49 protein-coding genes, 2 pseudogenes and 2 riboswitches (1 of these 53 running past the window's edge) are annotated in these 57671 nt (G+C 40.1%); of the genes and pseudogenes, 28 read left to right on the forward strand and 23 right to left on the reverse strand.

Annotation, left to right across the window (positions count from 1 at the left end; genetic code table 11):
* Positions 1–94 (forward strand): annotated as a pseudogene (locus H5058_RS04220) (IS5/IS1182 family transposase); the annotation flags it as partial.
* Between the two features lie 36 nt (positions 95–130).
* Here H5058_RS04220 and H5058_RS04225 read toward each other — a convergent pair.
* The 4 genes from H5058_RS04225 to H5058_RS04240 all read right to left on the reverse strand — a co-directional run bounded on the left by H5058_RS04225 (position 131) and on the right by H5058_RS04240 (position 5693).
* On the reverse strand, positions 131–1645 hold the full coding sequence (locus H5058_RS04225) for a SpoVR family protein (RefSeq protein WP_182677019.1): 1515 nt from the start codon (positions 1643–1645) through the stop codon (positions 131–133).
* Between the two features lie 19 nt (positions 1646–1664).
* Positions 1665–2948, reverse strand: a complete 1284-nt coding sequence (locus tag H5058_RS04230; protein WP_058373133.1) for a YeaH/YhbH family protein — start codon at positions 2946–2948, stop codon at positions 1665–1667.
* 30 nt (positions 2949–2978) lie between these two features.
* Positions 2979–4901 carry a PrkA family serine protein kinase gene (locus tag H5058_RS04235; protein ID WP_011327898.1) on the reverse strand — a complete coding sequence of 641 codons (1923 nt, stop codon included), beginning with the start codon at positions 4899–4901 and terminating at the stop codon, positions 2979–2981.
* 210 nt (positions 4902–5111) lie between these two features.
* On the reverse strand, positions 5112–5693 hold the full coding sequence (locus tag H5058_RS04240) for a superoxide dismutase (RefSeq protein ID WP_182677021.1): 582 nt from the start codon (positions 5691–5693) through the stop codon (positions 5112–5114).
* 267 nt (positions 5694–5960) lie between these two features.
* Between H5058_RS04240 and H5058_RS04245 the strand changes: the two genes are divergently transcribed.
* The gene (locus H5058_RS04245) at positions 5961–6299 is read left to right on the forward strand and encodes a Grx4 family monothiol glutaredoxin (RefSeq protein WP_004335359.1); all 339 of its coding nucleotides are present in this window, start codon (positions 5961–5963) and stop codon (positions 6297–6299) included.
* 680 nt (positions 6300–6979) lie between these two features.
* On the opposite strand, the gene recN is transcribed toward H5058_RS04245, so the two are convergent.
* From recN to nadK, 3 genes are all read right to left on the reverse strand, one after another.
* On the reverse strand, positions 6980–8653 hold the full coding sequence (recN, locus tag H5058_RS04250; RefSeq protein ID WP_182677023.1) for a DNA repair protein RecN: 1674 nt from the start codon (positions 8651–8653) through the stop codon (positions 6980–6982).
* 75 nt (positions 8654–8728) lie between these two features.
* Entirely contained in the window at positions 8729–9286 is a 558-nt protein-coding gene (locus H5058_RS04255) for a hypothetical protein (protein ID WP_182677025.1), read from the reverse strand.
* A gap of 77 nt (positions 9287–9363) precedes the next feature.
* Entirely contained in the window at positions 9364–10248 is an 885-nt protein-coding gene (gene nadK, locus H5058_RS04260; RefSeq protein ID WP_058373139.1) for an NAD(+) kinase, read from the reverse strand.
* A gap of 167 nt (positions 10249–10415) precedes the next feature.
* On the opposite strand from nadK, the gene H5058_RS04265 reads away from it, so the two are divergent.
* Positions 10416–11381: an HrcA family transcriptional regulator gene (locus H5058_RS04265; protein ID WP_182677027.1), complete on the forward strand. Its 966-nt coding sequence runs from the start codon at positions 10416–10418 to the stop codon at positions 11379–11381.
* 57 nt (positions 11382–11438) lie between these two features.
* Positions 11439–12050: a nucleotide exchange factor GrpE gene (gene grpE, locus H5058_RS04270; protein WP_011327905.1), complete on the forward strand. Its 612-nt coding sequence runs from the start codon at positions 11439–11441 to the stop codon at positions 12048–12050.
* A gap of 27 nt (positions 12051–12077) precedes the next feature.
* Here grpE and H5058_RS04275 read toward each other — a convergent pair whose 3' ends face one another.
* Positions 12078–13280 (reverse strand): Bcr/CflA family efflux MFS transporter, encoded by a 1203-nt coding sequence (locus H5058_RS04275; RefSeq protein WP_182677029.1) that lies wholly within the window; start codon positions 13278–13280, stop codon positions 12078–12080.
* A 401-nt stretch (positions 13281–13681) separates the two neighbouring features.
* On the opposite strand from H5058_RS04275, the gene H5058_RS04280 reads away from it, so the two are divergent.
* Entirely contained in the window at positions 13682–14479 is a 798-nt protein-coding gene (locus H5058_RS04280) for a M48 family metallopeptidase (RefSeq protein WP_182677031.1), read from the forward strand.
* A 124-nt stretch (positions 14480–14603) separates the two neighbouring features.
* On the opposite strand, the gene H5058_RS04285 is transcribed toward H5058_RS04280, so the two are convergent.
* Together H5058_RS04285 and H5058_RS04290 are read right to left on the reverse strand one after the other, a co-directional pair.
* A complete protein-coding gene (locus tag H5058_RS04285; protein ID WP_086993405.1) occupies positions 14604–15392 on the reverse strand; it encodes a nucleoside-binding protein in 789 nt (262 codons plus the stop codon).
* A gap of 115 nt (positions 15393–15507) precedes the next feature.
* A complete protein-coding gene (locus H5058_RS04290) occupies positions 15508–16821 on the reverse strand; it encodes a Na+/H+ antiporter NhaC family protein (protein ID WP_182677123.1) in 1314 nt (437 codons plus the stop codon).
* Positions 16822–17129: 308 nt separating this feature from the next.
* On the opposite strand from H5058_RS04290, the gene dapB reads away from it, so the two are divergent.
* The 7 genes from dapB (at position 17130) to ribB (ending at position 26885) form a co-directional block, all read left to right on the forward strand.
* Positions 17130–17933 (forward strand): 4-hydroxy-tetrahydrodipicolinate reductase, encoded by an 804-nt coding sequence (gene dapB, locus H5058_RS04295; RefSeq protein WP_011327910.1) that lies wholly within the window; start codon positions 17130–17132, stop codon positions 17931–17933.
* A gap of 360 nt (positions 17934–18293) precedes the next feature.
* A complete protein-coding gene (gene carA, locus H5058_RS04300) occupies positions 18294–19430 on the forward strand; it encodes a glutamine-hydrolyzing carbamoyl-phosphate synthase small subunit (RefSeq protein ID WP_041454397.1) in 1137 nt (378 codons plus the stop codon).
* A 16-nt stretch (positions 19431–19446) separates the two neighbouring features.
* Positions 19447–22665, forward strand: a complete 3219-nt coding sequence (gene carB, locus H5058_RS04305; RefSeq protein ID WP_011327912.1) for a carbamoyl-phosphate synthase large subunit — start codon at positions 19447–19449, stop codon at positions 22663–22665.
* A gap of 53 nt (positions 22666–22718) precedes the next feature.
* Entirely contained in the window at positions 22719–23195 is a 477-nt protein-coding gene (greA, locus tag H5058_RS04310) for a transcription elongation factor GreA (protein ID WP_011327913.1), read from the forward strand.
* Between the two features lie 522 nt (positions 23196–23717).
* Complete coding sequence (locus H5058_RS04315; protein ID WP_011327914.1) at positions 23718–24563, forward strand: magnesium transporter; 846 nt, start codon at positions 23718–23720, stop codon at positions 24561–24563.
* 206 nt (positions 24564–24769) lie between these two features.
* Positions 24770–25828, forward strand: a complete 1059-nt coding sequence (locus H5058_RS04320) for a S66 peptidase family protein (RefSeq protein WP_011327915.1) — start codon at positions 24770–24772, stop codon at positions 25826–25828.
* Positions 25829–25892: 64 nt separating this feature from the next.
* A riboswitch (FMN riboswitch) is annotated at positions 25893–26073 on the forward strand.
* A 158-nt stretch (positions 26074–26231) separates the two neighbouring features.
* Positions 26232–26885 (forward strand): 3,4-dihydroxy-2-butanone-4-phosphate synthase, encoded by a 654-nt coding sequence (gene ribB, locus H5058_RS04325; protein ID WP_011327916.1) that lies wholly within the window; start codon positions 26232–26234, stop codon positions 26883–26885.
* A 72-nt stretch (positions 26886–26957) separates the two neighbouring features.
* Here the strand turns inward: ribB and H5058_RS04330 are convergent, their stop codons facing one another.
* On the reverse strand, positions 26958–27614 hold the full coding sequence (locus tag H5058_RS04330) for a nitroreductase family protein (protein ID WP_086993412.1): 657 nt from the start codon (positions 27612–27614) through the stop codon (positions 26958–26960).
* A gap of 168 nt (positions 27615–27782) precedes the next feature.
* Between H5058_RS04330 and H5058_RS04335 the strand changes: the two genes are divergently transcribed.
* Both H5058_RS04335 and H5058_RS04340 read left to right on the forward strand, forming a co-directional pair.
* Positions 27783–28718, forward strand: a complete 936-nt coding sequence (locus H5058_RS04335) for a LysR family transcriptional regulator (protein ID WP_089368947.1) — start codon at positions 27783–27785, stop codon at positions 28716–28718.
* A gap of 120 nt (positions 28719–28838) precedes the next feature.
* Complete coding sequence (locus tag H5058_RS04340; protein WP_182677033.1) at positions 28839–29462, forward strand: LysE family translocator; 624 nt, start codon at positions 28839–28841, stop codon at positions 29460–29462.
* Between the two features lie 62 nt (positions 29463–29524).
* Here the strand turns inward: H5058_RS04340 and H5058_RS04345 are convergent, their stop codons facing one another.
* Positions 29525–31195, reverse strand: a complete 1671-nt coding sequence (locus H5058_RS04345) for an RluA family pseudouridine synthase (protein WP_182677125.1) — start codon at positions 31193–31195, stop codon at positions 29525–29527.
* A 312-nt stretch (positions 31196–31507) separates the two neighbouring features.
* Here H5058_RS04345 and H5058_RS04350 point away from each other — a divergent pair, with 312 nt between their 5' ends.
* The gene (locus tag H5058_RS04350; protein WP_011327924.1) at positions 31508–31771 is read left to right on the forward strand and encodes a YkgJ family cysteine cluster protein; all 264 of its coding nucleotides are present in this window, start codon (positions 31508–31510) and stop codon (positions 31769–31771) included.
* Positions 31772–31826: 55 nt separating this feature from the next.
* Here the strand turns inward: H5058_RS04350 and H5058_RS04355 are convergent, their stop codons facing one another.
* Positions 31827–33695, reverse strand: coding sequence for a TonB-dependent siderophore receptor (locus tag H5058_RS04355; protein WP_182677036.1), 1869 nt, complete (start codon positions 33693–33695; stop codon positions 31827–31829).
* Positions 33696–33859: 164 nt separating this feature from the next.
* Here H5058_RS04355 and H5058_RS04360 point away from each other — a divergent pair, with 164 nt between their 5' ends.
* The gene (locus H5058_RS04360) at positions 33860–34369 is read left to right on the forward strand and encodes a peptide-methionine (S)-S-oxide reductase (protein ID WP_011327926.1); all 510 of its coding nucleotides are present in this window, start codon (positions 33860–33862) and stop codon (positions 34367–34369) included.
* Between the two features lie 147 nt (positions 34370–34516).
* Here the strand turns inward: H5058_RS04360 and H5058_RS04365 are convergent, their stop codons facing one another.
* From H5058_RS04365 to H5058_RS04380, 4 genes are all read right to left on the reverse strand, one after another.
* On the reverse strand, positions 34517–35062 hold the full coding sequence (locus H5058_RS04365) for a DUF4136 domain-containing protein (protein ID WP_011327927.1): 546 nt from the start codon (positions 35060–35062) through the stop codon (positions 34517–34519).
* 109 nt (positions 35063–35171) lie between these two features.
* Positions 35172–37946, reverse strand: a complete 2775-nt coding sequence (locus H5058_RS04370; protein ID WP_182677038.1) for an ATPase — start codon at positions 37944–37946, stop codon at positions 35172–35174.
* Entirely contained in the window at positions 37943–38491 is a 549-nt protein-coding gene (locus H5058_RS04375; RefSeq protein WP_011327929.1) for a condensin complex protein MksE, read from the reverse strand. The genes H5058_RS04370 and H5058_RS04375 overlap by 4 nt, the downstream gene beginning before the upstream one ends.
* A gap of 5 nt (positions 38492–38496) precedes the next feature.
* Positions 38497–39768, reverse strand: a complete 1272-nt coding sequence (locus tag H5058_RS04380) for a hypothetical protein (protein WP_182677127.1) — start codon at positions 39766–39768, stop codon at positions 38497–38499.
* A gap of 231 nt (positions 39769–39999) precedes the next feature.
* On the opposite strand from H5058_RS04380, the gene nhaD reads away from it, so the two are divergent.
* Positions 40000–41247 carry a sodium:proton antiporter NhaD gene (gene nhaD / locus H5058_RS04385; protein WP_182677040.1) on the forward strand — a complete coding sequence of 416 codons (1248 nt, stop codon included), beginning with the start codon at positions 40000–40002 and terminating at the stop codon, positions 41245–41247.
* A gap of 132 nt (positions 41248–41379) precedes the next feature.
* A riboswitch (Lysine riboswitch) is annotated at positions 41380–41552 on the forward strand.
* A gap of 75 nt (positions 41553–41627) precedes the next feature.
* Positions 41628–43019: a lysine-sensitive aspartokinase 3 gene (gene lysC, locus H5058_RS04390; protein WP_172459232.1), complete on the forward strand. Its 1392-nt coding sequence runs from the start codon at positions 41628–41630 to the stop codon at positions 43017–43019.
* On the opposite strand, the gene H5058_RS04395 is transcribed toward lysC, so the two are convergent.
* Positions 42996–43739, reverse strand: a complete 744-nt coding sequence (locus tag H5058_RS04395; RefSeq protein ID WP_182677042.1) for a 4'-phosphopantetheinyl transferase superfamily protein — start codon at positions 43737–43739, stop codon at positions 42996–42998. The two genes, lysC and H5058_RS04395, sit on opposite strands and share 24 nt — an antisense overlap.
* 174 nt (positions 43740–43913) lie before the next feature.
* Between H5058_RS04395 and H5058_RS04400 the strand changes: the two genes are divergently transcribed.
* Positions 43914–45239: a sodium-dependent transporter gene (locus H5058_RS04400; protein WP_011327935.1), complete on the forward strand. Its 1326-nt coding sequence runs from the start codon at positions 43914–43916 to the stop codon at positions 45237–45239.
* Positions 45240–45292: 53 nt separating this feature from the next.
* Here H5058_RS04400 and H5058_RS04405 read toward each other — a convergent pair whose 3' ends face one another.
* Positions 45293–45787, reverse strand: a complete 495-nt coding sequence (locus H5058_RS04405) for a glutathione peroxidase (protein WP_182677044.1) — start codon at positions 45785–45787, stop codon at positions 45293–45295.
* Positions 45788–45905: 118 nt separating this feature from the next.
* On the opposite strand from H5058_RS04405, the gene H5058_RS04410 reads away from it, so the two are divergent.
* Positions 45906–46787, forward strand: a complete 882-nt coding sequence (locus H5058_RS04410; protein ID WP_182677046.1) for an NAD(P)-dependent oxidoreductase — start codon at positions 45906–45908, stop codon at positions 46785–46787.
* 232 nt (positions 46788–47019) lie between these two features.
* Here the strand turns inward: H5058_RS04410 and sbcB are convergent, their stop codons facing one another.
* Complete coding sequence (sbcB, locus tag H5058_RS04415; RefSeq protein ID WP_182677048.1) at positions 47020–48465, reverse strand: exodeoxyribonuclease I; 1446 nt, start codon at positions 48463–48465, stop codon at positions 47020–47022.
* Between the two features lie 343 nt (positions 48466–48808).
* Here sbcB and H5058_RS04420 point away from each other — a divergent pair, with 343 nt between their 5' ends.
* The gene (locus H5058_RS04420) at positions 48809–49216 is read left to right on the forward strand and encodes a hypothetical protein (RefSeq protein WP_182677050.1); all 408 of its coding nucleotides are present in this window, start codon (positions 48809–48811) and stop codon (positions 49214–49216) included.
* A gap of 131 nt (positions 49217–49347) precedes the next feature.
* On the opposite strand, the gene H5058_RS04425 is transcribed toward H5058_RS04420, so the two are convergent.
* Together H5058_RS04425 and H5058_RS04430 are read right to left on the reverse strand one after the other, a co-directional pair.
* Positions 49348–50517, reverse strand: a complete 1170-nt coding sequence (locus H5058_RS04425) for an MFS transporter (RefSeq protein ID WP_089368155.1) — start codon at positions 50515–50517, stop codon at positions 49348–49350.
* A gap of 424 nt (positions 50518–50941) precedes the next feature.
* The gene (locus H5058_RS04430; RefSeq protein ID WP_179806674.1) at positions 50942–51889 is read right to left on the reverse strand and encodes a sodium-dependent bicarbonate transport family permease; all 948 of its coding nucleotides are present in this window, start codon (positions 51887–51889) and stop codon (positions 50942–50944) included.
* A gap of 108 nt (positions 51890–51997) precedes the next feature.
* Here H5058_RS04430 and H5058_RS04435 point away from each other — a divergent pair, with 108 nt between their 5' ends.
* From H5058_RS04435 to H5058_RS04455, 5 genes and pseudogenes are all read left to right on the forward strand, one after another.
* Complete coding sequence (locus tag H5058_RS04435; RefSeq protein ID WP_011327944.1) at positions 51998–52951, forward strand: LysR substrate-binding domain-containing protein; 954 nt, start codon at positions 51998–52000, stop codon at positions 52949–52951.
* 229 nt (positions 52952–53180) lie between these two features.
* Positions 53181–53588: pseudogene (locus H5058_RS04440) on the forward strand (hypothetical protein).
* A gap of 87 nt (positions 53589–53675) precedes the next feature.
* Positions 53676–54179 (forward strand): DUF962 domain-containing protein, encoded by a 504-nt coding sequence (locus H5058_RS04445; RefSeq protein ID WP_011327946.1) that lies wholly within the window; start codon positions 53676–53678, stop codon positions 54177–54179.
* A 51-nt stretch (positions 54180–54230) separates the two neighbouring features.
* Positions 54231–55022: an SDR family oxidoreductase gene (locus H5058_RS04450; RefSeq protein WP_089368159.1), complete on the forward strand. Its 792-nt coding sequence runs from the start codon at positions 54231–54233 to the stop codon at positions 55020–55022.
* Between the two features lie 42 nt (positions 55023–55064).
* Entirely contained in the window at positions 55065–55658 is a 594-nt protein-coding gene (locus H5058_RS04455) for a DUF2238 domain-containing protein (protein ID WP_182677129.1), read from the forward strand.
* Between the two features lie 28 nt (positions 55659–55686).
* Here H5058_RS04455 and H5058_RS04460 read toward each other — a convergent pair whose 3' ends face one another.
* Positions 55687–55860 (reverse strand): DUF6435 family protein, encoded by a 174-nt coding sequence (locus H5058_RS04460; RefSeq protein ID WP_182677052.1) that lies wholly within the window; start codon positions 55858–55860, stop codon positions 55687–55689.
* Positions 55861–56087: 227 nt separating this feature from the next.
* Here H5058_RS04460 and H5058_RS04465 point away from each other — a divergent pair, with 227 nt between their 5' ends.
* Positions 56088–57131, forward strand: coding sequence for a flavin reductase family protein (locus H5058_RS04465; RefSeq protein ID WP_182677054.1), 1044 nt, complete (start codon positions 56088–56090; stop codon positions 57129–57131).
* Positions 57128–57671 carry the 5' portion of an acyl-CoA desaturase gene (locus H5058_RS04470; RefSeq protein ID WP_182677056.1) on the forward strand. The gene runs 509 nt beyond the window's last position, so only the first 544 of its 1053 coding nucleotides appear in the window; it begins with the start codon at positions 57128–57130; its stop codon lies off the right edge, out of view. Before H5058_RS04465 ends, H5058_RS04470 begins: the two co-directional genes overlap by 4 nt.

Consider the following 57671-nt stretch of genomic DNA (forward strand, 5'->3'; position numbering starts at 1 on the left):
GATAGCCACGCGGTATGAAAAGCTTGAACGAAATTATCATTCAATGCTCGCTTTAGCATTTACTATGATGTGGCTACCAATGTGGGCTGATTGATATATGTACTACAAAGATCAACAGCCCCTAGATTATTTACTGTGTAGTGTGGCGATAATCATCTATTGGACATTGACTAAGAATAGAAACTTCACCGCTACTCGACTCTTGCTCTAGCTTTACTTTAAATCCCCATAAACGGTAAAGATGTTTAAGTACTTCATCGTGTGAGTTAGCGAGCGGAATATTATTGTGCGGCACATAACGTAATGTAAGAGATCTGTCGCCTCTAATATCAACATTATAGATTTGAATATTAGGCTCGTGATTACTTAAATTATATTGCGCCGATAACGCCTCTCTCACTGCTTTATAGCCATTATCATCATGAATAGCACCTATTTCTAAATGAGGGTTATTTGTATGATCAACAATAGTAAATAATTTAAAGTCACGGATCAGTTTAGGTGATAAAAACTGGCTTATAAAACTTTCATCTTTAAAGTTTTGCATAGCAAAGTGCAGCGTGTCGAGCCAATTACTGCCAGCATACTGCGGGAACCAGCGTTTATCTTCCTCTGTTGGCTGCTCACAAATACGGCGAATGTCTACCATCATATTGAAGCCCAGAGCATAAGGGTTTATACCCGAGTAATATTGGCTATTATAAGGTGGTTGATAAATCACATTAGTGTGGCTTTGTAAAAACTCCATCATAAATGAATCAGTCAATTTTCCTTCGTCATATAAGTGATTCAAAATAGTATAATGCCAAAATGTAGCCCAACCTTCATTCATCACCTGGGTTTGTTTTTGCGGATAAAAATATTGCGATATTTTACGTACAATCCGAATGATTTCACGCTGCCATGACTCTAGCAATGGCGCATTTTTTTCAATAAAGTATAAAATATTTTCTTGTGGCTCTTGTGGAAAATGACGCTCATGCTTTTTAGCTTCTTGTTGTTGAGCAGGAATAGTGCGCCACAACTCGTTTACTTGTGATTGTAGATAGTCTTTTCGTTCTTGCTGGCGCTTTTGTTCTTCAAATAATGAAATACGTTGCGGGCGCTTGTATCTGTCTACGCCGTAATTCATTAGCGCATGACAAGAGTCGAGCAGGGTTTCTACCTCAGTAATACCGTATTTTTCTTCGCAGCGGCTAATGTACTTTTTAGCAAACAGTAGGTAATCGATAATTGAGCCGGCGTCGGTCCAGGTTTTAAATAAGTAATTCCCTTTAAAAAAAGAATTATGCCCATAACAAGCATGCGCCATAACCAGTGCTTGCATGGGCAGGGTGTTTTCTTCCATTAAATAGGCAATACATGGATCGGAGTTAATGACGATTTCGTAGGCTAATCCCATTTGACCGCGTTTATAATTTTGCTCAGTTTGAATAAACTTTTTACCGTATGACCAATGGCTATAGCCTATAGGCATACCAACGCTAGAATAGGCATCCATCATCTGCTCAGCGGTGATCACTTCAATTTGATTAGGGTACGTGTCTAAGCGATAGTGCTGTGCAACACGGGCTATTTCATCACGGTACTGGGCCAATAACTCAAAAGTCCAATCTGGGCCATCACTTATATGTTTATCCTTCATATTTACTACCTCGCTTAGGCTATGCAGCCCCTTGCTGCTGACGACCTTTTTTAAATAGCTCTCTAAAAATAGGGTAAATATCCTCAACGCTTTGAATATGTTGTATGGCAAAATTAGCATGGCTTTGGGTTATGTCTTGATACTCGCGCCATAAACTTTGATGCGCCCGTGTGGTTATTTCTATATAGGCAAAATAGCGCACTGCGTTTAATAATTTATTACGCAAAATTTGTCCACATTGCGGTGTGTCGTCTGCCCAGTTATCACCATCAGACGCTTGCGCGGCATACACATTCCATTGTTCAGAGTTGTAGCGCTCTTTAATTATTTCGTCCATGAGTTTAAGGGCACTCGAAACAATCGTGCCGCCGGTCTCTTGGGAGTAAAAAAACTCTTGTTCGTCAACTTCTTTAGCTTGCGTGTGATGGCGAATATATACCACTTCAATGTCTTTATAGCTGCGTGTTAAAAACTGATATAGCAAAATATAAAAGCGCTTAGCCATGTCTTTTGTGGCCTGATCCATAGAGCCAGACACATCCATAATACAAAACATCACGGCTTTGCTGGTAGGGTGAGGGCGTTTTTCGTAATTACGAAAACGTAAGTCGTAATTATCAATAAAAGGCACTGCCTTAATTTGCTTTTTAATCAGTTCAATTTCACTACTTAACAGCACAATAGCAGCTTTATCAGGATGTGCTTGTGCAAGTAAAATAACTAACTGAGCTTCAAGCTCTGCTAATAAACGCTTTTTACCTGCGCTCATGGCCACGCGCCGTGCTAACGAGCCTTTGAGTGAGCGTACAATATCAATATTACTTGGCATACCATCGCTGCAAAAACCAGCGCGATGAGTTTTCATTTGTACTAGTTTGTCGAGCTGATTTTCTTGCAAGTTTGGCAGCTCTAAATCCTCAAACAATAAATCTAAATATTCATCCTTTGAAATCGAAAATACAAATTCGTCTTGGCCTTCTCCCGAGTCGCTCGCTTCACCGCCTCCTGCGCCACCACCTTGCCCACCTTTAGGGCGCTCTACTTTATCGCCAGTAGAGAACTGATCGTTCCCTGGATGTATTTGTTCTCTATTGCCGCCTTTTCCTTGATGAAATGTAGGTTCGCTAATATCGCGTTGCGGAATAGAAATACTCTCTCCCGAACTTGCGTCGGTGACACTGCGTTTATTAATCGCATCAGAAACCGCTTCTTTAATTTGTTTTTTATAGCGCCTAATAAAGCGCTGGCGATTAAGCGTGCTTTTATTCTTTGCGTTTAATCGCCTATCTATAAAATGCGCCATTAATTACCTCCTAAACTACCAATATGAAGGTTATTGCGATTTTCTAACCCGTAAATACCATTCAGATAACAACCGCACTTGTTTTTGTGTGTAGCCTTTTTCGACCATACGATTAACAAAGTCTTCGTGTTTTTGCTGATCCTCGGCAGAGGTTTTGGTATTAAACGAAATAACGGGTAGCAAATCTTCGGTATTAGAGAACATTTTTTTCTCGATCACGGTGCGCAATTTTTCGTAGCTGGTCCACAGTGGGTTTTTACCATTATGGTGCGCTCGAGCCCTAAGCACAAAGTTTACTATTTCGTTACGAAAATCTTTTGGATTAGAAATACCCGCTGGCTTTTCTATTTTTTCAAGTTCTGCATTAAGGGCATCACGGTCAAATAGTTGGCCAGTATCGGGGTCGCGATATTCTTGATCTTGAATCCAAAAGTCGGCGTAAATAACATAACGGTCAAAAATATTTTGTCCGTATTCAGAGTACGACTCTAAGTATGCGGTTTGCAGCTCCTTACCAATAAACTCCACATATTGCGGAATTAAATAGCCTTTTAAAAAGCTCAAATAACGCTCTTCGGTATCAGATGCAAACTGCTCACGCTCAATTTGTTGTTCTAACACATAAAATAAATGTACTGGATTTGCAGCAACCTCTAGGGTGTCAAAATTAAATACTCGCGATAAAATTTTAAAAGCAAAACGGGTAGAAAGTCCTGTCATACCTTCATCAACCCCAGCATAGTCTCGATACTCTTGATACGATTTAGCTTTAGGATCAGTGTCTTTTAGGGTTTCGCCGTCATACACTCGCATTTTTGAAAAAAGGCTCGAGTTTTCAGGCTCTTTTAATCGTGATAGCGTTGAAAACTGCGCTAAAATTTTAAGTGTTCCCGGGGCGCATGGCGCGTTGTACAACTCACTGTGTTGAAGTAGCTTATCGTAAATTTTAATTTCTTCGGTAACACGTAAGCAATAAGGAACCTTAACAATATATACCCGGTCTAGGAATGCCTCATTGTTTTTATTGTTTTTAAAAGTTTGCCACTCAGATTCGTTAGAGTGGGCTAGTATCATGCCGTTAAAGGGCAGAGCACTAATACCTTCAGTACCGTTGTAGTTACCCTCTTGGGTGGCTGTTAGCAGAGGATGCAGTACCTTAATAGGCGCTTTAAACATCTCAACAAACTCCATTAAGCCCTGGTTTGCTAAACATAAAGATCCAGAGTAGGCGTAAGCATCGGGATCATTTTGTGCAAAATGTTCTAGTTGGCGAATATCTACTTTACCTACTAATGCCGAAATATCTTGGTTGTTTTCATCCCCAGGCTCAGTTTTGGCAATCCCTATTTGATTTAAAATAGAAGGGTAGCGCTTAACCACTTTAAATTGACTAATGTCGCCGTTAAATTCTTTTAAGCGTTTTCCGGCCCAAGGCGACATAATAGTTTTCAAATAGCGTGGTTTAATGCCGTATTCTTGTTCAAGTAATTTAGCATCTTCAATCGGATCGAATAATGACAGCGGGTGGTCGTTTACAGGGGAGCCTTTAATAGAATAAATGGGTACTTGCTGCATCAAGTATTTCAGTTTTTCGGCAATAGATGATTTACCACCACCAACCGGACCCAATAAATAAAGAATTTGTTTACATTCTTCTAGGCCTTGAGAGGCGTGTTTTAAATAAGAAACAATTTGTTCGATGGCATCTTCCATACCATAAAAATCAGCAAAGGCAGGGTAGCGTGCTACTACACGATTAGAAAATAATCGACTTAAGCGTGCGTCTGTTGCTGTGTCTATCATTTGTGGCTCGCCAATTGCCATTAGTAGGCGCTCAGGGGCACTTGCGTAGGCAGATTTGTCGGTTTTACAAATATCTAAAAACTCAGCAATACTGTACTCTTCTTCTTGTCCAGCTTCATATCGTGCTTGGTAATGATCAAAAATCGTCATAAAGACCTCCAAAACCCACTTTAAAAATAGCTTAACTTCTTAAAGTCTAGTCACGATTTTGAATTTTTGTGCAATAAAATTAAAAATTTATATTAAAAATTATGATCTTGACTTTTTAATATAAGAGGTACTTGTACAAGGAGATGGTAATTTACCAAGCATAAAAAAAGACGCCGCAGCGTCTTTTTAAATTTAGCTTTTAAGGGCTAATTAAGCGAAGTTAGCGTTCGCGAATTCCCAGTTAACTAGCGACCAAAAACCTTTAAGGTAATCTGGACGAACGTTACGGTAATCGATGTAGTAAGCGTGTTCCCATAAATCCACAGTTAGGATTGGAGTAACACCATCATCAGTTAATGGTGTAGCAGCGTTAGAAGTGTTAACTATGTCTAGTGAACCATTAGCTAGTTTAACTAACCAAGTCCAGCTAGAACCAAAGTTATTAACTGCTTTGTCGTTTAATGCTTCTTTAAATGCATCAAAAGAGCCCCATTTAGCATTGATTGCATCAGCAACCGCGCCAGTCGGTGCACCACCGCCATTTGGCGATAAACTGTTCCAGTAGAACGTATGGTTCCAGATTTGTGCAGCGTTGTTAAACACGCCACCGTCTGATGAACATACGATTTCTTCAAGAGATTTGTTTTCAAACTCAGTGCCAGGGATCAAGCCATTAAGTTTAACAACATAAGTGTTGTGGTGTTTACCATGATGAAACTCAAGAGTTTCTTTTGAAATATGTGGCTCAAGTGCATCAATTGCATATGGTAGTGACGGTAGTTCAAATGCCATTTTTTATCTCCATCTTCTTTTAGTTAATAGTCCATTTAGTAATACGTAATGCCTGTTGGAACAGGCCAGTTATCTATACCAAACGGGAATATAGTGTTACTATAATTGTTGAGTATTCTACTCAAGTTTTAGCAAACAGCAATGCTATTGCTAAAGACTATTTCAATTGCGGCTTTATTTGCCCATTTTAAGTTATAGATCTATGGTCTCACTGAGTTATTTTCAAGGCCTTAGGTATATTAAATTATCGTCATTTTGAGGTTGTAGATGGAAACCATTGATAAAATTAAACAGCAAATTTCAGAAAACCCAATAATCCTTTTCATGAAAGGATCGCCTAAGTTGCCTAACTGTGGTTTTTCTTCACAAGCATCGCAAGCGTTAATGTCATGTGGTGAACCATTTGCATATGTTGATATTTTACTTAATCCAGACATTCGTGCTGAGCTTCCTGCTTATGCAAATTGGCCTACATTCCCACAGTTATGGGTAGATGGCGAATTAGTTGGTGGTTGTGATATTATCATCGAAATGTTTCAGCGGGGTGAATTACAACCATTAATTACTGAAACAGCAGCTAAATATAAAGAAGCTGACGCAGAATAATATCTCGATAAGCACGCTTTTTAAGGTGTATTGATACAAAATTTTGCTAAAACAATAAAACCACTTTTATAGTGGTTTTATTGTTTTTTATTAATCGTTTATTATCGATAAATTAATCATTAAAAACTTACCAGCCAAACCAAATTAGACGTGCGTAAATGCTGCAACATTAGCTTTTAGACTTAAAAAGTTGAATAGCTCAGCAATAAAACACCTACTAAAAGCCAACATCAAAGCACCACATTAAAACGCTTTACCCCACTGTAAGTACTTTATTTATTGCTTGAATAAAATGCAGGAACACTTAGTCCATAGAAAAATAATCCAAAGAGGGCCGGCCTTTTGCTTTTGCGCGTTTTAAACCTAAATAACAGGCTAAATTACATAGTAATTGCAATGTAATTATTACCCCACAACTAATAATAAAATTGTTTAAAGTGGCTGTTGTATTATTCATTATAAAAGCCAGCGTGACCAATAACTGCCAAACCAATGCTGTATTTAAATAGCGCAATAAAATCTGCTTAAAGTGAGTATGTTTAAAGGTACTCAAAATCAGAAAAACGAGGCTAACGATTAACACTAACCAGCCCGCAGTTAAACAAAAGTAGGCAACTGTATTTTGCATTTTAATCCTTAATCCTACTAATCACTTATCAAAATAAATGCACAAACTAATATTAAGCGTGTGCCATTATTAGCTCTTTAGCGTTTGCTTTTGCTGTTTTACTTATATTGTCACCCCCTAATAGGCGGGCTATTTCGTTAACTCTGCCATCTTTGTTTAAAGGCAGCATTTGGGTAAAGGTTTCTCCATTTGCTATTTCTTTAGCAACAAAAAATTGTTGATGCGCGCTACTGGCTACTTGCGGTAAATGGGTAACACAGATCACTTGGGTAGACTTACCTAATTGACGCAATAACTTACCAACAGCAGAGGCCGTTGGCCCAGAAATACCCACATCAACTTCATCAAAAATGAGGGTAGGTGTTGTGACTTTTTGCGCAATAATGACCTGAATAGCTAAACTTATACGCGACAACTCACCACCCGAAGCAACCTTTGCTAATGGTTGTAATGGTTGCCCTGGATTGGTTGACACTAAAAACGATACATTGTCGTAACCTAAGCTATTGGGTGCGCGTTCGGTTTCTTGAGTTAGGGCAATTTCAAATATGCCGTTTTCCATTGACAGGTTTGCCATGCTGTCACTAATTAAGCGGTTTAGTGTATTAGCATACTCACGGCGGCTTTGGCTTAGTTGTTCACTAGCATGTTGATAATGGCTAAGTGTGTTTTCAATTTCAGATTCTAACTGCTCTAAGCGAGAGCTGTTATTGCTAATAGACTCAAGCTCTTGGCTAATAGCTTGGTGAAACTCAACCAATGCTTGCGGTTTAATATGGTGTTTACGCGCTAAATCCATAGCGCCGCTTAATCTGTTTTCTACCTCTACTAAGCGAGCTGGGTCTAAATCGGCCTGTTCAGTGTAACTGCGTACTTCTCGGCTAGCTTCTTCTACTTGTACTGCGGCCTCTGCAAGCAATGTAGCTACACTTGCTAACGTTTCGTCATATTGTGCCAGCTCAGAAAATTGTTGCGCGCTGTGTTGCAATAACGAACAAGCATTTTGCTCATCACTTTCGTATAAATGTTGTAACTCACGTTGACACGTTTCTAAAATCGTTTGGCTATTACTTAATTTGTAATGCTCAGCTTCTATTTGTTCAAATTCACCTTCTTGTAGGGCAAACTCGTTAAGCTCTGCTACTTGGTACTCTAATAGTTGTTTTTGCGCAGCTTGTTGCTGCTGTTGTTGTTGTAAGTGCTTAAATTCTTTTTGTAAATTAGCAAATTGCTTATAGCTTTGGCTAACGTCACTGACCAAGTTATGATGTCCAGCATAGGCATCTAGTAGCTGCAGTTGATGCTCGGCTTTTAACAAGTGTTGGTGGGCATGTTGCCCATGAATCGAAATTAAATACTGGCCAAGCTCTTTTAGTTGCGCTGCTGTTACAGCACTGCCATTAATATAGCTTTTGCTGCGGCCATTTTTACATACCACGCGGCGCAATAAACATTCGTTATCGGCGTTGCTCAACATATGTTGTTCTAAAAAAGCATGAGCGAGGGGCAAATTACTTAAATCAAATTGCGCGCATACTTCTGCTTTATCTGTGTTTGGGCGCACAGCAGAGGCTTCGGCGCGCTCGCCTAAGCATAGCGAAAGGGCATCAATAGCAATCGACTTACCCGCACCCGTTTCACCGGTAATTGCGGTCATGCCGTTTTGCCACTCTGTACTTAAATTACTTACAATTGCGAAGTTTTTAATTTCTAAACCAATTAACATACTGTTTATCCATCCAGTCAATTAACTGTTAATTTATACAGTGTTTTGATTTTTTGCAAATTAAATTTTTATGACTTACGCAATTTCTTTATCTTGAATAATTTTAGAGTGGCTATTAATGTCGCTTATTTCGTCAGCATTATTAATATTATCAGCGAGTTGTTCTATGTCTTCTGTTTTAATATTAACAATAAGAGCGGGTAAAATAGTTTGATAAAAAGTCTTGTTATATAAAATACCTTGCATGGGAAGTTCTGCTACAAAGTACTGTATGTTATCGACTAAATTTTGTGAGTAGTTGCTTTGATAAGTTTTAATTAACTCGTTCGACAGTACATTAATAAGTAAATCGGCAGTGCTTTCTAACTGGTTTAGGTTTTCATCTGTGTGAGCTTGCACCACAAAAAAATTACTTACAATTGCTTGTATACGTGGCAGGTATTTGGGGCGGATAAGCTTAGCGTCAAGTAACTCATTGAGCTTTAGCTTTAAGCGAGTATTAACTTGTGATACTCGAACATTAAAAAGCTTTTTTTTCGCTTCGATGGCTTTTTTGCGGTTATTTTCAACAATTAAATAACTAGCTAATAATGTAATTAATAATAATAAAGCAAAAAAAACAATATAAGTCATTGCCGCACAATCCTGATTTGGTTAGCTATTTTATAAAAAATATATTTTGATCTAAAGCACGATACTTAGCAATAGAATTAGTATAAACGACTGCCCCAATTGAGCTTTTGGCGTAATACGTTGTAATAAGAGTAATTTTTAGGATGAATAAGGCGCAGCTTTTTATCGGCTTTTTTAATGACTACCTCATCACCGGGTAGAACGGCGAGCACCACATGGCTGTCGCAGCTAACTTGCAAGCTATCGGTGTTTTCAAGGCTTAGTTTTAAGCGTACTTCGTTATCGGCATCAACTACCAGCGGACGGCTCGATAAAGTATGTGGAAACATAGGCACTAGCGCTATTGCGTTAAGCTCAGGAGTAAGGATAGGGCCGCCCCCTGATAGTGAATAAGCAGTTGAGCCGGTAGGGGTAGATACAATAAGTCCATCTGAGCGCTGAGAAAACACAAAATCGTTATTTATAAAGGCTTCAAACTCAATCATGTGTGCTACTTTGTCGGCATGTAAAACGGCTTCGTTTACAGCAGAGTTAGCACTTTTAAGCTCGTTATGACGATACACTTCTACTTCAAGTAAGAAGCGCTTTTCTTCAATATACTCGCCGCTGAGTACCTGCTCTAAACTGGCTTCAAAACCCTCGGGGTTTAAATCGGTTAAAAACCCAAGGTTGCCTCGGTTTACACCTATAACGGCTATATCAAAGCGTGCTAATACACGCGCTGCGCCAAGCATATTGCCATCGCCACCTACTACAATGGCTAAATCAGCTTGTTCACCTAAGTCGACCAGTTTAACTAACTTATTTTTGGGTATATCAATAAGTTGGCTTCCTGTACGTTTTTCTACAATAACTGCAAAACCAAGCGCAAGTAAAAATGTATGCAGGCGTTGTAAGGTTGCCGCCGCATCTGGATGATTTGGTTTACCAATAAGGCCGATAGTGCGAAAAGGAGAATCCATAATAAATACACAGCAAGTTTTAATATTTGTAGAGTAACCTAAAACAGAAGTGTTTGAAAATACAGATCGTTAGCAATACTGCCATGAATTAATCCTGCAGCTCATTAATTTAGGTGTCGTATAGCTAATCACTTGAAATTAAGAAGCTCTGCCCCGATATAAAGCACATGAGACAAGATGCAGTAACCATGAAACTAAACCCACGAGATCAACAAATTTTTGCGGCTGTAATGAGCACGTATTGTAATGGTGAGGGTTTACCTGTGCCATCAACAAAAATTGCCAAGCTAAAAGGTATGGCAGTTTGCTCAGCTACAGTACGTAATGCCATGGCACGTTTAGAAAAAGTGGGTTTGCTCTATTCACCTCACACATCAGCGGGGCGCGTGCCAACAGACTACGGATTTGATTATTGGTTTGAGGAATTCTTTGCACTCGCCGACATAGCTAATTACTGGCAACCTGCGCAAACACAATTAGTTGAATTAGCGCATGGTTTAAGTCAGCGTTATCAGGTGTGTTGTTGTGTTGGTTTGCCACAAGTACGCTCGCAACAAGTATTTAGAGTGGAAGTGCTCGATTTTGATTCCACGGATTGGTTAATCTTATTAATAGACAGAGCAGGGCAAAGTCATAACATTTGTATTAATAAGCCCGATGACGCAAGTGATAATGTGCGTTATCAGTTTGCCACGTGGTTAAATACGGTATTTAGCCAACAAACCTTAATAGAAGGCTTGTACCGTATGCAGGCAATGGCTAATACTGCGCCGCGTAACTGTCATGATTCACTAAACCAATGGACGCGTGAACTAAGCCAAAAGCTTGGATCTGATAATAGTATTGTGGTTGGTGAAAACTATTTGTATAAACAAATAGATTGCGAGCAAAGCCTAAACATTGGGGTGTCTTTTTTAAATTTTGTTGAAGACAAGCTAGTATTTAAAAATGGGGTGTCGGTACTTAATACTGAAAACCTACCTTTTTCAGAGTGTAACGAATTGATTGTGATTAGCTTGCCGTACTTTCAAAATCAAGAATATCAGAGTCGTTTTTGTGTAATTTGTCCAAAATCAGCGCCAATCGAAAAAATAATCCAAGAATTTAAATCAATTGAGACATCTAACTCTTGAATCTTTTAATTCAATCCCCATAATTACCGCAGTTGTAAAGAATTGGAGCACATATTTATGTCTGAGCAGAGACAAAACCCAGAACAAGAAGTAGAACTAAACGAAGACCTAGCAAAAATGGAAGCTGACGTTGAAGCCGCAGTACAAGCAGCAGAAGAACACGCAGAGCAAGAGCAAAGCCCTGAAGCCGAAATTGCAATGTTATATGCAGAGCTTGAAGTAGCAAAGCAAACAATAGCAGATCAAAAAGACGGTGTAGTTCGCGCCGCTGCTGATGTTGAAAACATGCGTCGTCGTGCAGCACAAGATGTAGAAAAAGCACATAAATTTGCACTAGAGAAGTTTGCTAACGAATTACTCCCGGTTATTGATAACTTAGAGCGCGCAATTGAGTTTTCTGATAAAGAAAACGAAACGCTAAAACCTGTGCTTGAAGGTATTAGCATGACGGTAAAAAGCTTTAACGACGCTGTTGCAAAATTTGGCGTTGAAATTGTTAACCCACAAGGTGAGCAGTTTAATCCAGAATTTCATCAAGCTATGTCAATTCAGCCAAGCAACGATGTATCGCCAAATACTGTATTAGCGGTAATGCAAAAAGGCTACACCTTAAACGGACGTTTATTGCGCCCAGCTATGGTTATGGTATCTAAAGCAGCTGACGCTTAAGTTGTTATTAATGATTTAAAAAATGCCTCAATTTGAGGCATTTTTTTTGCTATTTAAATAGTGAACCAATTGCACTAAAACAGTTAGTATTACAGCACCAAACATCAAGCTTGAAAAAGGCACGGCACTTTTAGCATGTAGTATAGCTAATAGGGGGCCGACCAAAGCACCGCTACCAAAGCGTAACGTACCAATAACTGCGGTTGCTGTGCCTGTATTTGCTTCAAACTTCATTAAAATAAGTGAGTCAGCATTACTGGCTATTATGCCTAAGCTCATCATAAGTGGTGCAATAGCACCAACAATAAAGTAAAGCGACAGCTGCATAATACTAAAAGTAAGTAACGCAGCGCCCGAAAGTAAGCCAAATATTAATCCGTAGTAGAGCATTTTACGAGAGCCAATTCGCGGCACAATACGAGTATTTAAAAAATTCCCAAACATGAGTGCTATAACGTTAAATGCAAACAAAATGCCAAATAACTGCTCTGATACTTTAAATAAGTCTAAATATACAAACGGTACTGAGGTTAAAAAACAAAAAAATCCAAACGATACAAACATAGAGCTTAAAATGTCGGCACGTGCATCTTTGTTACTCAGTATTATTTTATAACTATTAAAAAATAATGGCAGCCCTTTAAGGTCATTTTTAAAAATAGGAATGTCGATTAAATACACATGCACAAAAGCTAAAATAATAAAGCTGTAGGCCGCTAAAATTAAAAAGATGGTAGACCAAACAGAAAACCCTAAAATAAGCGAACCAATTGAAGGTGCAAGTAATGGCGCTACCATCATAATCATCGATACATAAGACATACCTTTGGCGGTGTTTTTTTGGTAAATATGCCTAATTATCCCAGGAACTACCACGGTTGCCGCTGCACCGGTAAATGCCTGTACGGTACGCAAGACCCAAAATGCATATATATCGGTAGTAAAGGCAAGTGCTAATGACGTTATACCAAATAAAGTTAAGCCAATTTTAGCCAATTTACGGCGACCAATTTGATCGGCAATAGGGCCAAAAAATAACATCCCTAATGCATAGCCCGCTAAATAAATACTTAACGATATTTGTACGTTAGGCATACTGGTTTGTAAGTCGCCTGCAATAACTAACATTGCCGGTAAATACATATCAATAGCTAAAGGCGTAATTGCCACAATACTAGCTAGTAAAGGCAATAAAATACGGGTGTTAAAAGACGAAGCCGATGCAGGCATGTATAAACTCAATCATTACTAAACAGGATGTATAGTGTAACAGGGCATGCTGATTGGATAAACTTAGTTTGCCTGCTAAGTTAATTGTAATGAGTAAATAACCTGAGATCCGGATAATAAACCTATCTCGAGCAGCTATTTTCAGCGCTAACTGCGTTGAATTTACTTGCAATAGGCCAGCTATTGACGCGTAAATTTGCCTTATTTTCACTGAAAATCTCTGGCTAGAGAAAATAAAATTAAATATAACTATGATTCAATACGTTAGTAAATCTCTTAACCAGAGTTCAGGTTAAATAAACAACAAAATTTTATTGTTACTTGCTAAAAAGCAATTATTTTAAACTGCGGTGGTATTTGCTATTCTAGCGCTAACAAAAAATATGATTTGAGGGAATATAATGAAAAAACTCGTGATAGCTATATTAGCTACTGCAGTGCTGGCTGGCTGTAAAACATCACCAACAGGGCGCACCCAAATTGCGCTTTATTCTGATCAACAAATGAGTGAAATGGGCACAGCCAGTTTTGCTGAGATGAAAAAAAATCAGCCAATCAATAAAAATCCACAAACTAACGCGTATGTAAATTGTATTGCCGAGCAAGTAGTGGCTGTTTTACCTAAGCAGTACGCTTCGCAAAAATGGGAAGTAGTGGTATTTGAAGACGACTCAGCGAATGCGTTTGCATTGCCAGGCGGTTACATTGGTGTGCATACGGGGCTGCTAAAAGTGGCTACTAACCAAGACCAAGTGGCTACAGTGCTTGGCCATGAAGTAGGGCATGTAATTGCAGAGCATTCGAACGAGCGTGTATCGCAAAGCTCAATGCTACAAACCGGCATGCAAATTGGCGGTGCAGCTCTTGAAATGGGTAATGTTGGGTATCGTAACGAAATTATGCAGGGTTTGGGCTTGGGTGCACAATACGGTGTTGTATTGCCGTTTAGTCGTTCGCACGAATCAGAAGCTGACGAAATCGGCTTGGATTTAATGGCGCAAGCTGGTTTTGATCCAAAAGAGTCAGTTACTTTATGGCAAAATATGAGTAAAGCGGGTGGTGGCGCAACACCTGAGTTTTTATCAACTCACCCAGCACCAGCAAGCCGCATTAAAGACTTGCAAGCACAAATGAGCCAAGCTTTAGGTGAGCAAAAAACAGCAAGAGCACAGGGTAAAAAACCACAATGTAAGCTGTAATTTAGTTTAACTACAAATAAAAACCCTGTAAGTAATTTACTTACAGGGTTTTTATATTCAGTGCTAATCTTTATTTATTGAGTAAAGAGCTATTAGGGAGTCAATATAAGACCCTAGTTAAAGCTTAAAAAGTCCACTCAACATGAAGTTGTGGTACCGATTCTGTAACATTAGTGCCAAATTTGTTATGCCAATATTGCCACTCCATCCCTAGCAACAGAGTGTTTTCTTTCATTTCAAGGGCATGGCCTAAATCCCAGGTAATAATAGGCTGCGCTAAAAACCACGCACGCACATCTTGACCAAATTCATTTTCACGCTCAGCAATGTACTCAACATGGCCCTTTACATTAAACTTTTGCGTGCCGATCATAAAAGGGTAATCAAACGCAACATCAAACATCCAGCTATTAGTTTCTATAGGTGCACCACCTTTTGCTACGCCTTCACTGTCATCAATGTAGGCAGTTACCAATGTCTGAAAAAAGTTAAAACCAGGTACATCCCAGCTTAATTTAACACCCGGTAAATATTTCATTACCTTGGCGTCTCCTGCTACGTTAATACCGGCGGTTAAACCAACATCAATTAACGCGCCCGAACCAATCTGTTGGCCGGTAATAGCCGATAGGCTAACGGTTGAATACCATTCGCCATAAAAATCACGGTCTTGAAAGCCATCTTCAAGGTCGTCTTTACTGTAATCAATAAAGAAAAAGTTATCGCCGTAATCATAACCAGATGCATGCTGAATAGAATACACAGCGGTATCTGACTCTTGCTCTGTAAATGGGTTTGTTTGTTCGCCATAATTAATGTGTAGAGCAGTGCTGCTCCAGTTAGCAGCAATAGCAGAGGTAGATAAAGCGCAAGTGCTTAAACATAAAGCGGGAAGTAATTTTTTTAGTTTCATAATAATAATTAGTGTGACACGCGGGAGCGCTAGTATAAGCAAAGGGAGGTGGTTTGTTAATTATTATATTACACGTTGTAGCTTAATCACTAAGCTACAACGCAGTAGCGTTAATTTATGCTTTATTTCTGCGCAGACAAATAACCGCAATCGCACTAAAAGCTAATATAAAGCAGTAGTAAGAAGAAGTTGATACTTCCCATGGGCTAATTTTAAATGTAGCGCCCAGTAATAGGGCTTGCGCGCCATAAGGCAGTGTACCTTGCGTTACACAGGCAAATATATCGAGCAAACTGGCTGAGCGTTTGCCTGTAATGTTACCATCATCGGCAAGCTTTTTAGCAATTGGGCCGGTAACAATAATAGACACTGTGTTATTAGCAATACACATATTACTGGCCATTACTAACGCCGCAATACCAAGTTGGTCTGCCACTTTTCTATGCCACTTAGCAATCACTTTAGTAATTGCTTGGATTTTTTGCGCTATGTAATCCAGGCCACCATTAAGGCGAATAAATTCAGACAGACCGCCTATAAACATCGACAGCAAAAATATTTCTTGCATGTCGGTAAAGCCTTTATAAATATCTTTTACAAAGCTGGCGCCTTCGTAACTGCCAGTAAAGCCCATAAGTGCAGCAAAAATAATACCGCTAAGCAAAACTACAAATACGTTAAAGCCCATTACCGCAAGCACTAAAATAAACGCATAAGGCAACACTAATAAAATGTCGTAATCTTTGGTTTCAACAACTTGAGCAGCGGGTGTTAAATATAACAACAACGCAATTGTGACAATAGCGGCTGGAATAGCTATTTTAAGGTTTTCTTTAAACTTATCTTTCATTTCACAGCCCTGAGTACGGGTGGCCGCAATAGTGGTATCTGAAATTATCGATAAGTTATCACCAAACATCGCGCCCGACACTATAGTACCGGCCATAAGTGCTGGATCTATACCTGTTTTAACCGATACTGCATACGCTATAGGGCCAATAGCACCAATAGTACCCATTGAAGTACCCATGGCGGTAGAAATAACGGCGGCAATTAAAAACAATCCAGGGAGTAATAAAGAAGGTGGAATAATTGACAAACCAGCGTTAACAACCGCATCAACGCCACCTGTGGCACCGGCAACAGCAGAAAACGCACCCGCTAATAAGTAAATTAAACACATGGTAATTATGTTGTTATTACCTACGCCTTTAATAAAGGTTTCGACGCTTTGGTTTATTGAGGTTTTATTTAAAATGAAAGCCAGAATAATGGCGGGTAAAATAGCAACAGGTGCAGGTAATTGATAAAAAGCGTAATCAACCCCTTGTGATTGTAAATATAAGCCTGAGCCTAAAAATATCGCTACAAAGGTAAGTAGGGGAAGCAAAGAAAGTATTGCTTTATTTTTGTTAAATGATGGCTGCATCATATTCCTCGTATTATTGAAAAAAGATCACAGCCAAAAACTCCTCTTTTAGCTGTGTTTAGCGAATCCTCCACTGTACTTAAACTAGGAGACCACTGCGCCCGCAAGCCAAAGACCAAATCGACGCTGAAAAGAAGTTTAAATGTATAGACGGCTAAAGTAAACTGGTATTATTACTTAAATTAAAAGTGTGACCTGACTATTACATGCTATTTAGGTAATATCTAGCCTAGTAAATAGTGTTAATTGACCAATAGTATCTTCGCGCGAGCCACAAGGTGCTGCAAATTAAAATATTAGGTAAGGTAATGACAAAAAATAAAATCGGTGTTTTTGGTGCCAACGGCAGAATGGGCTCAGCCTTATTAGAAGCAGCAAGTACAAAAGAGCATAGTGAACTTGCAGCCGCTTATGTGCGCAGTAGTTCACCGTTATTAGGCATTAATGTTAATCAACTCAACAGTGCTGCAGATAAAACAGTAACCTTTAGCGATGAAGCTAATATTACGAATGTTGATGTATTAATTGATTTTACTTTGCCAGCCGGCATGCGCACACATTTACAAACTGCGGTTAAGCAAGGTGTCCCTATGGTAATTGGTACCACCGGGCTAAACGAAGCCGATATGACATTGCTACACGAGGCTGCAAACCATATTCCTATCGTATTTGCGCGCAATTATAGTGTGGGGGTAAATGTATTACTTAATTTAGTGCAAACAGCCGCTACAAAGTTTGGCGATGATATGGATATTGAAATTTTTGAAGCGCATCATCGCCATAAAATAGATGCGCCGTCGGGTACTGCGCTGGCCATTGGCGAAGCCATTGCAGATGCAAAAGGCTGGGATCACGACAAAGTTGCCGTATACGACCGCAGCAAAGTTGAGCAGGCTAAGTCGCAAAATGAAATTGGTTACTCGGTGCTCAGAGGCGGCGACATAGTAGGTGAACACACCGCATACTTCGCAACAATGGGCGAAAGACTCGAATTAACCCATAAAGCAAGCTCAAGAATGACCTTTGCATTAGGTGCTATAAGAGCTGCAGGCTGGTTAATAAATAAACCCGCAGGACTTTATGATATGCAAGATGTGCTAGATTTGAAGTAGTTAACTTGTTCTTTCAGCTGTTTGGGTCTGAATAAAGGTACAAGCAGTTATTTATTATAATTTACTAAATAGCGTTAGATCTAAAAGAAAACTTAATGTAAAATGCAGCCAATTTGCCAAAAATTAATAATCGCGTGTTTCCAATTATACCCAAGTGGCTTGAAAAAAGCAGGGTTCAGTGGGAATAAAGTCGTTTTAAGGCAAGAAAAAATGATTAAGGTTTAAAGCTCGTTATCGGCGTCATTTAACACTGTTTATAAAATAACTTTATCCACAAAAACTCGCTTTAACAATCGCCTGGGTATTGGCGGGGCGTTAAGCATTTTGCTTAGCCTCGTTTTTTACTGTTAGGAGGTTAATTTGACTAAATCCGCTCTGTTAGTCCTAGAAGACGGCACAGTGTTTCGCGGTACTGCAATCGGCGCTGACGGCATGTCAGTAGGTGAAGTAGTATTCAATACGTCTATGACTGGTTATCAAGAAATTTTGACTGACCCATCATACGCGGAACAAATCGTAACTTTGACGTACCCACATATAGGTAATACGGGTACTAATAGCGAAGACGAAGAAGCGAATCAAATATGGGCCAAAGGCCTAGTGATCCGTGATTTGCCACTGCTAGCAAGTAATTTTCGTAGCGAGCAATCGTTAGATGATTACTTAAAACAACGTAATATTTTAGGTATTGCGGACATCGACACCAGAAAACTAACGCGTATTTTGCGTGATAAAGGCGCTCAAAACGGGTGTATTATAGCCGGTGACGAATTAGACGAAAACAAAGCGCTTCAAGCCGCGCAAGCCTTCCCAGGCTTAAAAGGTATGGATTTAGCAAAAGTAGTCTCAACCAAGGAAATGTTTGAGTGGCGCGAATCAAGCTGGACATTAGGCGAAGGTTTTAAAACCTTAAACGCGGCTGATGAAAAGTTTCATGTTGTTGCCTACGACTTCGGTGTTAAGCGTAATATTTTACGTATGCTTGTAGATCGTGGTTGTAAATTGACTGTAGTACCAGCGCAAACCTCTGCCGCTGACGTACTAGCATTAAACCCTGATGGTATCTTTTTATCTAATGGCCCGGGCGATCCAGCACCGTGTACTTATGCCATTGATGCAATTAAAACCCTTTTAGAAACCGAAATCCCTATTTTTGGTATTTGTTTAGGCCATCAATTATTAGCGCTTGCCTCAGGTGCTAAAACAGTCAAAATGAAGTTTGGCCATCATGGTGCCAACCACCCAGTTAAAGATTTAGAACGTGATGTAGTGATGATCACCGCACAAAACCATGGTTTTGCTGCCGATGAAACTACGCTACCTGATAACCTGCGTGCTACGCACACATCGTTATTTGACGGTACTTTGCAAGGTATTCATCGTACAGATAAGCCAGCGTTTAGCTTCCAAGGTCACCCTGAAGCAAGCCCAGGCCCGCACGATGCCGCCCCATTATTTGATCACTTCATCGATTTGATGCAAGCGCGTAAACACTAATTTAACCGGAGTAATAATGCCAAAACGTACCGACATAAAAAGCATTCTTATCTTAGGCGCAGGCCCAATTGTTATTGGTCAGGCTTGTGAATTTGACTACTCTGGTGCACAAGCGTGTAAAGCACTGAGAGAAGAAGGCTATCGAGTTATATTAGTTAACTCAAACCCAGCAACAATTATGACTGACCCTGATATGGCAGATGCGACGTACATCGAACCAATTCACTGGGAAGTTGTAGAAAAAATTATCGAAAAAGAAAAGCCAGATGCAATCCTACCGACTATGGGTGGGCAAACAGCATTAAACTGTGCGCTTGAATTAGACAAGCACGGCGTATTGGCTAAGCACGGCGTTGAGTTAATTGGCGCAACAGCAGATGCAATCGACAAAGCAGAAAACCGCGAACGTTTCGATACAGCAATGAAAAACATTGGTTTAGAATGCCCACGTGCTGAAATTGCTCATTCAATGGATGAAGCAAGAGACATCATTACTCGCATTGGCTTACCGTGTATTATCAGGCCTTCTTTTACTATGGGCGGCACTGGTGGTGGTGTAGCGTATAACTTAGAAGAGTTTGAAGAAATTTGTGAGCGTGGCTTAGACTTATCGCCAACGAACGAATTGCTAATTGATGAATCACTGATTGGTTGGAAAGAATACGAAACGGAAGTTGTACGTGATAAAAACGACAACTGTATTATTGTTTGTACCATTGAAAACTTTGACCCTATGGGTGTGCACACGGGTGATTCGATCACAGTTGCACCAGCGCAAACATTAACCGACAAAGAATACCAAATTATGCGTAACGCCTCTATGGCGGTATTACGTGAAATTGGTGTTGAAACAGGCGGTTCTAACGTACAGTTCGGTATTAATCCTGAAGATGGCCGTATGGTTATCATTGAGATGAACCCACGCGTATCACGCTCATCAGCATTAGCGTCAAAAGCAACGGGTTTCCCAATTGCTAAAATTGCTGCAAAATTAGCCGTAGGCTACACACTTGACGAACTACAAAATGATATTACTGGCGGTAAAACACCAGCGTCGTTTGAGCCGGCAATTGACTATGTAGTTACAAAAATACCTCGCTTTAACTTTGAAAAATTTGCCGGTGCGAACGACCGTTTAACCACGCAAATGAAATCAGTAGGCGAAGTAATGGCGATTGGTCGTAACCAACAAGAGTCATTACAAAAAGCATTACGTGGCCTTGAAGTGGGTGCAACTGGTTTTAACCCAATTGTGGCGCTTGACGACCCTAAAGCAAAAGAAATTATCATTCGTGAACTACGCGAGCCAGGTGCAGAGCGTATTTGGTATATTGCCGATGCAATGCGCCATGGTATGAGCGTTGAGGATGTTTACGAGCTGACAAAAATTAACCGCTGGTTCTTAGTACAAATAGAAGACATTTTAAAAGACGAAGCAAAAATTAGCGACGTAGGCATGGCAGGCTTAAATGCCGACTTCCTACGCAAGTTAAAGCGTAAAGGTTTTGCTGACCCACGTATTGCAGAAATTGCAGGCGTATCAGAAGCTGAAATTCGTAAAAAGCGTCATTTACTAAACATTCTACCAGTATACAAGCGTGTTGATACCTGTGCTGCAGAGTTTAGTTCAGACACAGCTTACATGTACTCAACTTACGATGAAGAGTGTGAAGCCAACCCAACAACCCGTGACAAAATCATGGTGATTGGTGGCGGTCCTAACCGCATTGGTCAAGGCATTGAGTTTGATTACTGTTGTGTACACGCTTCGCTTGCACTGCGTGAAGACGGTTATGAAACCATTATGGTTAACTGTAACCCTGAAACGGTATCTACCGATTACGACACCTCAGATCGTTTATACTTTGAACCAATTACCCTTGAAGACGTACTAGAAATTGTACGTGTTGAAAAGCCAGTGGGTGTAATTGTGCAGTACGGTGGTCAAACACCGCTTAAATTAGCGCGTGAACTTGAAGCGAATGGCGTGCCAGTTATTGGTACATCGCCAGATGCAATAGACCGTGCAGAAGACCGCGAACGTTTTCAACAATTAGTCGAGCGTTTAAATCTACTGCAACCAGAAAACGCTACGGTAACATCAACTGAAGAAGCAATTTTAAAATCAGTTGAAATTGGCTTTCCATTAGTAGTACGTCCATCGTATGTACTAGGTGGTCGCGCCATGGAAATTGTATACGACGAGCAAGACTTACGTCGCTACATGACCGAAGCAGTACAAGCCTCAAACGAAGCACCAGTATTACTAGACCGCTTTTTAGATAACGCGATTGAAGTTGACGTTGACGCAATTTGCGACGGCGAGCAAGTAATTATTGGCGGTATTATGGAGCACATAGAGCAAGCGGGTGTTCACTCAGGTGACTCAGCATGTTCATTACCGGCTCACACGCTATCGCAAGAAGTACAAGATGTAATGCGCAAGCAAGTTACTGATATGGCACTTGAACTTGGTGTTGTTGGTTTAATGAATACTCAGTTTGCTGTAAAAGATGGCTTAGTGTATTTAATTGAAGTTAACCCACGTGCTGCACGTACCGTACCGTTTGTATCAAAAGCAACCGGTGTTGCACTTGCAAAAGTAGCTGCACGTTGTATGGCGGGTCAGTCTTTGGCAAGCCAAGGTATAACTAAAGAAGTTATTCCTCCATATTACAGCGTAAAAGAAGTTGTTTTACCATTTGCTAAGTTTCAAGGTGTGGATCCAATCCGAGGCCCTGAGATGCGTTCAACCGGTGAAGTGATGGGTGTTGGTGATACTTTCGCCGAAGCGTTCGCAAAAGCACAATTAGGTGCAAGCAATACTTTACCACGCGGTGGTCGCGCGCTATTATCCGTGCGTGATAGCGATAAGCCACGTATTGTTGAACTAGCTAGAATCATGACAGACCTTGGTTTTGAAATAGATGCAACAGGTGGCACAGCTGCTGCACTTGAAAATGCTGACATTGCGGTTCGCCGTGTAAATAAAGTATTTGAAGGGCGCCCGCACATTCTTGATAGAATCAAAAGTGGCGAGTATAGCTATATTGTTAATACCACAGAAGGTCGCCAAGCGATTGAAGATTCGAAGGTGTTACGTCGTGGTGCTTTACAGCACAAAACCAACTATACTACGACCTTAAATGCGGCGTTTGCAAACTGTACAGCAAACCAAGCAGATGACCGTGGGAAGGTGACGTCAGTTCAAGAACTACACCTGCGATTGAACTAAGGAAATGTGCCAAGGCCGTTAAATTGCGGCCTTGGGATTAAGTGAGAAAAAGTATGCAAACAATTCCGATGACAGTTCGTGGTGCAGATTTACTGCGCAAAGAACTTACCGAATTAAAAACAGTTACCCGTCCTAAAATCGTCAGCGATATTGCAGTTGCACGAGAGCATGGTGACTTAAAAGAGAATGCTGAGTATCACGCTGCGCGTGAGCAACAGGGTTTTTGTGAAGGCCGAATTCAAGAAATTGAAGCTAAGCTTTCAAATGTACAAATAATTGATGTAACTAAAATGCCTAATACCGGCAAAGTTATTTTTGGTACAACAGTTACTATTGTCAACGTTGAAACTGATGTTGAAGTTAAATACCAGATTGTTGGTGATGACGAAGCAAGTATTAAAGATAATCGTATTTCGGTTAATTCACCGATCGCACGAGGTTTAATTGGTAAGCAAGCAGATGATGCTGTGAACATTGAAACCCCTAAAGGCACCGTTGAATACGAAATCATCGAGGTTGAGTATATTTAATAACTCACTTTACGCGTAAATAAAAGCCAGTGTATTAATACACTGGCTTTTTTGTTTTAAAGTGTTTAAAAGTGTTAAAACAGCCCTTATAAATTGGCCTTAAAAATTTTACTTTGTTACCATATACAGGCTGCAAATTAAGCAGTTTACTCGGAGATATTTATGAACGATACCGACCATCCCTCTAGATTGAGGGCAGAAAAATAACCCGTATTGGTATTTATCTTCTATAAATCTACCTAAGCGGTAGAGTAATTTTATTCTTTCCTATTTTTCTTCTCTCAGACACCTAGATATAAATAATGAAATTAGCCTTATTAAAGTGCTGATTATAGTTACTAGTACGCTGGTATATTAATCAGTCATATAGTTTCATTATTTGATGGTCGTTACCTTATGCTAATGTGTTTTACTCCTAATAAATGGCTATTAGCTAAGCAGTAGTTTTAACTGTTTGAACGCCATGTTATTAATTTAAATAAAATACAATTAGCCTAGCATTAGCCAATCGGGAGATTCGCCATGACGGTAATGAGCAAAAACTACGTAGAAAATAACCCACACTTTTCTCAAGCAGAAATAGGGGCGGCTAGAAAAGTGTTTTTAGCGCACAGCTATAATAAACAAGTGCACTTATTAACAATAATGGATGTTGAAGAAGCGGTTGCTATTTTACAGCACTGTTCAATTACTTATGTACAAGACTTAATAAGTCGTTTAGAAAAAGACGGTTACGACAAACTCGCTCGACACTATGCGCATCAGTTGGGTTTTATTCACTCAGAAGTTGAAACAGCGCAAAGTTATTTAAATACCTCGGCACTGGGGCATGTGCAGCAGCGTATTGGCTGGATCATAGTATTAGCGTTATTAGGTATAGTGTCTGGGTTAATTATTACTCAATACGAAGACACATTAAGCCAGTTAGTATTGTTGGCAGTGTACATGCCGGTTATTGCGGCTGCGGGCGGTAACACAGGCTCACAAGCGGCTACTTTGGTAATACGGGCGTTAGCAACAGGCGAGCTGAAAAAAAGACAATGGTTTGCTGTGTTTCTTAAAGAAAGCCAAATTGCAGTGTGTCTTGCGTTAGCGGTGGCGGGCGTAATGGTTATTCGCATCTTATTTTTTAGCGATGTTAAATCTGCCGGTGGGTTCGATTTAAATATAATTGCGATGGCCATCGCAGTGGCATTGTTTATTCAGGTAACTATTTCTACTACGCTAGGGGGGTTATTACCTATTTTAGCGCGGGCACTTAAGCTAGACCCCGCGGTATTAGTGAGCCCTGTATTGGCATCAATTGTTGATATATCGGGGATGTGGATTTACTTTACCGTAGTTAACTATTTTTTAGAAATTGGTTAAATCAAAAATTTTAGGTTTATATGTTTTGCGCTAATCACTTAACACTCAGTAATTAGCGCAAAACTTAGTTTGAATTTATTCTTGCACATTTCCCCTCTACCAATTACTTTTAACTAAAATTTCTTTAGGTTATTCATCTGCCATCAATTTGATCTATGCTGATATGGAGCAATACGGTTTAACGTCCTCTCAAATAAGGATAAATAATGGCTAATATACTTTACCCGGCACCTTTAAAAGTAGGTTCTAAAATTGCGGTGTGTTCGCTTTCAGAAGGGATCGCGGCTAAATATCATGCTCGTTTAGAGAGTGTAATAAACGGTTTAAAACAGCGTGGCTATGAAGTAATTGAGGGGGCGTTTTTACGGCGCAGCGAAGCAACAGCAGAATTAGCTACCAAAGCCCATGCAGAGCAGTTAATGGGCTTTTTAGTTGACGATAGTATTGATGCAATTATGCCTCCCTTTGGTGGCGAGCTTGCGATGGAAATACTGCCGCAACTTGATTTTAATGCCATTAAACAGGCTAAACCCAAATGGCTTGTGGGCTTTTCAGATGTGAGTACTGTGGCCTGTGCACTCACTGCTAAATGCCAATGGGCAACGCTGCATAGTGCCAATTTAATGCAATTGCACCCAAACGAAAAAAGCCCGTATTGCTTACAAATATTTGAAACCCTAAGTTATGCAGCAAATAGTGAGTTTACACAGGCACCATCAAGACATTATCAAAAAGTAGCCCCCGATTATGCACAGCATCCAGAAGCTTTATTTAATTATACCGAGACGACTCAGTGGCAATGCTTAAATTACTTTGATCAGCGTACTATCGAAATGTCGGGGCGTTTATTTGGAGGCTGCCTAGATACCGTGGGTTTATTACTCGATTCACCATTTTTAGACCTGCATGAATTTAAAAAGCACAGCGCGCCCGAAGGGCTAATTTTATACTTAGAAAATTCAGAGTTAACCCCCACTACTGTAGCGCGATTTTTACTGTCGTTAAAACTAGCCGGTATATTTGACGACATTAACGGTATAATTATCGGCCGCAGTGAAATTACACAAGGCAAAAACCCCGAATTTGACTATCGCCACGCATTAAATGTAGCGCTTGGGGGCTGTATGTTTCCGGTTATTATAGATGCAGATATAGGCCATATTGCACCTAACTTAAATTTAATTAACGGTGCTACTTGCACATTAATTGCCGATATAAACGAAGGCAGAGTAATAAAAGCATCATTAAATACGTCGCTCTCTTAATTGGCTTTGAATAACGTGCCGATACAGGGGTATAATAAGCTGGCTTTTATAATTCGTTATTTAAGTACATTCTCAGGGCGGGGCGAAACTCCCCACCGGCGGTATGTTTAATTCACTATTTTAATTACATTTGTAGTGTTTAAATAAGCCCGCGAGCGCTTTGTTGTTTTATATAATATCAAAGGTCAGCAGATCTGGTGAGATGCCAGAGCCGACGGTTACAGTCCGGATGAAAGAGAATATGGCTTAATATAGCGTTAATAGTGCGTGGTTTTTGGCTGTGTGCTATTTATGTTTTTTAATTTAAGTTATTGTTGGTACTTATACTTTAATGCTTTTAGAGTTTATTTTATCGATCCTTTCAGTGTCCTGAATCTATTTATTTTTAATCAGGAATATAATGATGATTCAGTCTCTACTTACTCAATTTGGCGAGCCGTTAACGCGCGTCGAAAATGCCATTACCGCACTACAGCAAGGCCAAGGCGTATTGGTTGTTGATGACGAAAACCGTGAAAACGAAGGTGACTTTGTATTTTCAGCCGAGCATTTAACCACCGCCCAAATGGCTGAGATGATCCGCGAAGGCAGCGGCATTGTGTGTTTATGCATGGGGGAGGAGCGCATAAAACAGCTCGACCTACCGCAAATGGTTACTCATAACACCAGTCAAAACAATACCGCTTACACCATAACCATTGAGGCCAAAGAGGGCGTAACTACTGGCGTTTCTGCAGCCGATAGAGTTACAACGATTAAAGCCGCCACAGCCGACAATGCTAAACCTGAGGATTTATCGCGCCCAGGGCATGTATTTGGCTTAAAAGCTAAAACGGGTGGAGTACTGGTACGCCGTGGTCATACCGAAGCATCTGTAGATTTAATGCAACTTGCGGGTTTAAAGCCGTTCGGCGTTATTTGCGAGCTAACTAACCCCGATGGCTCAATGGCGCGTTTACCTGAGGTGAGCGGTTATGCAAATAAGCATAATATGCCAGTGGTATCGATAGAGGATTTAGTGCAGTACATTCAAATTGCACAACAAAAAGTAAGTTAACTGCAATAAAAAACCCCTGTTTAATTTAATTAAACAGGGGTTTAAATTATTAAAAACGGGCGATGAACGCGATTATAAAACCTGAATTACTTGCTCAGCGTCTAAACGCGATTTAGGTAACTTAGCATTATAGTCCTCAGCGCTATCGTGATAGCCCAGCGCTAATGCGACATCACATACGTAACCATCTAATTCTTTCGCAAAAATTTCACCAAGTAACTGCGCATCTACGCCTTCCATTGGGGTAGAGTCAATGCCTAAACGAGCAGCTGCGTGCATGGTATTACCAAGTGCAATGTAAGTTTGCGCTTTAGTCCAAGTTGCATTATTGCCTTGCTCATCGGTATTCATATCTACAAACGCAAACGCGCCAAAAGCTTGTTCACGGTTTTCGCTTTGCGTGCGACCATTTTTAATATCTGTGTCTATAACGTGTGCGTAATCATCACGGGTATAGTTAGTTTTGTGAGCAAAAAGCACAATATGCGATGCTGTTTTTGCGTGCTTTTGATTAAACTGAAACATATTTGCAAAGCTGTCATGAAAACGTTGCTTAGCTTGATCAGACTCAATAACAATAAACTTCCACGGTTGTGAGTTAATTGATGAAGGCGATAAACGCATAGCTTCATAAATTACGTTAAGGTCGTGATCGCTAATACGTTTAGCTGCATCATAATGTTTGGCCGTGTGGCGTTTTTCTAAATCGCTAATAATAGGGTGAGTCATGGTTTTCTCCGGGTAAATTTAACTTTAAAACAATCATACTTAACAGATAAAAATTAACGATTGGTTAGAGTAATAAGTGCTTAGTGCGAATGGCAGCTAATATACGCTTTGCTTTGTGAAAAATAAACAGCATAATAATTGAAACATTATCAAATAAAAATAGATAATATGCAGATAGACGATCTTAAACTTATTTTAAAAGTTGCAGAATTTAGAAGCATTACTTTAGCCGCAGCAAAATGCGATATGCGCACCGCAACCGCGAGTGCTGCCATTAAACGTGTAGAGTTAGCCCTTGGCAGTGAGCTGTTTATAAGAACAACACGCCACTTACGCCTTTCGGCAGCGGGTGAGCGTTACATTCCTCAGTGTGAGCAAGCACTTGCAGTGCTAGAGCAAGCAAAACAAAACCTCAAAGGCGAACATGATGAAATTGAGGGAGAGCTGCGCGTTGCACTATCATCAGATTTTGGGCGTAATTTAGTGATCCCCTGGATTGATGAGCTTATGGATAATTATCCTAAACTCAGTTTAAGAACGCATATAAGCGACAGTAACGTTGATTTTTATCGTGATTCGGTCGATATAGCGCTGCGTTATGGATCTCCGAGCGATACTAATATGTATGGTTTTAAAATTTGTAATGTACCACGGCTCCTTTGCGCCACTAAAGAATACTTAATAGCACATGGTAGCCCCAATCACCCAGACGAATTGAATCGTCATCAGGGCATGTTTTATCAACTACAAGACATTATAAATAACAGCTGGGAATTTACCGACGGGCAAAGTAAGTTTAAAGTTAAAATGCAAGGTAAGCGTGCCTCTAACGATGGCGATTTAGTTAGGCGCTGGTGCGTTGCAGGTAAGGGGCTGGCGGTTAAGTCAGCGCTCGATATAGCAGATGATTTACTGGCCGATAGGGTGGTTACGGTGATGCCAAATTATCAACATGTTAGCGGTGAGTTATGGCTTATTTGCCCAAGCAGGCAGTCGATTACTCCCGCGGTGCGTTTACTGCGCGATGTGTGCCGTGAAAAATGCCGCACAATTTTAAAACAGTTAATTGCCAAAGGTATTATTGATAAAAGTGTATTGGACTAGCCATTTATTTACGCTTGATAATTTTAAGTGTAGGGTATAAATATAAGGCTTTAGCTTAAGGTGGTAAATATTAAGTCGGGCAGTTAAATTTAAATAAAGGACTTTTAATAAGGTGTGCTTATGGATTATTTAGTTGCAACCGTATTTTTTGCTGTATCAGCTTCGGTCACTCCTGGGCCAAATAACATCATGCTTATGACCTCAGGGGTAAATTTTGGCGTGCGAAAAAGCCTACCTTTACTTACGGGGATCTGTATTGGTTTTGCCTTAATGATACTACTGATAGGCTTAGGCTTTGGGCAATTATTTGCGTTGTTCCCTAATTTGCATTTAATTATTAAGTGCTTAGGAACACTGTACTTGCTGTATTTAGCATGGCTTATTGCTAAATCTGGCAGTGTAAACTCAACAAACAGTCAAACCAAGCCGCTTACTTTTATAAAAGGAGCACTATTTCAGTGGGTAAATGGTAAAGCATGGGTTGTAGCCACTGGTGCTATTGCGGCGTTTACAACCGTTGGCGCAGGTTATTACGGGCAAAGTTTTACATTAGCGCTGACGTTTTTGTTGGTTGCTTTTCCGTGTGCAAGAGTATGGTTGTTTTTTGGTACATTATTAAAGCAAGTATTAAAGTCTGAACGTTATAGACGCTACTTTAATTATACTATGTCGGCGTTACTGGTTTTATCGGTAGCACCTGTGGTGAAAGAAATTACGCTGCAGGTATTCTCCCAAGGCGTTTAAACAAAACACCCTGAGAGCAAATTTAAACAATAAGAAGTCAATGGGCCTAGGCTCGACCATTTTTAAAAGTCGGGCGCTACTTCAAACTCTAACTGCTGATGATTAATCGGGTGGCAAAACGATAAGTACTCGGCATGTAAATGTAATCTATTAGCTTTTTCACCGTAGTGATCATCACCAACTATGGGCATATTTAAGCCTAACTTGTGCGCGCAATGTACTCTTAGCTGGTGCGTACGCCCCGTTTTAGGGTAAAGGTGCAAACGGGTAATATTATCTTTTCGCTCTAACACCTGCCAAGTAGTAAGGGATGCTTTACCGTGTTGATAACACACTAATTGGCGCGGTTTGTCATCAAAATCTAAGCGCAGAGGTAAATCAATTGTGCCACTGTTTTGAACTACATTTCCGGCAACTAAAGCAACGTAACGTTTTTCTATGGTACGCTCTATAAACTGTTTTTGCAGGGCTTTATGCGCTCTTTTATTGAGTGCAATAATTAATAACCCTGACGTTGACATATCTAAGCGATGCACAATGAGCGGGCCGGTAGCGTGTGGAAATTGTGTTTTAATGCGCAAATAAACCGAGTCTTCAATATTAACCCCAGGAACGGACAAAAATTCAGCAGGTTTATTGATCACTAATATGTCCTGATCTTGGTAAATAATAGTTAAATCTTTACCAATAGCAGGGTTGATCAATAATGGATTTTCTTCTACATGTAAGCCTTTGAGCATATGCCCTAAAATGGGTTGGCATTTACTATAACAAGACGGATAGTAATGTTTATGATGCCTAATAGCTGATTTAGGCGCAGCGCCCCACCAAAATTCTGCCAAAGCTAAAGGTTTTAAATTATGTTGATACGCATATTGCAATAACTTAGGCGCGGCGCAATCTCCTGCGCCTGCTGGTGGCGTATGCTCAGGCAAGGGTGCAAAAATAGCGTTTAGATCTTTAGTTTCGTTATTAGCATTTAAAAATTGGTATTGCGCAAACAGCTTTTTTTGTAAGCTTTTAGAAAGTGTTTTACGACGTTTTTTTAAGTGTGCAATTTCATCAGTAATATTATTTAGAGCTTGCTGCAGGGTGTCGAGTTTACTTTGCCATTGCTGCTTTAGTGCTTGTAGTTGCTTTTTTTCGACAATACTTTGCCCCGCTAACTGAATTTTTAGCTGCTCAAAGTCAGTTGGGGATAACTGAGTGCTTGCATCAGTGCGTTGTTGTTTACGCATTCGGCGGCTAACTTGCATTACCGCTTGCTGCGCTTCTAACTGCTGCTGATAAGTGGCATTGGCTTGGTTAAATGCGTTATTAAGAGTGCTAAATTGCTCACTATTTTCTAGCTGCTCAATTTGGGCGTTAATATTATTAATAATGCTGCTTTGTGCTAAATACTCAGCATCGTGTAGCTGCATATCGGCCACGGCAGGTACAAAGTTAATTTTACTGCTTACGCCCTCAAGTTGCCCCGAGTAAGCGGCTAAATAACCAAGCTGTTGCTGATTATTTTGCACCACGAGTACGCCAAACATTTTACCCGACTCTTCATTATTAGCTGGGTTTGCCAAGTACTCTAACTGTGTTTCGAGCTGTTGTTGCAACTGCTCGGTTGCTGCTACAGCAATTGCTTTAGGCTCATAGTAAAAAGGAAAAGTAAATTTTTCTGGCAGCGCCATGTGATTTACAGGCGCTGAAAATGGCGTAAAGCAAGTAGCAATATTTGGCATGGGCAATATAATAATGAAGTTTTTAACAAGATAATTAGCCAATATAATAACATAGTCGCTGCTATGTCACTAAGTGTGTTGTGTTATTAGTATGTGCCTTAATTGTTTGATGTAACGGGTTGCTGCAAAGTTTTAATTAAATGAGTAGCGCCATTATTTATCGTAATTCGTGTTAAAATATTAGCCCGTTAAAAAATCAATATTTTAGTGAGCTAGGCTGGGCTTTAATTTTACAAAACGCTAAGCGTTAATATCGTGTGTGTAGCATCAACTAGATTACTAATAAGCAAATGCATTTAAACAGAGGTTATTATGAAAACACAGCCTATGGCGTGTCGGTTAGGCTGTGGGGCATGTTGTATTGCGCCAAGTATTAGCTCGCCCATTCCAGGAATGCCAAACGGTAAAAAGGCCGGAGAGCGTTGTATTCAGCTAGATGAGCGTAATTTATGTAAGTTATTTGGCGACGCCAGTCGGCCAAAAGTATGCAGCGATTTTAGCGCCACATTAGATGTATGCGGTACAACTAATGCGCAGGCTTTAGCGCTTATTACTGAGCTTGAGGAGTTGACCTGAGCAAGCCTATCATCTACAACCACCTGGTAAATAATAAGCTTGCTTGTGAAGTGGGCTACCAGCTATACGTTGCGCTTAGCGTATATTGCTCGCCACGTCCAGGAGTGCCCGGGATCTCTTGAAACGATTCATTCCACAGGTTATCTGCGGCCAATGTAATAAATAAGTTTTTAATCTGCGGCGGCATTATTTTTAAGGTTAAATGAGTAAATAACGCATCATCATCGCCACTGCGCAGCGTATTTTCATGTTGTTTGCGCCACTCGTTATCTATACGAAACTCTAAAATATCTGTTGGGTTCCAAATAGCCGCAAGGGTTAGCCTATGGTCTGGGTAGTTTAATGCGTAAAAGCTGGCATCTATATCGGCTGCGCCATAATTCTCTGATTTTTTTAAAAAGCTATAACTGGCAATAATTTCTGCGTTATCAAAATGCTTAGTTGCAAGAAACTCAACCCCCGAGGTATTAATATCTACCGGATTGGCAAAGCGGGCAGAAGTGGCATCAAAACTATAAGTCCAATCGGTTAAGTTATCATCTTGGCGATAAAAAACAGCAGAGTTAAAGCGCCAACTTTGTCGTTCTAATAATAAGCCCAGCTCGAGGTTTTTAGTACTTTCGCGCTCAAGGTTATAGTTACTTCTAAACAAACCGCCAGTGTCACTGCCGCCAATTGCGGTATAGCCTGCTACTTGGCTTGCCTGTGCATACGATAAATAAACAGTGCGCTCAGTGCCGTCGCTATTTTGTGTATTTAAAGTTATATCACCAATAAGTGAAATTTCAGAATCGTCACGATTGGTATCGTCAAAAGCCGCACCAAGGCGAATAGTAAGGTGTTGATCGCTCTCAAGTGCCATTTGGTACTCTGGCAGCACACTTACTTTATAATAATTACGTGAGGTAAAATTATTTTCAAGCGTGGTCGATTCAATCGAATCATTAATAAATTGCGCAGAATAATTGAGAGCAAAAGACGTGCTGTACGCATGGCGCCCTGAAAGTGCTAGTGATTTAACGTCGGTTTGATGAAACGCTTCGAACGACATTGGGTTTTCACGAGAATACACATAGTGATCCTCGTGTTTACGATAATATGTAGATACTTCAAACGAGCTCTCGGCGCTATAGTTTTGCTTATGGTTGAGCATAAATAGCTGAGTTTTAAGATCTTCAGTTTCGTTAACCCCAAAAGGAGTATACAAATTTGGCCAACCAAAAAATTTTTCTTGAGAGCCAAAAAACAGATCGGTTTGTGAGTCTGGCCCCACTAATTGAACACGGCTTGAGGCGCGGGTAAAGTCATGATCGCCATAATCAATAGAGCCATCACTTTGTGAGTGAGAAAACTCGCCTTCCACACCCAGCTGCCAATTGGTAATACCATCCAATGGTATATTCACGCCCGCATGCAGGCTTTGTAAATTAAAATCATTGCTACCAACCCCAAGTGACACGCTACCACCTGTACTAATTGGCTTCCAAGCAAACGATACTGTACCAACTGAACTGTTAACGCCATAAAGTGCATTATCTGCTGCGGTGAATATAGCTGGGCCACGTAGCATTTGCGGCGCTATAGGAATTTCGGCAAAATAATGTCCCGACTGCGGATCGAACAAAGTGGCGCTGCCAACCCTAAAACCAGTATTTTCGAAAATACCACCACGAATGGTTACATCTGCTTGTGCTTCGGCCATATTACGCGATTGCACATCAACACGCGGATCATACTCTAAATTAGAAACCGGTGAGTCGAAAGTGCCCACGGGTTCTTTATTTGCAGTAGGGGAGGCTTCAACCGTTATTTGCTCTATTGCAGTGGCATTTTTAGTTTGCACTTCAGCGTAGGCAAAGTCAGTAACACTGCATAGCAATGTAGGTAATAATACGGGTAATATAAGGCGCGGGGCACGATTCATGTTTTTCTCATTTTTGTATATGTAATTGTGCTAACAATTAAATCCGAAACACGCCTGTTAAGGCGTGATAAAGTAGTCAAATAATTGTAATTTGGCTTGGTATTGTATATTAATCTTAAAAAATTGCATTTGATAATCATTCGTAAAGTAGGGTAATTGATTTTATGAGCACAGTACAAACAAGCGAAAATTTGCATCTAGAAAGTATTTACTTTGCCGGAGGCTGCCTTTGGGGGGTACAAGAGTTTATTAAGTACTTACCCGGCGTTGTTACCACTGAGGCTGGGCGAGCTAATGGCACAAATAATAATACACAAGGTGAATACGACGGTTATGCCGAGTGCGTGAAAGTAACCTTTGATATAACAGCCGTGACACTCTATAAACTGATTGAATACTTTTTTGAGATTATTGACCCTTACAGTGTTAATAAGCAGGGTAACGATGTTGGTTTAAAATACCGTAGTGCTATTTATAGTAAACAGCAATGTCACTTAACAATTGCAAACGACTATATAAATCAACGCGCTGATGCAGATAAAATAGTGGTACAAGTTCAGTTGCTAACCAATTATGTTCCCAGCGATGCAGAGCACCAAGACCGGTTAACTAATTTTCCCGATGACTATTGTCATATCCCACCTGAGTTATTACATAAATATAAATCGAAATAAAGTTAAAGTCTGCTATATCAATTATGCTAAGAGCAACTGTTTCTCTCATCAGTAAGCTCTGTGGCTATAGTAAAACTTTAATAAAAAACATTCAGCCACAAAAAAGCTCACAAATTGTGAGCTTTTTATGTGCTTTAAAACCTGCCGCTACTTTTGTGGCGGGAAGTTATTTAAAATTTTAGCGACTGTTTTTCTAACCGACAGTTCACGTTGCTCAGGAGATTGGTTTTTCTTTAATCGACCATCTTCAGCGCCGCGCCATACTAACTGGTTTGATTCACGGTCAATAATATCAATAACTAAAGTACCTACTTCGTATTCACGAGCAGATATATCGTTTTGATACCCTAAACCCCACGAGCTCCAACGAGCGCCGTAGCCAATATTAAAAGAACTTACGTCTAGCTCTTTATCTACCGATGCATGGTAGTTTACCAGCACGTCTGCTTGAGCAGGATCGGCTAAGCTCATGCCCATTTTTTGATTAAGCTCACTGCTTATTGCGCTGCGTACACGTTTTTCCATTAACGCATTAATTTGATAATTATTGGTGTCTTTTGTTAAATCTGCATTTTCTACCCACGCAAACGTTTTATAGTTAGCAAAGTTTGCTGACTTGTCGTAATCCCAATCTGCGGTTTGCGTACAAGCAGTTAAAAACGCAAGTGCGGCTACAATAAAAATATTTTTCATACAGTTTACTCCTAATCTTTTTTATAAAATAACACACATTGTTAGGCAGTGTGATATTTAAGCGCTTAACAACAGTTTAGCTGCTATAGCTGAACCATTGATTAATTACTTAATGTTCAACTTCTATCCAGTCTTTTTCGTCTACCCAGTTTTGTGCACCGTCTTTAACTGAGCGAATTGGCACAATATAATCGCAGCTTGTTTGTGGTTTAACTGAGGCAAATATAGGGACGAAGCCAAAGCTAAGTGCGGTTTCAATAATTGCCTTTTGATTTTGCGGATCAATGTCGGCGGCTTCATCTATGTATATAGGTATACGGTATAAATTTTGTTCTTGTGAGCTTAACAAATAGCGAATAAACAACATACCACATAATAACTTAATAGTTATGCGCGTACCGTTTGAACCCGCCGAGTCTATTTTGTCAAAGTGTTCGGTATCGCCTGCGCGATTGACTACTTCAAAACGAATATCAAATAAATCGGTGAGGGTAAGGCCAGCTTTGTCGGAGGCGAGCTTAATTAAATGATCTTTCGCCTCGTTTACTGCGCTTTCGCTATACGGTTCTTGGCTGAGTAAATCCAGCGTGTCCCCTTGCTCAAACTGATGCGAGGTACTAATTATAGTATCTATACTATCAACTAACATTTTGCGCGGTATTACATTAATTTTAAATGCTTGCAGGTTCGAAATACGATGCTGGCTAATGCCTTTATTAAAGCTGTTCATTTCGCGGCGCAGGCGGTCTAAATCTTCGCGTAGGCCTTTAATGGTTGCGGCTACTTCTGTTAGGGCCACACGGCCTTGACGCTCAACGGCATCGCGTTCGTTATCAATGTTATGAAACGCACTAATGAGTTTTTGATACTTACTAAACTCATCGTTTTCGTTATCAAACTTGGTAATACCGGCATTATAAATATGCAAATAGGTATTGCGTACGTTTATCTCAAAGTTACGCAGCTCTTGGCAGTCTTTATTAAAGTGGTGCACTAGGTCGCTTAAATTATCAAAGTCTATTGTTACCTCTATCATGTAAGGGGTAACTTTGCCGCTGTATAAATCAAGCGTGTGATCAATTCGTTCGCTTTTCACTTGGCGCAGACGATCTGATTGGCGATTAATTTGCGCCTGTTTTGATTTAATAATTGAGCGTCTGTCGCTAATTGAGCCGCTATTTTTTTGAATGTCTTGTAGGTAGTCGTCAACCTGATCGCGCTCAGCTAACAACTGCTCTTTTAGCATGGTTTGTGCTTCAGCCGATTGCAGCATAGTGTCAAACTGCTCTAAACGTTTAAGGGCGGCCTCGGCGCTCATTAGTTCATCGTACAAGGTGTCTTTTTCTTTTTGCTTATCGGCCACATTTGCAGCTACATCGTGCTGTTGCTTAAACTCTTTTAAAGCATGCTCAAGGGCACTTAATTGAGCGGTTAGCTGCTCTTTATTTTCGCCGCTTTGCATTTGTACAGGGGAGAGCTTTTTAAGCTTAATACTCGCGCCAGGTAAGCTAAGCACGCCGCCTTTTACGTTTTCGCTTAAGTGCGATAAAAACGCACTAAATGCGTCTTCGTCATCAATGCTTATGTCGCCATTGCTGGTGGTTGCAAACGAGAGCATGTCGGGGTTTAAAATGCGCGAAATTTCTTCCACTTCTTTTAACGACAGCTCTTCGCGCATGCGGGTAAATAAATTAAACTCCAAGTTTTTAAGTTGTAGCTTTAAGCTCTTAATTTGTTTTTGGGTTTCGCTAATACGGTAGTCAAGTGTATGCAGGCTTTGCCCTTGTGCGCTGGTAATAGAGTGTGAAAGCGACTCGTAGTCTTGCTTTAACTGGGTAAGGCTCGTTTTAAGCGTGGCTTTGTTAACCAGTTCAAATTCGTTTTTAAGTGCGTTAAAATCTAAAAACCATTGCTCTATTTGCGTTTGCCTGCGCTCTATATCGCGCGACTGCTGTACGTACAAACTTTGCTTTTGTTCAAACTCGTGTTTTTCGTGTTCTATGTTTTCAAGTGCTATTGCTAGCTCTTCTAGTTGCGACTCTTGGTAGTTGTCAAAATCAATGAGTGCTTGGTCAATTTTTGGAGCATAAGCCGCTAATTTACCTTTTAGAACGGTTTGGTTCTCTAGCATCGACTCAAGCGCCGCTATGGGCTCTTGCATCGATTCAAGGGCGTGCAATTCACGTTTACTGCGGTTTACTTTATCGAACGAGCGACGCCACACTTCATAAAAGTCGACCTTAGAGTTAGACATGTGGCGCTCAAATACACGTAGCATAAAGCGTTTTACATCGGCGGCACCGAGTTTATGTAAGTTAAGAATACGGCGAAATATTTCTTTATAAATAGTCGAATCTTGAACGTTATTAAGCGGGATCATTTTTAAGTTGATCTCGTCGTCAAACGGGGTTGCGCCGCCGGTGAGTAGGGCGTTTAGTTCTTGCGCTTTTAGCTCTATGGGGTTGTAACCAAGCTGTTTTAAATGGCTGAACAGCTTAGTGTATTTAATAATGGTTTTACCTTGGGTGTACTGCTCTAAATCAAGCTTGCCTTGGTAGCAAAAATATTGATGCGCATAACCGGCAATTTTCCCCAAACCCGCTACACCAATCACTACTGAGCCATGGGGCAAATTTGCTTCAAGCAAAATGTAGGATTGATCTGACGAAAAATAAAACTTTCGGGTTTCGTCTAAATCGTGGCCATCCCATTCGGTTAGGCGTAAATCGTTAATAAGCGGAAATTGCAGGGCATTTATTACTGAGCTTTTACCCGTATTGTTGGGCGCGCAAATAGAGCTGCTTTTATCCAGCGGGATCACACACTTTGCGTAACCTGCGGTATTGAGTAGGGCGAGTTTACTTAGTCCGTATAAATTTTTCATTCCTCGTCCTCTGTTAGGTAGGTTTCTTCGTTTACTTCCATTAAGGCATCTATATAGCGATGGATAGGGGCTTGTAGCATAAAGCCTGCTTCTACTTCGCGTGCCAAACCTAAGCGTACCATGCGCAGGTACACGTCTTTGCGCAGATCTGAACCCGAAAATATCTCTAGTTGATCAAACAAGTGTTTGTTAATTTGCACTAAGGTTTGCATTAACTCTAAATCGTTTACTTCGTCGAACAAGGCGCGCATTGGGTCTTTGCCGGTGTTGGCGTAGTGCTCAATTAAAATATAAATAGTGAGCGCAATAGCACGGGATATTTTGCCCATATTGGGTGTACTTTCGTCGCTGCTAAAGTAATAAAAGCCACGGCTGTCGTGTTTTAGCTCATTACCTAGGGCGCTAAATAGCGCGCTGTACGCGTCTATGTTTTGATCCAGCTCTTGCCACATTAGGTTGTCTTGTTCGCAAATATGATAACCCGCCACTAATTTTTTATTAATTGCTTGTAAGTGGGTAAGCTCGTTTAAGTTTATTTGTGTCATGGTGATTACTCATCTGCCTTACTAGGTGTTTGCGGCTGTGAATTATAGGGATAAAGAGAAAAATACTGACCGGCAATTTTAAAGCGCGCTTTTTCATCGCTTTGGCTTTTTTCAAGCTCGTTGTCACTTACTAATTTTTGATACAAAAACAGCATTTCTTCGGCATCTAAATCGGGGTAACTTTCGTCTAAAAATTGCAGCAATGGTTGCGGCTTTTTACGTTTTGTATTGAAGCGTTTTGCAAAGCTGCTTTTAACATCGTTGTAATCGGGAATATTTGGCGTTTGAAAAGGCGGTACATCTTGCTGATCAGGCAATTGATATTCTTGATGCTCAAACTCAACCAAACTTGCCATATAGGCAATTATATGGCGTTGTTGCCCCAGCGAGTAACGCTGTGCGTCGCTCACAAAATGCGGTTGCACCGCAGTTAGCATATTGTCTACGCCATTTTTACGCACTAGCCCAAGCACTTTTGCAGCTTGGCGGGTAATTAAGTTATTACGGCGTAGTTCTTCACGCAGCGGCATTAGCATGTCGGCACTTTTACGCAGGCTTTCGCGGCCGATTAAATGCATTTCGAGAATACGGGTACGTAATTGCTCTAGCATGCGTTTGTCGGTATATGCTTTACCCGATTGCTCAATATGCTCTATTTGCGTACTAATTTGCTGCTCTATAAGATTAAAGCAGGCATGAAAATCGCCTCGAATATCAACCATTTCTAGCATTGGCTCTATGTATTCGTCAAACGCTTCTATTACCGCTTTATAACGCTTTTGCAGCGATTGCACCGCGTTATTAGATTTAGCTTGCTCAACAATATTTAAAATGGCGTTTTCGTTGTGTGCGTACAGTTTCATTATTTTGCGCACCCGATCATCCATAATACGGCTAAAACGGCGTAAGTCGTCAAAGTCTTCCACTTCGCCCGCGTTAGCTAAGCGATCGCCAAGGCGGGCTAAATCCTCTACTAATACGCTAATTTCTTGTGCTAAACCTAAATGTTCTTCTTGCAGTAAAAATGTAGCAAAGTCGGCAATGGCACGGTTTATTTCAAGCTGCGAAGATTTCGCTAAAGGAATTATAATATCTTGATTTAACAAGCGATTAGTTTCTTTATAAATACGCTCGTTATGCCATGTAGGTTGTTTTTGTTTAATGGCATTTTGCAAATCTTTAATACTAAAGTCTGCCATTTTAAAACGTTTAAATAATAGCTCTAGCACCCCCCAATGTTCGCTAAGGGTATTTAATAGCTTTTTAGCTGGGATCATAAGGCGTTTATACATCCTAGTATGTTGTTAAATAAGTAGCTAAATAAGCTAGTTATTCGTAATTTTAATAGCGCTGATAGCTATATGGTATTCGTTTTTACAACGATTTAATAATAGTTTTTACCAGGTCATAGTGATAACATCCGCACCGAAAATAGGCACACGAAATGTGCGGCTCTATTTTCTTCATAGGTTCAATTTTTACATTATTCCAAAGGTTGTTCAATTATCATGGTTTCCTCTATTATCCTGACTTTAATAGCGATTGCATTTTTGCTGATCGTTATTGAGGATATAATCCACGTAAACAAAGCTAAAACGACACTTTTTTTTGGTACGCTCTGCTGGATTATCTCTTTTATCTTCCCTATTAATGGGCAAAGCCCTGATACGATTCAATCACTCCTTAATCATAATATTTTAGAAATTGCCTCCTTATGGTTGTTTTTAATGGCGGCAATGACCTTTGTTGCCTATTTAAACTCAAAAGGGTTTATCGAAAATATTGTTAACCGGATTATGCCAAAACGAATTAGCGAACGTAAGTTAATGTTTTTGGTTGGTGTTTTTGCATTTATATTCTCTTCTATTTCCGATAACGTAACCGCTACGCTTATATCTTTAGCGGTGGTTTTATCATTAAAACTTGAAGCCAAAAAGCTAATTAGATACGCCACGCTGATTATCTTTGCGGTTAACTCCGGTGGTGTGTCGTTAATTACCGGCGATGTAACCACGTTAATGATATTTTTAGATGGCAAAGTAACTATTAGCAATTTGTTATTGTTAATTGGGCCAGCATTTGTAAGTGTGATGCTGTTAGCCGCACTGTTGTCAATTGGCTTAAATGGCCAGCTCGACTTTACTAAAACCAAGCAAAAACGCATTGAAAAAACCGATATTACAATTGCAGTTATCTTCTTATCTACGGTTATTGCTACCTTAACACTGAGTGTTTTATACAGTGTACCGCCATTGCTTACCTTTTTGTTTGGTTTGTCTATGATGTTTTTAGTAGCGCAATTTTTAATGCGCAAAAAAGACATAAACAAAGACATGATAGATTTCATTCGTGAAATAGAATACGACACCTTGTTGTTTTTTGTAGGTGTATTATTACTGGTAGGAGCGCTAAAAGAAGTTGGTATGTTAAGCCACTTTAGCGACCTGTACACAATAATGGCACCTGAATACGCAAACTATTTAATGGGTATATTGTCGGCAGGCGTTGATAACGTACCACTTACAGCCGCGTTATTAAAAGCAGATATAGTAATGACACAACAGCATTGGCTGTCGTTTACTTATGCCACAGGCGTAGGGGGCTCTATGTTAATTATAGGCTCAGCGGCGGGTATTATTGCCATGAGTAAAGTTAAAGAACTGACCTTTATGAACTACTTACGTTTGTCGTTTTATTTATTAATTTGTTACACCGTAGGCTATACCGGCTCCTATTTTATGGCTGGTTTTGTTTAATATTAGTTATTAAAGTGCTTGACAGCTAGATGTCTAAACGATAACTTTCAAAGCCCCAGTAAAGTATTGAGCTTTTCAATATATTGCTGGGGTTTTGTTTTATTAGTGATTGCTGAAATAGCCATTAATACAACATTCAGAAGAGGTGCGATACTTAGGTATTTAATGTGAGGTGACGAACGCCGTTGAGCATTAAAGAGGGAAGTACTCGCCGAGAAAAATAACACGTCGTCGTCGTTGTTTTTCGGTTTATGGGGCTGAATCCTCAAAACTGTCACCAATATAGGTGGAGAGCTTCTGGCAGTGAATTTTCTTACCTTATATTTGCTGCCAAGTTCTTCTTGTTTTATTACGGTTTGGATGCCGTGAAAGGAGACGAAATGACAACCCAATCAGTGCCACATGTAGTATTAGGCAACAAATCAAATTATACCGTTGCTAAATTTGGCGGCACCAGCGTAGCTAACTTTGCAGCTATGGATCACAGTAGTAAAATAATAGTAGCAGATAAAAGCGTGCGTATTGTTGCACTAAGCGCCAGCGCAGGAGTCACTAATCATTTAGTTGAGCTGTGCAATAGCAGCCTTAGCGAAGATGAGCGCCAAGCGCATATTAACGGTGTGCTAGCGATTCAGCAGGCTATTTTAGCTGAATTGAGTTTAGATACCGATTTAGAGCAGGGCTTTGCCCAGACGTTAGCGGCATTTGAAAAACTAGCCAGCCAAACGTTACAAACAAAAGCGCTACATGACGAGCTATTAAGTTTTGGCGAGCGATTATCAACTTATTTATTTACCCAAGTGCTGCGCTCAAAAGGTTTAAATGCAATACGCTTTGACGTGCGTCAAGTGCTTAAAACCGACAGTCAATTTGGCAAAGCAACCCCTAATGTTGCAGCTACTGCACAAGCGGCAAGCGCATTACTTGTTCCGCTGTTAGACGATCAAGTAATTGTTACACAGGGCTTTATTGGCAGCGACGAACACGGCCAAACGACCACTTTAGGGCGCGGTGGATCAGACTACAGCGCGGCATTACTGGCCGAGGCTATTCATGCTAAAAGTGTACATATTTGGACTGATGTAGTGGGTATTTTTAGTACCGACCCGCGTTTATGTGTAAAAGCCACGCCAATTGCACGCCTCAGCTTTGACGAAGCCGCCGAAATGGCTACCTTTGGTGCAAAAGTATTGCATCCGGCAACTATTTTACCCGCCAGCCGCAGCCATATTAATGTGTTTGTAGGGTCGAGCCGTGAACCTGAGCGTGGTGGTACTTGGATTGAGCGTGAAAAGTCGCAACTGCCAGGAATCCGCGCAGTAACACAACGCAAAAACCAAATATTACTTACTCTTAAAAGCCCAGAAATGCTATTAGCTAGTGGCTTTTTAGCACGAGTATTTACTATTTTAAGTGAGTTTAATATTTCGGTAGATTTAGTGACCACCTCTGAAATTAGCGTAGCAATAACACTTGATAACGCGCCTAATGCATCGCGCCCAGAGCTTGATCAGGGGTGTTTAGATAAACTTGCTGAGTTTTGCCATGTATCGGTAGAAAATAACTTAACTTTAGTGGCGCTTATTGGCTCAGAAATACAGTTACGCCAGCATGAAATGAACTTAATGCAGGTATTAAGTGACTTTAATATACGGCTAATTTGCCACGGTGCAAGTAAGCATAACTTGTGCTTTTTGGTCGAGCAAGGCGAATCCGACAACGTAGTGCAAGCTATTCATAGCCGACTATTAGAGAGCGATTGCGCGGCCTAATAAAGCTAAATTAATAAGAGAGCACTGCCAGTCAGTGCTTTTTTCACTCACTACACTTATATCAAACTTACCCACCACAGCACTGCTGGCATTAAGCTGCGCGCAAGTTAATTCAGTAAACACATTAGGGCTTAGCAACTTGGCAATAGGGCGGCTGGTGGCTTTAGCGAGCGCTTCTTTTAAGGTCCAAATTCTAAAAAAGTGTTTAGCTTGATCCTCTGCATTGGCAGGCTTGGTGATCAGCGCAATTTCATCGGTATGATAAAAATGCTTTGCGAGCTTTTCAAATGGGCGCTTTGTGCTTATTTTTTCAATATCGAAACCAAACTGGGCTTTTGTAGGGTTAAGTGCAGCGCCAACAAAACCATTAGAATGCGATATACAGGTATTAATAACGGTGTGGCTGTTATTAATGTGTAGCGCTAATTTACTTGTTTGTAGATTAAACTCTGAACTTATATTGCACGGCTGAATGCTTGCCATATTAGGGTGCGAGGTTATAACTAAATACTTAAGTAATAATCGCGTGGCTAAATATTCTTGCTTGGCCGAGACACTTTTACGGCGGTTTATTATTTGCAGCTCAAAAGGGCTTAAATAATCAGGCAAATTATATTGGCTTATATCGAGCGTTTTAGCGTCAAACAATAAAATAGGGCTTTTATTGTTACTAAAAGGCTGATTAATTTGCAGGGTGTTTTTAAAGTAAAGTGAACTCATAAACGCTCAAAATAATAATAAAATTTAATACCGATTACCTGCTTGTATGCATAAGCTGAACATATAGTGAGCGGTTGTTAGTTGTTGTGCGCGCTAGGTACATTTTTATTACTAAGGCGCGATGAAATATGGTTTAATTCACAACAGCTAAAATAATAACAGATTTGTAGGTGTATGACACAAGTGCGTGATGGTTTTCAAAGTCGACTTGGTTTTGTATTGGCCGCCGCTGGCGCAGCGGTAGGTTTAGGTAATATATGGGGTTTTCCTACGCAGGCTGCTAATCATGGTGGCGGTGCTTTTTTACTGGTTTACTTTATTGTTATATTTTTACTTGCTTTGCCGGCTTTATATACCGAGCTGTATTTAGGGTATTACGCCCAAGCTAATCCGGTAAAAGCACTTAGGCAAGCATGGCAAAATAAAGCCCCTAAAGTAGGCGCGGCTGCAGGTTATATTGGCCTTGGCGGCGCTATTGTAATGCTTAGCTTTTATTCAATAGTGGCGGGGTGGATGCTGTCGTATGCTATTGAACCCGTAACTACATTTTTAGGCTTTAGCGGCGCTAGCGAATTTTTACACAGCGACTCTGCGCTGCGTAATTTTGTGTTTACCCCACTTATGCTTATTTTAACCGCGAGTATTATTTTAAAAGGGGTTAAATCGGGTATTGAAACCTGGTCACGGCGTTTAATGCCGGTGCTACTAGTATTGCTAATTGGTTTAATTATTTATATTGCAACGCTAGATGGTGCAAGTGATGGCTTTGCAGCGTATTTAATACCTGATTTTAGCCAAATACTCGACCCTAACTTAATTATTGCAGCTATGGGGCAAGCCTTTTTCTCCTTATCGCTAGGTGTGGGCTGTATGATGATTTACGGCTCGTATTTAAAACCCGGTGCTAACTTACCAAAACTGACTGCCAGCGTAGCACTACTCGATACCAGTGTGGCCTTTTTAGCTGGTTTACTTATTGTGCCTGCTATTTATGTGGCGCAGCACAACGGCGTAGAAGTATTTAGTAACGGTAAATTAATTGGCGAAGGGCAGCTTATTTTTGCCATTTTACCAGCGTTATTCAGCACCATGGGCGATATTGGCTTATTGGTTGGTTTATTGTTTTTTGTATTAATGTCGATAGCCTCGGTTACTTCTACTATATCAACCACCGAAATTCCGGTGGCGTTTTTAGTCGAAAACCACGGCGTTGATCGCACTAAAGCTACGTGGCTGGTTAGTGGCGTAGTGCTAGTGTTTGCCAGCTTAATAATACTTAATTTTGATTGGTTATTTGGCTTGGTTATTATGGTATTTACCCAGTACCAATTACCGTTAATGGGGCTGTTTTACTTTGTTACAGTGGGCTGGTTATGGCAGCGCGGTAACAAATTACACCAAGCAACTAGCGGCGCGCATTACTGGTTTGCTCAGTACATACGTTTTGTTTGCCCAATATTAATGACCTTGGTATTTGCCAATGTGGCATTTAGTAGTTAAGCATTACTGCACGTTATAAATAAAACGGGAGCTTTTGCTCTCGTTTTGCTTTGTTATCTAGCTGTTAGCAATAACTGATTTTCAATTGCCTGCTTTAATGTTTCTGGCTTGGTGCGCGGCGCATAACGAGAAACAAGTTGGCCTTGCGAATTAATTAAAAATTTAGTGAAGTTCCACTTTATTACTCGTCCTTGCGAAATACCTCTGGTGTGCAGCTTTAAGTAATTAAACAAGGGGTGAGCTTCTGGGCCGTTTACCATTACTTTGGCAAATATTTCAAATGTAGTATTAAATTGCGCTTGATAAAAGCTGTTAATGGCTAAATTATCAAGCGGCTCCTTTTGGCCAAATTGATTGCACGGAAACGCTAAAATGGTAAATCCACTGTTTTTATACTGCTGATACAGCTTTTCTAAAGCGGTTAACTGCGCCGACAAATGACATTCACTGGCAATATTTACAATAAGTAGCGTTTTGCCTTTTAACTGCTTAAAAGAAAAAAGCGCCTTGTTACAGCATTCTGCATTAAATTGATAAATACTATCCATAGATCACCTACTTAAATTCCTATTAAATAAACTTTATAAAGACTTCATTCGCTTTTTTATCAACCGATTGACATAATCAGGCATGGTTTTTAAGTTATCAGTTTAATAGGTCATTTTTATGTCAATGAAAGTAGCATTTATAGGTTTAGGCGTAATGGGTTACCCAATGGCGGGGCATTTAGCAAAAGCAGGGCACAGTGTGTGCGTTTATAACCGTACTCAAGCTAAAGCTCAAAAGTGGGCTAATGAATTTAGCGGCAGCTTTGCAGCTACTCCACGCGAAGCTGTAAACGATGCCGACATTGTATTTATGTGTGTGGGTAACGACGACGATTTACGCTCGGTAGTATATGGCGAAAATGGGGTGTTAGCCGGTATTAAAGCGGGCAGTATTTTGGTCGATCATACTACTACTTCAGTAACTGTGGCACGCGAAGTGGCAGCAAAAGCAGCGTTATTAAAAGTCGACTTTATTGACGCGCCAGTATCGGGTGGCCAAGCTGGCGCCGAAAATGGCGTGCTTACAGTAATGGCTGGTGGCAGCGAAGCTGTATTTGCCAAAGTGCAGCCTGTTATGACGGCATTTAGTCGTTTTAGCCAATTGTTAGGTGGCGTAGGCTCAGGGCAATTATGTAAAATGGTTAATCAAATTTGTATTGCGGGTGCAGTACAGGGCTTAGCCGAAGGCTTACATTTTGCAAAACAAGCAGGGCTTGATGGTGAAAAAGTAATAGAAACTATTTCTAAAGGCGCAGCCGGTTCGTGGCAAATGGAAAACCGTTACAAAACCATGTGGGCAGGGGAATACGACTTTGGTTTTGCAGTTGATTGGATGCGTAAAGACTTAGGCATAGCGCTTAATGAGGCTAAAAATAACGGCGCAACGCTAGCAATGACAGCCACAGTAGATGGGTACTACGCCGACGTGCAAGCATTAGGCGGTGGCCGCTACGATACATCAAGCTTACTTGCGCGCATTGAAGCACAGCATAAAAAATAACGTTTACCTTGAGTATATCGTTGTAGACGCCAAGCTTGCGTGATGTGCAAAGCCCGTAAAGTGATTTATTCACCAAGAGGTTAAGAGGCGCTGCGCTTTTAGAGAAAGTGATAGATCTAAAAAGATCATTGTTGGTTTTATGTCTTCTCATTTACTTAAAACAAAAAACGCGACGCTTTAGTTATAAAGCGTCGCGTTTTTGTATGCCTTGTACCAATAAACTTAAAGCAAGCTACATGCTTTGAGCGTAGTTATATAAGGCTTTTAAAATGGTTAGGTTTTTTTCACTGTCGTCGTGCTCATGGGCTAAATTTTCAAGTGTGATCATAAAATCTTGAGCGTTAATTGAGGGTTGATCTTCCCCGTGCATTAACTTGTTTTGACAATACTGACGCCATTGATCCAGCTCTTGCTGGTTAAGCGTTTGCGGCCAGTTACGAGCGCGGTATCTAAACAATAAAGTATTAAACTTTTTATCTTCAAAATCGAGTTTTAAATCGGCTAAGTCTTCGGGTTTTGCATCGCGAATAATCGCAAATTTAGCTTTATCAGCATGGCTAGTAAACCCATCGTAAAGTAAATAGTCAACGTTAGTTGTGGCGCTGTAATCGCCTTGTTCGTTAAACACCTCAGTTACTTTATCGCGCAACTCGCTATTGGCTTTTAACACCGCCAAGTTTTTTAAACATTGCTCGCGGTCAATGCCTAAACGCGCTGCATTTTCAGGTAATAACGTTTTAGCAGGTGCTAAAATAGGGCACTTGTTTAAATGCACTAGTTTTAACCCTACGGGTAATTCGTCTTCAGCTAAATCAATACGCTTAGTATATAAACGTTTACGTAATTGCTCAACACTTAAATCAATAAGTACTTGTGGGCTTTGGGTTAAATCAAAACAAATTACGGCGTTTTTATTTACCGGATGAAAGCTCATAGGTGCAACCCAGCTAGTACAGCCTTGCGTTGCTGGAATGCGTGAGCTGGTATGTACAAGCGGGGTCATGTTAAATACATCAACCAACTCAGCCAAGGCTTTTTTACCACGTAAACTAAAAAAGAAGTTATACAGCTTTGGCTGCTTGTCTTTTATTAGTTTAGCCAGTGCAATAGTAGCGGTTACATCGGACAGTGCATCGTGCGCCGCAGCGTGTTCAATACCGTTGGCAACGGTTAAATGCTCTAACTTAAAGCTTGGGCTACCGTCTTCTTTTAACGGCCATTCAATGCCCTCTGGGCGCAGTGCATAACAAGCACGCACTAAATCAATAATGTCCCAGCGACTATTGTTGTTTTTATATTCGCGCTCGTACGGGTCGTAAAAGTTACGATAAAAGCTATAACGGCTTACTTCGTCATCAAAGCGAATACTGTTATAACCGGCAACACAGGTATTTGGCACACTAAATTGTGCATGAATTTTTGCAATAAACTCAGCCTCAACCAAGCCTTTTTTCATCGCCACTTGTGGCGTAATACCGGTAATTAAACACGCCTCAGGATGCGGCAAGTAATCCGCCTGCGGTTTACAGTATTCAATAAGCGGCTCACCAATAATATTCAAATCAAGATCGGTACGAACACCCGCAAACTGGCTCGGCTTATCCTTTTGCGGACTAGCCCCCCAAGTCTCGTAGTCGTGCCAATAGATTGTTGCTTGATTTTGCTCTTGATATGCCATGCGTAAAACCTTGAGTAGTTAACTTTAAAGCGCCAAAAATAGCGCCAAGTTACTAAAATTATGAATTATTTAGATTATGGCATATGGGCGGGGGAGTTTATAGTTTTGGGTGAAAAATGATGTGCTTGCTTTTTAAGCATAAGTGAAGCAAAAAGTAAGTAGAGGGGCTACGACAACTAGATAAATTATATGAGAGTAAATTAATGAATCATCACTAGACTAAAGTCTATAGGTTAGTTTTATTCACCTATCGAGTTTATTTTAATCGTTTGTCGATTTTGTGTTAATTCTCTAAAGTTCAGTTGTCGGCAACAAGCACGACTTAACTAATAGGACTATGACCATGAAATTAACACTTATCAAAACTATCGCTCTTAGCTCACTACTTACATGCTCAGCTGTTGCAATGGCTGAGCAAAGTGATTACAAATTAATGGTTATTGAAACCGCAACTGCACCACAGCAGTTGGAGCAATCGTTTAACAGCTGTGCGCTTAACGTTAAGTCAAAAAATTACGCTGAAGCTGAAGCCGTGTGTACACAAGCAATAGCACTATTAAATAATGCACAAGGCTCTAAGTTTAAACTACGCCAGCTTACATCGTACGCGTTAAGTAACCGTGGTGTTGCACGTTTAAAAGCAAATAACGAGACTGCTGCAATCGCTGATTTATACGAGGCAGTGCAGCTTAATAAAAACGCACTTGTATCACATAACTTAACGCGCGCTAAACAAGAGCTATCTTTATAAGAAGCATTAAATAGCAAAGATTAAAAAGGGCGATGCCTTTATAAAGTATTATTATTAATTGTGAACAACAAAAAATGCCGCTCATTTTACTGAGCGGCATTTTTGTATCACTAATTTATGTGGTTGCTAGCTTAGCCTGCAACGGGTGTACTGCCTGTTGGAATGTCTTTCATGCTTTTAATTAGCATGTAAATACAGGTGGTGGCTAAGCAGCCGCCTAAATAAAGTAAAATACCATCGCTTGCATCAGAGAAGTTGGCTGCAAGCATTGGGCCTAGCACAGAGCCTAGGCTGTAGCTTAAAAGCATGATTTCGGTTGCTGATACAATTTTAGCCATAGGCAAAGAGTCGCAGGCGAGCGTAATGGCAATAGGGTAAAGTGCAAAACTTGCTGCCCCTAACACTAAATAGCTAACAACTAAGCCGCTAAAGCTGGTTGTTTGCAATATACCTAATACGCTTGCTGCACCTAAAAAGCAAAACATTGCCATGAGTAAGTTTTTACCCATACGAGTAGATAAGTAACTTACCAGTGGCTGTACTAACATGCCGCCAAGAATAATAATTGCCATTAACAAACCTGTGTATTGAGCCTGTTCGCTTTGTGCTGCGATATATACAGGCATTAATCCGTAAATTGGCCCCAGTAATAGCCCCGACGCTAAGCAACCTAATATTGCTGGGCGGCTAAGGGTTTTAATTTCTTTTAATGGCAGTTTTTGTAGCTCTTGGCTATCTGGTTGGCCTGATGTAATTAATAACGGTGCTAAAATTGCTAGCAATAATAAACCAACTACAAATAAGTAGGGCACAGCGCCTACCGTGCCTAGCGGTGCTATAGCAAGTTGGCCTACTGCGCTGCCGCCATAAAGCGAGGTCATGTAAAGGCCTAAACGTTTAGCACGAGCTTTAGGCGTGTTGGTCATTAATAACCACGATTCAACCACCACAAATACACCTGCAACGGCCATACCGGCAACAAAACGCGCCATTAACCAAACCCCAGCTTTAGGCATAACTAGCTGAGCAAGAACACTTAAAATTAATAAACTAAGAAATAAAATAAAAGCAAACCTGTGGCCTATTTTTACTACTATGCGTTCAATGCATGTAGCGCCAATAAGTAAGCCAAAATAAAATACACTCGCTAGCCATGGGGCAAGATCTACATCGAGTTTAAATGCCGATAGCGATAGCGGGATCAGGCTCATTAAAAAGCCAGAAGCTATAGCAAAAAAAGACAAACCGATAACAGGTGCTAACGGGTTATTTGACTTGCTAGTAGCAACGAATTCTATCATTAGAATTATCCGATTTTAAGGTCATAAATAAACGCTGTTTACCGACTCTGTTTTAAGGCGATTATTTATTGTTGGTTGATTTTGCGGCGAATGTAGGACTCTTTTGAAAGGAAGTAAAGTGATTTTTTATTAATCAATGAAAATAAATTTTTAACTGCACAATTACGTAAAATAAGCGCACAATTGCGGCGTGTTTGTGTTTTAAACGTATTTAAATTGTATGATTTTTGTTATTTTATTTGCTTGGTTTAATGCGATAAGAGCAATAAATTTAAGCCATTGAGCAAACTGTTAGTAAGTGTTTTTAAGTTTTAAACAGTGGCGGCACAACAAATAAAAGTAACAGCCGTTAAAACGATTACTTTTATGTGTTGTAAATGAGCGGTTTTAATTTATGCAGGTGAGTTTAAAATTAAACCTTTGATTACTGCATTAGCAGCGCTAATTGATGATACAAACCAATACCTATTAAAACATTAAACGGAAAAGTAATACCTAAAGAGCAGAGCATAGCAAGGCCAATATTGGCTTCTGGAATGGCGGCTTTTATTGCTGCAGGCGCTGCAATGTATGAGGCACTGGCAACTAGGCTACCTAAAACTACAATTGAGCCCATTTCAAGGTGTAAAAGTGTACCGACTGCTACGCCAAGCGTGCCCAAAAATAAAGGGGTAATAATAGCAAATAAAGCTAACTTCCAATGATGCCAAGGCACAGGGCGCAAAGTTTGCGCGGCGGTTAAACCCATTTCAAGTAAAAATAATGCCAGTACAACCTTAAAGCCGTTAGTTAATAAGCTGGTAACTTGGCTACCTTGTTGCGTGCCGTACATTATGCCAATAATTACACCGCCAACGAGTAAAATAACGCTTTTATTGGTTAGTGCTTCGTGCCAAACCGCTTTTAAAGACAGCTTTTTAGTTGGCGCACTTTCTTTATTAAATTTTCTATATATTAGCAGGCCAACAATAATAGCCGGCAGTTCTAGCATCACTAAATATAAAGTTACTTCAGCGCCTACAACCAAACTAGACGATTCTGCGTAGGCAAGCGCAACAGCAAATGTACCCGCACTAACAGAGCCATAATGCGCCGCAATACTGGCACTATTAGCATGAGAAAGTGTAATAACGTACTTTAAAATAGGGTATAGCATTAAAGGAATAAGCCCCCCAAGCAGCATAATTGCCCCCATTTCTGGGAGTAGCTGCCAATTTAAATTACCGTGTAAAACCATACCGCCTTTTAAACCAATAGTAAGCATTAGCAGTAAGCTTAGGGTTTCGTAAGTGGCTTTGGGTATAGCAAGATCAGAGTGTATAAGTCCGGCGATTAAACCTAATATAAAAAACATAACAACAATATCGGGCACGGTGTTTCCTAGCTGTAAAATTAAGTGGCGCTATTGTAGAGAAAACTTTGTATAGTAAATAATAAAATGAACAGTGATTATATATAGATAACTATCTATGAGGTGGGTATGGATTTAAGGCATATATCGTTTAGATTACTAGAAGTGTTTATGAGTGTAGTAAAAACCCGCTCGTTAAGTGAAACAGCAAGGCAGCTTTATTTAACGCAACCTACTGTTTCACTGCAAATAAAACGCTTACAAGAAGAAATAGGAGAGCCACTAATAACTATGCAACAGCAAAAGTTACAGGTAACCGAGGCTGGCCTTGAGCTATTTAGAACCTGCAAGCAGGTGTTTGCTCATTTTGAAGATTACCAAGATTTTTTAGCTGAATTACGTGGAGGCGAGCGAGGGAGATGTAAAATTGCCATGGTAAATACGGCGCAATATATTTTGCCTAAATTACTCGGCCCATATAGTAATTTGCATCCGCATGTAGAGTTACCGCTGGAAATAGGCAATCGCGAAGAGGTATTAGCTCGCTTTGAGCGTGGAGAAGACGATATTTACGTTTTTAGCCACCCACCATCGTTAGAGCAAGCCCAAGCAGCTCGGTTTTTACATAATCCATTAGAATTTATAGTGCCTAATAATCATCCTCTATTGAATAAAAAAAACGTAACGTTGGCGGACTTAATGCCATATCGCTTTTTACTGCGTGAAAATGGTTCTGCCACACGTATGCTATTTGAAAGTGAGCTACAAAGTAGGGGCTTAGTACTTAGCGACGGCGTTAAAATGGCGAGTAACGAAGCCATACGGGTTGCAGTGTCGTCGGGTATGGGAATTAGCTTGCTGTCGCATCATGTTTTACCAAAAGATGATAATAGCTATACAAAACTGCATGTGATCGACACCGATATAGCCAGCCAATGGTACTTTGTAATGCGTACCGACAGACACATTTCGCACGCAGCGCGCAGCTTTTTAAAGTTTGCCCAAGCTAATTTAGAGCACTATCTTGATACAAAATGGGTACGCAATGAACTTCATAGATTACATTTAGAACCTAAAAGTTAAATTTTAAAAATAGTAGTTATGTTGCAATATAACTACTTATAATAGTTATATTGCTATCAATACATGGTTATAAAAACACCCATAATACTTAGCTCTAACTATTTATTATTTTGCTTTTATTTTAAATAAAGCTAAGTAAGGTTTAAGTTTAGATTTTGTTAGGGCTCTTTTACTTAGTTGGAACCAAAATTGCTGCATAGCTTGTAACGCAACAATGGGTTTTGAGCTAATGACTACAATAACGTTTAAAAATCAATACAGTAACTATAATTCCCCTAGTGTAAATAAAGCGGCAAGCCCAAGCGGAGTTGCGGCAATCAATCCCCCCATTGATGAAAAAACAAGTGATGTTAAAGGCATAAACTCAGCCCCTAAAGAGCAATCATTTTTAGAAAAAGCCCAAGAAGCGCTTGTTTATCAGCGTTTAGGTGTAAATAAAGACAAAATAGACGAGCTAAAAGCGGCAATAGAGGAGCTGACTAAAGAGTTACAAGCGCAAGGCGCTGATCTTGATGTAATTGCAGATAAAATTAACTAACTTGAAAAAATGCTTGAGCAAGAATACCAACAAGGGCGCGATCGAATGGATATGAAACCTCAGCATGAGCCGGGAAAAATAATTTCTGCACTTATTTAATTTACATAATATTGAATAGTTTACATTGTTATTGTGCTTACTTTTGCTAAGGTAAAAACTTATAACAAAAATAAACAAGGATTACTAATGAAAACCCTGCAGCAGCAACTAGGTAACTACGGGCTTTATCACCGCTCAAAACGCAATGTACTCACCCACCTGTTAGGCATTCCGCTAATTGTATTTGCCGTATTGTGCTTATTGGCGCGCATTCAGATCCCGTTGGGAGGCCTTGTTATAGATGGCGGACAACTTATTGTATTTGTATCAGTTGTGTATTATTTAATGTTGAGTGTGTCGTTGGGCCTTATTATGGCTGTGCTATTAACTATATTACTTGTGGGCGCGCAACCTATTGCAGCCATGGCATTTACTCCTTGGTTAACGATTAGTGTAGGGCTGTTTGTATTTGGTTGGATTTTACAGTTTGCTGGCCATTATTTTGAAGGTAAAAAACCCGCGTTTATAGATGATATATCGGGGCTTATTATTGGCCCTTTGTATGTAACTGCAGAGCTATTATTTATGTTGGGCTGTTATAAAAAGCTAGAGCAGCAAGTAACCGATATTGCCGGCCCAACCAAGCCATAAACACAATAACTAACGTGCTGTAACTAAAGCATAAAAATACGGTAACAAAGTATGAATTATAATAATAAAACAGTGTGGATCACCGGTGCGTCATCGGGCATAGGTAAGGAGCTGGCAATACAGTTTGCAGAGCTAGGTGCTAGCGTTATTTTATCGGCGCGTAATGTTGAAAAACTGACAGCGCTTAAGGCTGAACTAAAAGGAGAAGGGCATTTAATATTGCCACTCGATTTAGCAAAGCCCGAAGAAGTATTAAGTAAAGTTACCGCGGCAATAAATGAGTTGCCCGCAATCGATATTTTAATTAATAACGGTGGCATATCGCAGCGTAGCTTATTTTTAGAAAACGACTTTAAAGTGTACCGCCAATTAATGGAGGTTAACTATTTTGGTTTAGTGGCATTAACTAAAGCGGTACTGCCCTCTATGGTTGCAAGAAAAAGTGGCTCGGTTGTGGCTATAAGTAGTGTGGCAGGAAAGGTAGGCTCTAAACTAAGAACCGGTTACTCAGGCACTAAATTTGCTGTGGTGGGGTTTATGGATTGCCTGCGCGCAGAAGTAAAAGAGCATAACATTCATTGTTTAACAATTTGCCCAGGTTTTATAAAAACCGCGATTGCGCACAACTCATTAAACCCGCAAGGTGTTGCACAAAATAAATCTGAGCAAGCTATAGAAAATGGCATGGATGTTAAAGTAGCCGCATCAAAAATGATTAACGCTATTAATAGCAAAAAAGATGAAGTGATTGTTGGCCAAGGTTTAAGTGGTTGGGCTCCTACCATTAAACGCTTCTTTCCACGTTTATTTAACCGTTTAACTGCAAAAGTTAACTTTAAGTAATACCAAAATTCAAGAAAGCTATAGTTGAGTATAAAAATGATAATAAAGTATATATGGCTCGGATTATTTTTTAGCGTGCTGATCTGGTCGGGCATAAACCCAAAAGATCAATTTACTTGGTTTTTAGAAGTGCTACCAGCCATTATTGGTGTGGTAATTATGCTTGGCACCTATAAACAATTTAAGTTAACCCTTATTTTATATTGGTTTATTCTAGCGCATTGTATTGTGTTGATGGTAGGCGGTCATTACACCTATGCTGAAGTACCGCTATTCGATAATTTATTTGGCAGTGAGCGCAATAACTACGACAAAGTAGGGCACTTTTTTCAGGGTTTTGTACCTGCATTACTAGCACGCGAAATTTTACTGCGTAAAAATGTAGTTAATGGCAAAGGGTGGCTCATTACGTTTATTATTTCGATATGCTTAGCCTTTAGTGCTTTTTATGAGCTACTAGAGTGGTGGGTGGCATTGTTGAGCGGCGAAAATGCCGAAGCATTTTTAGGCACCCAAGGTTATATTTGGGATACCCAATCAGATATGGGATTAGCACTATTAGGTGCTATTTGCTCGCTGCTAGTACTTTCTAAAGTACACGACAAGCAGCTAAAACAGCCTAAAAACGATTTGTAATAATCTTTCTTCAACGCTAAGAAGTATATTACTTTTCAGCGTTTATTTTTTCTATTTCACTCCAAATTTTTTCGGCCTCGGCGCTTAACATAGCGTAGCTTTTAATATCGCCTTTACGCTGTGCCTGCATGCCTTGCTCTAATTTTGCGTCGTACTCTTTGCGTAGTTTTTTGCTTGGATCTGATTTAAATATCGAAAACATGCTTACTCTCTTAATTACTTTTAATGTATTTGCTTGATTGAGTATACATACGATGCCGCGTGGAAAATCGATTATTAAAGTATAAATTAGTCCTGCAGCTAAATATTGAATAATTACTCTAACAGGGTTGAAATCACAAATATTGAGCGTACACTTGTGCGCTGAAAGTTTGGGCGCACACGTGTAAGCCCAAGGTGTTTTGAATCGCAATAGAGAATTAAGTGCTTATGATCACGCAAATATTAGATCAATTTTCAAAATGGTTTTTACACCATCAAAGTTTTGCCAGTTATATAGAGCCAATTATGCAGGTGTTTAAACCCGCATGGCGCGCAGGGCAATATAGAGCCCAAGTAGTTGACGCAGTTACCCTTAATGGCAATTTTTTAAGTGTGCAACTTAAACCAAGTAAGCAATGGCCTAAGCATACTGCTGGGCAGCATATAAGTTTAACCCTTGAAATTAACGGGCGATTATTAACGCGTGTTTTTACTGTGGCTTCAAGCGCTCAGCAATTTAAAAACACAGGCTTAGTGCGTTTACTAATCAAAACAAATCCACAAGGGCGTTTTACAAGTTTACTAAATAACACCTTAAAAGCGGGTTTGTGGTGCAGTATTTCTGCGCCAAATGGCGACTTTGTATTTAAAAACACACATACACCGGCCACTTTTATTGCTGGTGGGTCGGGCATTACCCCCATGCTGGCTATGCTTGATGATTACCTAAGCCAAACCACGCAAAAGGTGTTGTTAGTGTATTACGCAAAAGTAACTGAGCATCAATGTGTTGATGAGTTGGGTGAACTGGCGGCGCAGTTTGAGCATTTTTCGTTTTTATTATTAACGCGCGAGCAATCAAGCGATATAACCTGCAATATTAAACCATGGGAAAACCCCGATATTTATTGCTGTGGCCCTACAGCCTTTATGCAAACGGTAAGTGATTTTGCTAAAAAGCATGATTTAAATTACTACCAAGAAGCATTTGGTTTAGCGTTGCCGAGCTTAAAAGGCGATAGCCAATTTAATGTGAAAATTAACAGTGGCGCGCATGTGGTGTTGGGCAACGATGTTTTGCTGACTCAGTTTGAAGAAAAAAAGCTACCCGTTAAACGCGGTTGCGGCATTGGTATTTGCCATCAGTGCCAATGTATTAAAAAGTCAGGCGTGGTACGCAATTTAAAAACCGGTGAATTAAGTGATAGCGGCGAGCAGTTAATTCAACTTTGCGTAAGCCAAGCGGTAAGTGATTTGGAGCTACAATTATGAAAACCATTAACTTTGAGCAATTAGAAAAAGAATTAAATGCCATAAAAATGGACACCCTTGGCAAAGTAGGCCAGCAAGATGCTGATTATATTCGCGCTGTTGTACGTAAACAGCGAGTATGCGAATGGAGCGGGCGTATTTTACTTATGCTTGGTTTTATTGTGCCATTACTTTGGGTTGTCGGTGTGCTGTTACTCGCCCTTGCTAAAATTTTAGATAATATGGAAATTGGCCACAATGTAATGCATGGCCAGTACGATTGGATGAACGACAAGCAACTTAATTCACAAAACTATGAATGGGACATAGCCTGCGATGGACAAAGTTGGCACCGAGTGCATAACTTTGAGCACCACACATACACCAATATTATAGGTAAAGACCGCGATTTTGGTTATGGCTTATTAAGGTTAAGTGACGATTTTAAATGGCGTTTAAAAAACACGTGGCAATTTATAACCTATTTAAATTTAAGTGTGTTGTTTCAATGGGGAGTGTCGTATCACGAACTGGCAGGCGAGCGCGTGTTTATAGGTAAAA

The sequence above is a fragment of the Pseudoalteromonas sp. SR45-4 genome (assembly GCF_014163535.1).
GTDB classification, from domain to species: Bacteria; Pseudomonadota; Gammaproteobacteria; order Enterobacterales; family Alteromonadaceae; genus Pseudoalteromonas; species Pseudoalteromonas nigrifaciens.

Coding starts and splice junctions, on each gene's coding strand:
- H5058_RS04225 (WP_182677019.1), bottom strand. CDS start 1,645: ATGAAGGATAAACATATAAGTGATGGCCCAGATTGGACTTTTGAGTTA.
- H5058_RS04230 (WP_058373133.1), bottom strand. CDS start 2,948: ATGGCGCATTTTATAGATAGGCGATTAAACGCAAAGAATAAAAGCACG.
- H5058_RS04235 (WP_011327898.1), bottom strand. CDS start 4,901: ATGACGATTTTTGATCATTACCAAGCACGATATGAAGCTGGACAAGAA.
- H5058_RS04240 (WP_182677021.1), bottom strand. CDS start 5,693: ATGGCATTTGAACTACCGTCACTACCATATGCAATTGATGCACTTGAG.
- H5058_RS04245 (WP_004335359.1), top strand. CDS start 5,961: ATGGAAACCATTGATAAAATTAAACAGCAAATTTCAGAAAACCCAATA.
- recN (WP_182677023.1), bottom strand. CDS start 8,653: ATGTTAATTGGTTTAGAAATTAAAAACTTCGCAATTGTAAGTAATTTA.
- H5058_RS04255 (WP_182677025.1), bottom strand. CDS start 9,286: ATGACTTATATTGTTTTTTTTGCTTTATTATTATTAATTACATTATTA.
- nadK (WP_058373139.1), bottom strand. CDS start 10,248: ATGGATTCTCCTTTTCGCACTATCGGCCTTATTGGTAAACCAAATCAT.
- H5058_RS04265 (WP_182677027.1), top strand. CDS start 10,416: ATGAGACAAGATGCAGTAACCATGAAACTAAACCCACGAGATCAACAA.
- grpE (WP_011327905.1), top strand. CDS start 11,439: ATGTCTGAGCAGAGACAAAACCCAGAACAAGAAGTAGAACTAAACGAA.
- H5058_RS04275 (WP_182677029.1), bottom strand. CDS start 13,280: ATGCCTGCATCGGCTTCGTCTTTTAACACCCGTATTTTATTGCCTTTA.
- H5058_RS04280 (WP_182677031.1), top strand. CDS start 13,682: ATGAAAAAACTCGTGATAGCTATATTAGCTACTGCAGTGCTGGCTGGC.
- H5058_RS04285 (WP_086993405.1), bottom strand. CDS start 15,392: ATGAAACTAAAAAAATTACTTCCCGCTTTATGTTTAAGCACTTGCGCT.
- H5058_RS04290 (WP_182677123.1), bottom strand. CDS start 16,821: ATGCAGCCATCATTTAACAAAAATAAAGCAATACTTTCTTTGCTTCCC.
- dapB (WP_011327910.1), top strand. CDS start 17,130: ATGACAAAAAATAAAATCGGTGTTTTTGGTGCCAACGGCAGAATGGGC.
- carB (WP_011327912.1), top strand. CDS start 19,447: ATGCCAAAACGTACCGACATAAAAAGCATTCTTATCTTAGGCGCAGGC.
- greA (WP_011327913.1), top strand. CDS start 22,719: ATGCAAACAATTCCGATGACAGTTCGTGGTGCAGATTTACTGCGCAAA.
- H5058_RS04315 (WP_011327914.1), top strand. CDS start 23,718: ATGACGGTAATGAGCAAAAACTACGTAGAAAATAACCCACACTTTTCT.
- H5058_RS04320 (WP_011327915.1), top strand. CDS start 24,770: ATGGCTAATATACTTTACCCGGCACCTTTAAAAGTAGGTTCTAAAATT.
- ribB (WP_011327916.1), top strand. CDS start 26,232: ATGATTCAGTCTCTACTTACTCAATTTGGCGAGCCGTTAACGCGCGTC.
- H5058_RS04330 (WP_086993412.1), bottom strand. CDS start 27,614: ATGACTCACCCTATTATTAGCGATTTAGAAAAACGCCACACGGCCAAA.
- H5058_RS04335 (WP_089368947.1), top strand. CDS start 27,783: ATGCAGATAGACGATCTTAAACTTATTTTAAAAGTTGCAGAATTTAGA.
- H5058_RS04340 (WP_182677033.1), top strand. CDS start 28,839: ATGGATTATTTAGTTGCAACCGTATTTTTTGCTGTATCAGCTTCGGTC.
- H5058_RS04345 (WP_182677125.1), bottom strand. CDS start 31,195: ATGCCAAATATTGCTACTTGCTTTACGCCATTTTCAGCGCCTGTAAAT.
- H5058_RS04350 (WP_011327924.1), top strand. CDS start 31,508: ATGAAAACACAGCCTATGGCGTGTCGGTTAGGCTGTGGGGCATGTTGT.
- H5058_RS04355 (WP_182677036.1), bottom strand. CDS start 33,695: ATGAATCGTGCCCCGCGCCTTATATTACCCGTATTATTACCTACATTG.
- H5058_RS04360 (WP_011327926.1), top strand. CDS start 33,860: ATGAGCACAGTACAAACAAGCGAAAATTTGCATCTAGAAAGTATTTAC.
- H5058_RS04365 (WP_011327927.1), bottom strand. CDS start 35,062: ATGAAAAATATTTTTATTGTAGCCGCACTTGCGTTTTTAACTGCTTGT.
- H5058_RS04370 (WP_182677038.1), bottom strand. CDS start 37,946: ATGAAAAATTTATACGGACTAAGTAAACTCGCCCTACTCAATACCGCA.
- H5058_RS04375 (WP_011327929.1), bottom strand. CDS start 38,491: ATGACACAAATAAACTTAAACGAGCTTACCCACTTACAAGCAATTAAT.
- H5058_RS04380 (WP_182677127.1), bottom strand. CDS start 39,768: ATGATCCCAGCTAAAAAGCTATTAAATACCCTTAGCGAACATTGGGGG.
- nhaD (WP_182677040.1), top strand. CDS start 40,000: ATGGTTTCCTCTATTATCCTGACTTTAATAGCGATTGCATTTTTGCTG.
- lysC (WP_172459232.1), top strand. CDS start 41,628: ATGACAACCCAATCAGTGCCACATGTAGTATTAGGCAACAAATCAAAT.
- H5058_RS04395 (WP_182677042.1), bottom strand. CDS start 43,739: ATGAGTTCACTTTACTTTAAAAACACCCTGCAAATTAATCAGCCTTTT.
- H5058_RS04400 (WP_011327935.1), top strand. CDS start 43,914: ATGACACAAGTGCGTGATGGTTTTCAAAGTCGACTTGGTTTTGTATTG.
- H5058_RS04405 (WP_182677044.1), bottom strand. CDS start 45,787: ATGGATAGTATTTATCAATTTAATGCAGAATGCTGTAACAAGGCGCTT.
- H5058_RS04410 (WP_182677046.1), top strand. CDS start 45,906: ATGTCAATGAAAGTAGCATTTATAGGTTTAGGCGTAATGGGTTACCCA.
- sbcB (WP_182677048.1), bottom strand. CDS start 48,465: ATGGCATATCAAGAGCAAAATCAAGCAACAATCTATTGGCACGACTAC.
- H5058_RS04420 (WP_182677050.1), top strand. CDS start 48,809: ATGAAATTAACACTTATCAAAACTATCGCTCTTAGCTCACTACTTACA.
- H5058_RS04425 (WP_089368155.1), bottom strand. CDS start 50,517: ATGATAGAATTCGTTGCTACTAGCAAGTCAAATAACCCGTTAGCACCT.
- H5058_RS04435 (WP_011327944.1), top strand. CDS start 51,998: ATGGATTTAAGGCATATATCGTTTAGATTACTAGAAGTGTTTATGAGT.
- H5058_RS04445 (WP_011327946.1), top strand. CDS start 53,676: ATGAAAACCCTGCAGCAGCAACTAGGTAACTACGGGCTTTATCACCGC.
- H5058_RS04450 (WP_089368159.1), top strand. CDS start 54,231: ATGAATTATAATAATAAAACAGTGTGGATCACCGGTGCGTCATCGGGC.
- H5058_RS04460 (WP_182677052.1), bottom strand. CDS start 55,860: ATGTTTTCGATATTTAAATCAGATCCAAGCAAAAAACTACGCAAAGAG.
- H5058_RS04465 (WP_182677054.1), top strand. CDS start 56,088: ATGATCACGCAAATATTAGATCAATTTTCAAAATGGTTTTTACACCAT.